Origin of the sequence: Paracoccus sp. 228 (assembly GCF_000967825.1) — a bacterium.
Lineage (GTDB): Bacteria > Pseudomonadota > Alphaproteobacteria > Rhodobacterales > Rhodobacteraceae > Paracoccus > Paracoccus marcusii.
The window spans coordinates 113,595-171,265 of the sequence record NZ_JYGY01000006.1 but is presented as its reverse complement, the minus strand read 5'-3'; the positions used below and the strand labels follow the sequence as shown (position 1 = coordinate 171,265).

49 protein-coding genes (1 of these 49 only partly in view) are annotated in these 57,671 nt (G+C 68.3%); 28 read left to right on the top strand and 21 right to left on the bottom strand.

Annotated elements, in window-relative coordinates; genetic code table 11:
* Positions 1 to 1,655 carry the 3' portion of a SulP family inorganic anion transporter gene (locus tag SY26_RS17520; protein WP_046001588.1) on the top strand. The gene continues 91 nt to the left of window position 1, outside the view, so 1,655 of the gene's 1,746 nt are visible here — the last part of the coding sequence; its start codon lies off the left edge, out of view; the stop codon is at positions 1,653 to 1,655.
* On the opposite strand, the gene SY26_RS17515 is transcribed toward SY26_RS17520, so the two are convergent.
* The 3 genes from SY26_RS17515 to SY26_RS17505 are packed head-to-tail and all read right to left on the bottom strand — an operon-like array spanning position 1,642 to position 3,421.
* Complete coding sequence (locus SY26_RS17515) at positions 1,642 to 2,553, bottom strand: MBL fold metallo-hydrolase (protein ID WP_046001587.1); 912 nt, start codon at positions 2,551 to 2,553, stop codon at positions 1,642 to 1,644. The two genes, SY26_RS17520 and SY26_RS17515, sit on opposite strands and share 14 nt — an antisense overlap.
* Positions 2,550 to 2,981: a DUF6691 family protein gene (locus tag SY26_RS17510; protein WP_046001586.1), complete on the bottom strand. Its 432-nt coding sequence runs from the start codon at positions 2,979 to 2,981 to the stop codon at positions 2,550 to 2,552. Before SY26_RS17510 ends, SY26_RS17515 begins: the two co-directional genes overlap by 4 nt.
* On the bottom strand, positions 2,981 to 3,421 hold the full coding sequence (locus SY26_RS17505; RefSeq protein ID WP_046001585.1) for a YeeE/YedE family protein: 441 nt from the start codon (positions 3,419 to 3,421) through the stop codon (positions 2,981 to 2,983). The genes SY26_RS17510 and SY26_RS17505 overlap by 1 nt, the downstream gene beginning before the upstream one ends.
* 90 nt (positions 3,422 to 3,511) lie before the next feature.
* Between SY26_RS17505 and SY26_RS17500 the strand changes: the two genes are divergently transcribed.
* Entirely contained in the window at positions 3,512 to 3,859 is a 348-nt protein-coding gene (locus tag SY26_RS17500; RefSeq protein WP_232303384.1) for a helix-turn-helix transcriptional regulator, read from the top strand.
* Here the strand turns inward: SY26_RS17500 and SY26_RS17495 are convergent.
* Positions 3,850 to 4,347, bottom strand: coding sequence for a lactoylglutathione lyase family protein (locus tag SY26_RS17495; RefSeq protein WP_046001584.1), 498 nt, complete (start codon positions 4,345 to 4,347; stop codon positions 3,850 to 3,852). The two genes, SY26_RS17500 and SY26_RS17495, sit on opposite strands and share 10 nt — an antisense overlap.
* A gap of 97 nt (positions 4,348 to 4,444) precedes the next feature.
* Here SY26_RS17495 and SY26_RS17490 point away from each other — a divergent pair, with 97 nt between their 5' ends.
* Positions 4,445 to 5,332, top strand: a complete 888-nt coding sequence (locus tag SY26_RS17490) for a LysR family transcriptional regulator (RefSeq protein WP_046001583.1) — start codon at positions 4,445 to 4,447, stop codon at positions 5,330 to 5,332.
* Between the two features lie 22 nt (positions 5,333 to 5,354).
* Here the strand turns inward: SY26_RS17490 and SY26_RS17485 are convergent, their stop codons facing one another.
* Positions 5,355 to 6,701: an amidohydrolase gene (locus SY26_RS17485; protein ID WP_046001582.1), complete on the bottom strand. Its 1,347-nt coding sequence runs from the start codon at positions 6,699 to 6,701 to the stop codon at positions 5,355 to 5,357.
* Positions 6,702 to 6,786: 85 nt separating this feature from the next.
* On the opposite strand from SY26_RS17485, the gene SY26_RS17480 reads away from it, so the two are divergent.
* Positions 6,787 to 7,629, top strand: coding sequence for a LysR family transcriptional regulator (locus SY26_RS17480; RefSeq protein WP_232303383.1), 843 nt, complete (start codon positions 6,787 to 6,789; stop codon positions 7,627 to 7,629).
* Positions 7,630 to 7,724: 95 nt separating this feature from the next.
* Positions 7,725 to 9,446, top strand: a complete 1,722-nt coding sequence (locus SY26_RS17475; protein ID WP_232303382.1) for a BCCT family transporter — start codon at positions 7,725 to 7,727, stop codon at positions 9,444 to 9,446.
* A 326-nt stretch (positions 9,447 to 9,772) separates the two neighbouring features.
* Here SY26_RS17475 and SY26_RS22070 read toward each other — a convergent pair whose 3' ends face one another.
* From SY26_RS22070 to SY26_RS17460, 4 genes are all read right to left on the bottom strand, one after another.
* The gene (locus SY26_RS22070; protein ID WP_255352895.1) at positions 9,773 to 9,904 is read right to left on the bottom strand and encodes a hypothetical protein; all 132 of its coding nucleotides are present in this window, start codon (positions 9,902 to 9,904) and stop codon (positions 9,773 to 9,775) included.
* Positions 9,905 to 10,055: 151 nt separating this feature from the next.
* Positions 10,056 to 11,720 carry a mechanosensitive ion channel family protein gene (locus SY26_RS17470; RefSeq protein WP_052715359.1) on the bottom strand — a complete coding sequence of 555 codons (1,665 nt, stop codon included), beginning with the start codon at positions 11,718 to 11,720 and terminating at the stop codon, positions 10,056 to 10,058.
* A 171-nt stretch (positions 11,721 to 11,891) separates the two neighbouring features.
* Positions 11,892 to 13,061 (bottom strand): zinc-dependent alcohol dehydrogenase, encoded by a 1,170-nt coding sequence (locus SY26_RS17465; RefSeq protein ID WP_046001580.1) that lies wholly within the window; start codon positions 13,059 to 13,061, stop codon positions 11,892 to 11,894.
* 3 nt (positions 13,062 to 13,064) lie between these two features.
* Entirely contained in the window at positions 13,065 to 13,721 is a 657-nt protein-coding gene (locus SY26_RS17460; RefSeq protein ID WP_084693905.1) for an SRPBCC family protein, read from the bottom strand.
* Positions 13,722 to 14,387: 666 nt separating this feature from the next.
* Between SY26_RS17460 and SY26_RS17455 the strand changes: the two genes are divergently transcribed.
* Positions 14,388 to 15,443: a YihY/virulence factor BrkB family protein gene (locus SY26_RS17455; protein WP_052715349.1), complete on the top strand. Its 1,056-nt coding sequence runs from the start codon at positions 14,388 to 14,390 to the stop codon at positions 15,441 to 15,443.
* A gap of 34 nt (positions 15,444 to 15,477) precedes the next feature.
* Here SY26_RS17455 and SY26_RS17450 read toward each other — a convergent pair whose 3' ends face one another.
* Entirely contained in the window at positions 15,478 to 17,127 is a 1,650-nt protein-coding gene (locus tag SY26_RS17450; RefSeq protein ID WP_046001579.1) for a BCCT family transporter, read from the bottom strand.
* A gap of 330 nt (positions 17,128 to 17,457) precedes the next feature.
* Between SY26_RS17450 and SY26_RS21245 the strand changes: the two genes are divergently transcribed.
* The 7 genes from SY26_RS21245 to SY26_RS17415 all read left to right on the top strand — a co-directional run bounded on the left by SY26_RS21245 (position 17,458) and on the right by SY26_RS17415 (position 23,408).
* A complete protein-coding gene (locus SY26_RS21245) occupies positions 17,458 to 17,739 on the top strand; it encodes a hypothetical protein (RefSeq protein ID WP_157020516.1) in 282 nt (93 codons plus the stop codon).
* 69 nt (positions 17,740 to 17,808) lie between these two features.
* Positions 17,809 to 18,852, top strand: coding sequence for a LacI family DNA-binding transcriptional regulator (locus tag SY26_RS17440; protein ID WP_046001577.1), 1,044 nt, complete (start codon positions 17,809 to 17,811; stop codon positions 18,850 to 18,852).
* Between the two features lie 2 nt (positions 18,853 to 18,854).
* A complete protein-coding gene (locus SY26_RS17435) occupies positions 18,855 to 19,784 on the top strand; it encodes a substrate-binding domain-containing protein (protein ID WP_046001576.1) in 930 nt (309 codons plus the stop codon).
* Positions 19,781 to 20,563 (top strand): ATP-binding cassette domain-containing protein, encoded by a 783-nt coding sequence (locus tag SY26_RS17430; RefSeq protein WP_084693904.1) that lies wholly within the window; start codon positions 19,781 to 19,783, stop codon positions 20,561 to 20,563. Before SY26_RS17435 ends, SY26_RS17430 begins: the two co-directional genes overlap by 4 nt.
* Complete coding sequence (locus tag SY26_RS17425; protein ID WP_046001575.1) at positions 20,563 to 21,564, top strand: ABC transporter permease; 1,002 nt, start codon at positions 20,563 to 20,565, stop codon at positions 21,562 to 21,564. The genes SY26_RS17430 and SY26_RS17425 overlap by 1 nt, the downstream gene beginning before the upstream one ends.
* The gene (locus SY26_RS17420) at positions 21,561 to 22,625 is read left to right on the top strand and encodes a phosphotriesterase (RefSeq protein WP_046001574.1); all 1,065 of its coding nucleotides are present in this window, start codon (positions 21,561 to 21,563) and stop codon (positions 22,623 to 22,625) included. The genes SY26_RS17425 and SY26_RS17420 overlap by 4 nt, the downstream gene beginning before the upstream one ends.
* Positions 22,626 to 22,646: 21 nt before the next feature.
* Positions 22,647 to 23,408, top strand: coding sequence for a glutamine amidotransferase (locus SY26_RS17415; RefSeq protein WP_046001573.1), 762 nt, complete (start codon positions 22,647 to 22,649; stop codon positions 23,406 to 23,408).
* Positions 23,409 to 23,413: 5 nt separating this feature from the next.
* Here the strand turns inward: SY26_RS17415 and SY26_RS17410 are convergent, their stop codons facing one another.
* Positions 23,414 to 24,295: a PfkB family carbohydrate kinase gene (locus SY26_RS17410; protein WP_046001572.1), complete on the bottom strand. Its 882-nt coding sequence runs from the start codon at positions 24,293 to 24,295 to the stop codon at positions 23,414 to 23,416.
* Positions 24,296 to 24,327: 32 nt separating this feature from the next.
* Between SY26_RS17410 and SY26_RS17405 the strand changes: the two genes are divergently transcribed.
* Together SY26_RS17405 and SY26_RS17400 are read left to right on the top strand one after the other, a co-directional pair.
* Positions 24,328 to 25,164, top strand: coding sequence for a BtpA/SgcQ family protein (locus SY26_RS17405; protein ID WP_046001571.1), 837 nt, complete (start codon positions 24,328 to 24,330; stop codon positions 25,162 to 25,164).
* A complete protein-coding gene (locus SY26_RS17400; protein ID WP_232303381.1) occupies positions 25,161 to 25,811 on the top strand; it encodes a TenA family protein in 651 nt (216 codons plus the stop codon). The genes SY26_RS17405 and SY26_RS17400 overlap by 4 nt, the downstream gene beginning before the upstream one ends.
* 1,140 nt (positions 25,812 to 26,951) lie before the next feature.
* Here SY26_RS17400 and SY26_RS17395 read toward each other — a convergent pair.
* On the bottom strand, positions 26,952 to 27,965 hold the full coding sequence (locus SY26_RS17395; RefSeq protein WP_046001570.1) for a LacI family DNA-binding transcriptional regulator: 1,014 nt from the start codon (positions 27,963 to 27,965) through the stop codon (positions 26,952 to 26,954).
* Between the two features lie 175 nt (positions 27,966 to 28,140).
* On the opposite strand from SY26_RS17395, the gene iolG reads away from it, so the two are divergent.
* The 10 genes from iolG (at position 28,141) to SY26_RS17345 (ending at position 39,649) form a co-directional block, all read left to right on the top strand.
* Entirely contained in the window at positions 28,141 to 29,133 is a 993-nt protein-coding gene (gene iolG / locus SY26_RS17390; RefSeq protein ID WP_046001569.1) for an inositol 2-dehydrogenase, read from the top strand.
* A 125-nt stretch (positions 29,134 to 29,258) separates the two neighbouring features.
* A complete protein-coding gene (locus SY26_RS17385; RefSeq protein ID WP_046001568.1) occupies positions 29,259 to 30,182 on the top strand; it encodes a sugar ABC transporter substrate-binding protein in 924 nt (307 codons plus the stop codon).
* 58 nt (positions 30,183 to 30,240) lie between these two features.
* Positions 30,241 to 31,341, top strand: coding sequence for an ABC transporter permease (locus SY26_RS17380; RefSeq protein WP_046001567.1), 1,101 nt, complete (start codon positions 30,241 to 30,243; stop codon positions 31,339 to 31,341).
* Between the two features lies 1 nt (position 31,342).
* Complete coding sequence (locus tag SY26_RS17375; protein WP_046001566.1) at positions 31,343 to 32,119, top strand: ATP-binding cassette domain-containing protein; 777 nt, start codon at positions 31,343 to 31,345, stop codon at positions 32,117 to 32,119.
* Positions 32,119 to 33,225 carry a Gfo/Idh/MocA family protein gene (locus SY26_RS17370; protein WP_046001565.1) on the top strand — a complete coding sequence of 369 codons (1,107 nt, stop codon included), beginning with the start codon at positions 32,119 to 32,121 and terminating at the stop codon, positions 33,223 to 33,225. Before SY26_RS17375 ends, SY26_RS17370 begins: the two co-directional genes overlap by 1 nt.
* Complete coding sequence (gene iolC / locus SY26_RS17365; RefSeq protein ID WP_046001564.1) at positions 33,212 to 35,131, top strand: 5-dehydro-2-deoxygluconokinase; 1,920 nt, start codon at positions 33,212 to 33,214, stop codon at positions 35,129 to 35,131. Before SY26_RS17370 ends, iolC begins: the two co-directional genes overlap by 14 nt.
* Positions 35,132 to 35,181: 50 nt before the next feature.
* Positions 35,182 to 37,011: a 3D-(3,5/4)-trihydroxycyclohexane-1,2-dione acylhydrolase (decyclizing) gene (gene iolD / locus SY26_RS17360; protein WP_046001563.1), complete on the top strand. Its 1,830-nt coding sequence runs from the start codon at positions 35,182 to 35,184 to the stop codon at positions 37,009 to 37,011.
* Positions 37,012 to 37,021: 10 nt separating this feature from the next.
* A complete protein-coding gene (gene iolE, locus SY26_RS17355; protein ID WP_046001562.1) occupies positions 37,022 to 37,945 on the top strand; it encodes a myo-inosose-2 dehydratase in 924 nt (307 codons plus the stop codon).
* A gap of 85 nt (positions 37,946 to 38,030) precedes the next feature.
* The gene (gene iolB / locus SY26_RS17350; protein ID WP_046001657.1) at positions 38,031 to 38,825 is read left to right on the top strand and encodes a 5-deoxy-glucuronate isomerase; all 795 of its coding nucleotides are present in this window, start codon (positions 38,031 to 38,033) and stop codon (positions 38,823 to 38,825) included.
* Positions 38,822 to 39,649 carry a TIM barrel protein gene (locus SY26_RS17345; RefSeq protein ID WP_046001561.1) on the top strand — a complete coding sequence of 276 codons (828 nt, stop codon included), beginning with the start codon at positions 38,822 to 38,824 and terminating at the stop codon, positions 39,647 to 39,649. Before iolB ends, SY26_RS17345 begins: the two co-directional genes overlap by 4 nt.
* Positions 39,650 to 39,902: 253 nt before the next feature.
* Here SY26_RS17345 and SY26_RS17340 read toward each other — a convergent pair whose 3' ends face one another.
* From SY26_RS17340 to SY26_RS17310, 6 genes are all read right to left on the bottom strand, one after another.
* Complete coding sequence (locus SY26_RS17340; protein WP_046001560.1) at positions 39,903 to 40,976, bottom strand: 2,3-butanediol dehydrogenase; 1,074 nt, start codon at positions 40,974 to 40,976, stop codon at positions 39,903 to 39,905.
* Between the two features lie 24 nt (positions 40,977 to 41,000).
* Complete coding sequence (locus SY26_RS17335) at positions 41,001 to 41,771, bottom strand: acetoin reductase (protein WP_046001559.1); 771 nt, start codon at positions 41,769 to 41,771, stop codon at positions 41,001 to 41,003.
* Between the two features lie 52 nt (positions 41,772 to 41,823).
* On the bottom strand, positions 41,824 to 43,623 hold the full coding sequence (locus SY26_RS17330; protein ID WP_046001558.1) for an NAD(P)/FAD-dependent oxidoreductase: 1,800 nt from the start codon (positions 43,621 to 43,623) through the stop codon (positions 41,824 to 41,826).
* Positions 43,624 to 43,763: 140 nt separating this feature from the next.
* On the bottom strand, positions 43,764 to 45,485 hold the full coding sequence (locus SY26_RS17325) for a sigma-54-dependent Fis family transcriptional regulator (protein ID WP_046001557.1): 1,722 nt from the start codon (positions 45,483 to 45,485) through the stop codon (positions 43,764 to 43,766).
* A 764-nt stretch (positions 45,486 to 46,249) separates the two neighbouring features.
* Positions 46,250 to 47,467 (bottom strand): sensor histidine kinase, encoded by a 1,218-nt coding sequence (locus SY26_RS17315; protein ID WP_046001555.1) that lies wholly within the window; start codon positions 47,465 to 47,467, stop codon positions 46,250 to 46,252.
* 175 nt (positions 47,468 to 47,642) lie between these two features.
* Positions 47,643 to 48,524 (bottom strand): LysR family transcriptional regulator, encoded by an 882-nt coding sequence (locus tag SY26_RS17310; protein ID WP_046001554.1) that lies wholly within the window; start codon positions 48,522 to 48,524, stop codon positions 47,643 to 47,645.
* 97 nt (positions 48,525 to 48,621) lie between these two features.
* On the opposite strand from SY26_RS17310, the gene SY26_RS17305 reads away from it, so the two are divergent.
* From SY26_RS17305 to SY26_RS17295, 3 genes are all read left to right on the top strand, one after another.
* A complete protein-coding gene (locus SY26_RS17305; RefSeq protein ID WP_046001553.1) occupies positions 48,622 to 50,154 on the top strand; it encodes a proton-conducting transporter membrane subunit in 1,533 nt (510 codons plus the stop codon).
* A gap of 54 nt (positions 50,155 to 50,208) precedes the next feature.
* A complete protein-coding gene (locus SY26_RS17300; protein WP_046001656.1) occupies positions 50,209 to 52,545 on the top strand; it encodes a DUF2309 domain-containing protein in 2,337 nt (778 codons plus the stop codon).
* A gap of 488 nt (positions 52,546 to 53,033) precedes the next feature.
* Complete coding sequence (locus SY26_RS17295; RefSeq protein WP_052715347.1) at positions 53,034 to 53,588, top strand: hypothetical protein; 555 nt, start codon at positions 53,034 to 53,036, stop codon at positions 53,586 to 53,588.
* A gap of 29 nt (positions 53,589 to 53,617) precedes the next feature.
* Here the strand turns inward: SY26_RS17295 and SY26_RS17290 are convergent, their stop codons facing one another.
* The 3 genes from SY26_RS17290 to SY26_RS17280 all read right to left on the bottom strand — a co-directional run bounded on the left by SY26_RS17290 (position 53,618) and on the right by SY26_RS17280 (position 57,605).
* Positions 53,618 to 54,259 carry a response regulator transcription factor gene (locus SY26_RS17290; RefSeq protein WP_046001552.1) on the bottom strand — a complete coding sequence of 214 codons (642 nt, stop codon included), beginning with the start codon at positions 54,257 to 54,259 and terminating at the stop codon, positions 53,618 to 53,620.
* Positions 54,256 to 55,623 carry a sensor histidine kinase gene (locus SY26_RS17285; protein WP_046001551.1) on the bottom strand — a complete coding sequence of 456 codons (1,368 nt, stop codon included), beginning with the start codon at positions 55,621 to 55,623 and terminating at the stop codon, positions 54,256 to 54,258. Before SY26_RS17285 ends, SY26_RS17290 begins: the two co-directional genes overlap by 4 nt.
* 119 nt (positions 55,624 to 55,742) lie before the next feature.
* Positions 55,743 to 57,605: a heavy metal translocating P-type ATPase gene (locus SY26_RS17280; RefSeq protein ID WP_046001654.1), complete on the bottom strand. Its 1,863-nt coding sequence runs from the start codon at positions 57,603 to 57,605 to the stop codon at positions 55,743 to 55,745.
* Positions 57,606 to 57,671: the final 66 nt, after the last annotated feature.

The following is a 57,671-nucleotide window of genomic DNA, read 5'->3' as shown; positions in this document are numbered from 1 at the left end:
TCGTGACGATCATGCTGATCCCGCAATCGCTGGCCTATGCGCTGCTGGCGGGGCTGCCGCCCGAGGCGGGGCTCTATGCCTCGATCGCGCCGATCATCCTCTATGCGGTGTTCGGAACCAGCCGTGCGCTGGCGGTGGGGCCGGTGGCGGTGGTGTCGCTGATGACGGCGGCGGCGATCGGCACCGTCGCCGAGCAGGGCTCGATGGGCTATGCGGCGGCGGCGCTGACGCTGGCCGGACTGTCGGGGGCGATCCTGGTGGTGATGGGCGTGCTGAAGCTGGGCTTTCTGGCGAACTTCCTGTCGCATCCGGTGATCGCGGGCTTCATCACCGCGTCGGGCATCCTGATCGCCACCAGCCAGCTGGGCCACGTCCTGGGCATCGGCGCGGGTGGCCACACCCTGCCGCAGATGATCGCGTCGCTGGTCCGGGGCCTGCCCCAGGTCAACCCGGTCACCGCCTGCATCGGCGTGGCGGCGACGGCGTTCCTGTTCTGGGTCCGCCGCGGGCTGCGGCCGCTGCTGCGCCGCATGGGCCTGGGCGCCCGCGCCGCCGACATCGCGACCAAGGCCGGGCCGGTGCTGGCCGTGGTGGTCAGCACGCTGGCGGTCCGGTGGCTGGGCCTGGACCAGATGGGCGTGCGCATCGTGGGCACGGTGCCGCAGGGCCTGCCGCCCCTGACGCTGCCGCCGCTGTCGGCCGATCTGATCGGCATGCTGCTGGTTCCCGCGGCGCTGATCTCGGTCATCGGGTTCGTGGAATCGGTATCGGTCGCGCAGACCCTGGCCGCCAAGCGACGCCAGCGCATTGACCCCGACCAGGAGCTGATCGGCCTGGGGGCGGCGAACCTGGGCGCGGCCTTCACGGGCGGCATGCCGGTCACGGGCGGGTTCGCGCGGTCCGTCGTGAACTTCGACGCGGGCGCGGCGACCGCGGCGGCGGGGGCCTTCACCGCGGTGGGCCTGGCGGTCGCCGCCGTCGCGCTGACGCCGCTGATCTATCACCTGCCCATCGCGACGCTGGCCGCGACGATCATCGTGGCGGTGCTGTCGCTGGTCGATCTTGCGATCCTGCGCCGGGCCTGGGCCTATTCCCGCGCCGACTTCATCGCGGTGGCGGCGACGATCGTGGTGACGCTTGGCGTGGGGGTCGAGGCGGGCGTGTCTGCGGGCGTCATCCTGTCCATCGTGCTGCACCTGTACAAATCCTCGCGCCCGCACGTGGCCGAGGTCGGGCTGGTCCCCGGCACCCAGCATTTCCGAAACATCCTGCGCCACGACGTGCTGACCGATCCGGCCCTGGTCACCCTGCGCATCGACGAAAGCCTGTATTTCGCCAATGCCCGCTTTCTGGAGGATTACGTCGCCGACCGCGTGACCCCCGATTGCGAGGTCAAGCACGTGGTGCTGATGTGTTCGGCCATCAGCGACATCGACCTGAGCGCGCTGGAAAGCCTGGAGGCCATCGCCCACCGCCTGGCGACGATGGGCGTCACGCTGCACCTGTCCGAGGTCAAGGGCCCGGTGATGGACCGCCTGAAGACCTGCGATTTCCTTCAGCAGCTGACGGGTCGGGTCTTCCTGTCGCAATACGACGCCTGGACCGCGCTGCACACAGGGGCCGAACCGGCCCGCCGGGTGATCAGAACCGGTTGACCGGAACCTTGAGGTAATGGTGGCCGTCATCCTCTGCCGGGGGCAGGCGGCCGCCGCGCAGGTTGATCTGCAGCGCCGCCATGATCCGGTCGGGCAGGGGCAGCGTCGCGTCGCGGGCGTCGCGCAGGGCGATCCACTCCTCGCGCCGGGTGCCGTCGCGGACGTGGCGGTTCTCGGCCCGGTGGCGGGCCACGGTCGCCTCCCATTGCGGCGCGTCGCGGTCCTTGGTGCCATAGTCGTGGCCCACGAATAGGCGCGTGTCGCCCGGCAGGGACAGGATCTCCTGGATCGACGCCCACAGCTGGCCGCTGTCGCCGCCCGGGAAATCCGCGCGCGAGGTGCCGGCATCGGGCTGCATCAGCGTGTCATGGGTAAAGGCCGCATCACCGCAGACATAGGTGACCGAGCCGAGCGTGTGCCCCGGCGACAGCATCACCCGGATGGACAGATCGCCCAGGGCGATCGTCTCTCCGGGTGCCAGCAGGCGGTCAAAGTCGCGGGCCGCATCAAAGGCCTGGGGCAGGTTGTACAGCCCCGCCCAGATGCGGGCGATGTCGCCGACCCGGTCGCCGATGGCGGTGGGCGCCCCCGTCCGCCGCCCCAGCTGCGCCGAGGCCATGACGTGGTCGGCATGCGGATGCGTGTCCAGCACCCAGGCCACCGTCAGCCCCTGTTCGGCCACCAGCGCCAGCACCTGGTCCATGCTGCCGGTCGAAAAGCGGTAATGCTTGGGGTCCAGGTTCCAGACCACGTCGATCAGCGCGGCCTGTTTCGTGGCCGGGTCGGCGCAGACATACTGGATCGACCCGGTATCGGGTTCGTAGATGCCCCAGACATCCGGGCTGTTCGCGCCGGTGGACGGGGAATGGCGGACGACGCGGTCTTTCAGCAGGCTCATGCGGGTGCCCTCAGGACGGGTGCGGATTTCAGGCGGGCGCCGATCCAGAGCCCCAGTATCATCGCCGGAACGAAGGCCAGGGTGCCCGGCGCCAGCAGCGGCAGGGCGGTCAGGGCGGGGCCGGGGCAGAACCCGCCGATTCCCCAGCCCGCGCCGAACAGCGCCGCGCCGGTCAGCAGCGGGCGGTCGATCCGGCGGTTGGTCGGCACGTCGAAGGTCGGGTTCAGGACCGGCGCCGCGCGCCGCCAGACCAGCCGATAGCCGATGAAGGCGGTCACGGTCGCGCCGCCCATCACGAACGCTAGGCTGGGGTCCCACGCCCCGGCCAAGTCCAGAAAGTTCTGCACCTTGGCCGGGTCGGCCATGCCCGACACGATCAGCCCCAAGCCAAAGACCAGCCCGGCCAGGAATCCCCACAACGCGCGCATCACAGCCCCCCGATCACATGGCGCAGCACGAACACGGTGACGAACCCCGCCGCCATGAAGGTCGCGACCGCCGCCAGAGAGCGTCCCGACAGCCGTGCCAGCCCGCAGACCCCGTGCCCCGAGGTGCAGCCCGACCCAAGCGCGGTCCCCGTCCCGACCAGCAGCCCCGCGGCGATCATCAGCCCCAGGTTCGCGGGCACCGTCTGCACGACCGTCCCGCCCAGGGCCAGGATCGCCAGCGGCGCGGCCATCAGCCCCAGCACGAAGGCGATCCGCCAGTCGCGGTCGCGCGCGGCACCGGGCAGTGCCAGCGCGCCTTGGGTGATGCCCGCGATGCCGGCGATCTTTCCGAACAGGCCCATCACCATCACGGCGCTGATCCCGATCAGGATGCCGCCGCCAAGCGAGGCCCAGGGGGTGAAGGTCGTTTCGGTCAGCATGTCGGCCTGTCCTGTCAGCGGGGATTGCGCCGGTTGGCGCGTCTGCTAAGCTGTATATTCGATCCCTCTAAATAAGTCAAAGCTAATATATTGGACGACCTCCCCGATCCCTCCGTCGTGGCGCTGCAGGACATGGCCGACCACGTCGCGGCGCGGCTGGCGCTGGTCGCCAATGCGAAACGCCTGCTGATCCTGTGCGAACTGGCCAAGGGCGAACGCCCGGTCGGCGCGCTGCAGGCGGCGGTGGGCCTGGGCCAGTCCGCGCTGAGCCAGCATTTGGCCCGCCTGCGCGAGGCCGGGATGGTCGCCACCCGCCGCGAGGGGCAGACCATCCACTACCGCATCAGCGACCCCGACCTGGACGTGCTGATGCAGGCCCTCTATGCCGCCTTCTGCCAGCCGCGTCAGGACGCGGCCGCCCGGTCCGATCAGGAATAGGCGCCTGCCGAATAGGTCAGCTCATAGCTGTGGCTGTAGAGTTCGAACACGTTGCCGAATGGGTCCTCGACATAGACCATCCGATAGGGTTTTTCGCCGGGGAAATATTCGCGCACCGTCATCCGCTGCCTGCCGCCTGCGGCGACGATGCGGGCCAGAAGCCCCTCCAGGTCCGGGTCCTGGATCGCGAAATGGAACGTGCCGTGGCGGCGAAAGTCGAAATTGTCGGCGGCGGCGTGGTTGCCCGCGAACTCGAACAGCTCGATCCCGATCCCGTCGCCGGTGGACAGATGCGCGATGCGCAGACGATCCCAACCGGGGCCGAAGACGTCGGTGCACATCACGCCGATGGCGCTGTCATCCTCGGTCACGGTGCTGGGCTGCATCAGCACATAGAATCCAAGGACGCCGGAATAGAACGCGACGGCCGCGTCCAGGTCGGGGACGGACAGGCCGATATGGGAAAAGGTGCGGGGGGTGGGGGTCATGGCAGTCTCCTGTGTCTGGTCCATCCGATCTAGACAGGCGATGCCCGCATGTGAAATTATCATTCCGCATGATGATCCATACGAACTGTTATCGACGATGCTGAACGCCACTTGGATCGAGACCTTCACCGTCCTGGCCGAGGAGGGGCATTTCACCCGTGCGGCGCAGCGGTTGAACATGACGCAGCCGGGCGTGTCCCAGCATCTGCGAAAGCTGGAACAGCAGCTGGGCCAGCCGCTGATCGTGCAGGCGGGCAAGGGGTTCACGCTGACCGCCGCCGGGGCTGGCCTGCGCGATCTGGGGCTGGCGCGCCGGGCCCAGGAACGCGCCCTGCGCGAGGCGATCGCCCCGGACCGGCCGGATGCCGGGCTGGTGCGCGTCGCCTGTTCGGGCAGCTTTGCGATGCTGTTCTATCCGCATGCCATAGCGCTGATGCAATCCGCCCCGCGCCTGTCCATCCATGTCGAGGCCGCGCCGCAGGCACGCGTCCTGGAGGGGGTGCTGGACGGGCGGTTCGATCTGGGGGTGACCGACCGCGACCCGCGCCATCCCCGCATCGCAGCCGATCGCATCGGGCAGGAGGAGCTGTGCCTGGTGCTGCCCGCGGGACATGCGGTGCCGTCGGGCCTGGCCGACCTGCAGGCGCTTGGGCTGATCGATCACCCGGATTGCCACCGTTATGCCGACGATCTGTTCGCGCTGAACTTTTCCGACGAATTCGACGGCGCCGACAGGCTGCGCGTGCGCAGCCGCGTGAACCAGATCGGCCAGATCCCGGCGCCGGTGGCGCAGGGCGTCGGCTATACGCTGCTGCCGCGCAGCGGGCTTGCGGCCTTTTCTCAGGCGGACCGCCTACGCATCGCGGCCCTGCCGCAACGCCGCCACCACGAATTGTGGACGATCATCCCCCGCGGCCATCCGCCAAGCGCCCGGCTGGACCGGGTCCTGGCGGTGATCCGGGCCCTGGCCGCCGATCTGGCCTAAGCGGCGGCCAGGGACGCGCGCCTCAGGCGGTGCGGACCCGCCCGGACACCAGCCGCCCCTTGTGGAACGTCGCGTGGCGGGCCGAGCATCGGGCCACCGTCTCGGCCGAACAGCTGGCCTCGGTCAGAACGAACCCTGCGGCGTCGCCGACGGCGGGCCAGACCCGTTCGCCCTGCGCGTTCAGCGGCAGGACGTCGCCCGTGGCGATCCACAGGGACCGCGACAGGCTTTCCTCGTCGCTGCCCGCGTAAAGCTGGGCATAGAGGTTGGCCTTGTCGACCATGTCCCCGGTGCCGAAGGGCGACCAGTGGTCGATGACGCTGTCGGTGCCCGCCATGATCGCCACCCCCTTGTCGCGCAGGACCTGCAGGGGCATCACCGATTTTCCGATCGGCACGCTGGTGGCGACGCTGATCCCCTGTGCGGCCATGCGGCCCGCCAGTTCGTCCAGCGCGCCTTCGTCCATTTTGGCCAACGCAAAGGCGTGGCTGAAGGTCACCCGGTCGCGCAGCGCGGCATTCGCTTCGACCGTGTCGACCATGTAATGCAGCGCGGCGATGCCGGCCGGGGTCGATTCATGGATGTGGATGTCCACGCCCTTGTCGTGGTCCAGCGCGATCTGGAACATCGCGTCCAGCGATGCCTCCATCGCGCCGTCGACATTGGTCGGGTCAAGCCCCCCGACATGCGTCACGCCCAGGTCCATCGAGTCCCGCATCAGCCCGTCGACATCCGAATTCAGCAGGCCGTGCTGGGGAAAGGCGACGATGTCGCAGTCGAAATCGTCCCTGCGCGCGGCAAGGGCCAGGTTCAGGTGCTCCAGGCTTTTCAGGCCGCTGACCGGGTCGATGTTGCAATGGCTGCGCGCCGTCGTCGTGCCGTGCGACAACAGCAGCTGGATCAGCTGGTCGGCGCGCTCCTGCGAGGTCGGCAGCAGCTGGGGCAGCAGCACCTCCTCGCGCGCGATCATGTCCATGATGGTCTTGCCCTTGCGCGGCAGCGGGGCCTGCCAGGGGCCGCCATAGAAGGTCTTGTCCAGGTGGATGTGCATGTCGCGCATGGGTGGCAGCGCCAGCATGCCCTGGGCGCTGTAGCGGGGCAGGGTGCCGGTCGGCGCGTCATGGATCGCGGCGATGCGGCCGCCCCTGATCTCCAGCGTATGGGTCTGGGTCCGGGTTCCGACCACCGTGTCGCCGTCGCGCTCAACGCCCGTCTCCAGCAGCACGTCGGTCAGCAGGTAGTGATCATGCGGGATGTCCGACACGCCGGTCTGGTCCGGTGCGGCGGCATGGACGGGAGCAAGCCCAAGCGTGGCGCCCGCCGTCATGATGCCGCCGGTGCGGCACAGGAATTGTCTGCGGTTCGTCATCGTCTTTCCCCTTTGCTGGCGGTTCGGGAAAATCTAGACCGGCACAGGCGTATCAAGAAATTAAATGTTCGAATAGGATTCATGCATGAATCGGATGATCGATCCCCGCCTGCTGCGTGCCCTTGTGGGGGTGATCGACCATGGCAGCTTCACCCGCGCCGCCGAACAGCTGAACATGTCGCAATCGACCATCAGCCAGCAGATATCGCGGCTGGAGGATCAGCTGGGCCAGCCGCTGCTGGACCGCGACGCCCGCCCCGTTCGCATGACCGCGGCCGGAGAGCGGCTGACCGGGTACGCGCGCCGCATCCTGGCGCTGCAGGATGAGGCGACGCTGGCGCTTGGCGATCCGTCGGGCAGCGTGTCGCTGCGCATCGGGCTGGCCGAGGACATCATGACCCCCGACATGGCCCGGCTGTTCGCCGATTTCTCCGCAACGCACCGCCGGGTGCGGCTGGACGTGACCGCGGGCCTCAGCCTTGCCCTGACGCGCGGCTATCGCGACGGCGATTTCGACATCATCGTGGTCAAGGAGACCGCGCCCGAACCCGACTGCCGCGCCAGCGTCCCCGAACCCATCGGCTGGTTCCAGGGACCGGGCGCCCCCGACGCCCCCGATCCGCTGCCCTTCGTGACCTTCCCGCCGGGGGGCCTCTATCGCGACCAGATGTTCCGCCGGGCCGAGGACCTTGGACGGCGCTGGTACGTGGCCTTTTCGGGCAGCAGCCTGTCGAACGTCGTGACCGCGGTCGAGGCCGGTCTGGGCATCTCTCTGCTGCCGGTGCGGGCGGCGGTCGGGCGCGATCTGCGGCGCAGCATGCTCTTTGGGGCGGAACCTGCGATGGTCGCATCGCTTTACGCATGGGAGACGGGCGGCATCGCGGCCCCGCTGGTCGCCGCGATGCGCGACGTGCTGGCACGACGCTGAGGATTTTGGCGGATCAGGCGGTTGTCCGACGGACGATGGCGGGGCCGACAGGGACCGATCGGAACGAAGGCCTGGAAACGACAAAGGAACATGCGGTGTCGAATGACGAAAAGATCAGCCCCCCTCTGACAGAGCTGAACATCAACACCACCACCGGGGGGTTCTACAACGGATTCTCGATCGCCGTGACGGTGCCGGCCAAGATCATCATCTCGGTCATCGTGGTCTGGGCCATCTTCTGGCCGATCCAGTCGGGCGCGATCCTGACCGGGCTGAACGGTTTCATCCTGCAGAACTTTGCGGCCTGGTACACCTGGGTCGTGGCGTTCTTCATCGTCGTCTGCCTGGCGCTGGCGGCATGGCCTGCAGCCGGGCGGCTGAACCTGGGGCTGGACGACGACCAGCCAGAATTCACCCGGTTCTCGTGGTTCTCGATGATGTTCGGGGCGGGGATCGGCGTGGGCATGCTGACCTGGGCCGTGGCCGAACCGGTCACGCATCTGGGCACGACCCCGGAATCGATCATGGGCCTGACCACCCCCGGCGGCGCCGACAACGTCGCGATGGCGTTCAAGTGGTCGTTCCTGCACTGGGGGTTCAGCGCGTGGGCATGCTATGCGGTGTGCGGCCTGTCGCTGGCCTATTTCAGCTATCGCCGCGGCCTGCCGCTGACCATCCGGTCGGGGCTGACGCCGCTGTTCGGTCAGCGCCTGTCGGGGCCGCTTGGCCATGTCATCGACATCGTGGCCGTGGTTGCGACCATCCTGGGCGTCGCGCAGACGCTTGGCTTCGGCGTCGATCAGCTGGTCGCGGGGCTGGGCCGGATCGGCATCGGCGGGCTGGCCGATGCGGACGGGGCCGCGACCACCACCGGCATCGTCGTCGCGCTGCTGGTCATCATGGGGCTGTCGACGCTGTCGGCGCTGTCGGGCGTGGGCAAGGGCATCAAGTGGCTGTCCAACATCAACATGGTTCTGTCCATCATCCTGCTGGGCTTCCTGATCATCTTCGGGGCGACCTGGTTCGGCTTCAACGCGATGTTCACGGGGCTGTGGCACTATGTCGTCGCCCTGCCGCAGATGAGCGTGAACGTCTTCCGATCCGACGGCGTCGAGGGGTCCGAGGCGTTCCTGCTGGCCCAGTGGCAGGGCTGGTGGCCGGTGTTCTACTGGGCGTGGTGGATCGCCTTCGCGCCGTTCGTGGGGCTGTTCTTGGCGCGGATCTCGCGCGGGCGGACGGTGCGGGAATTCGTGCTGGGCGCGCTGATCGTCCCGGCGCTGATGTGCTTCGTCTGGTTCTCCTGGGCGGGCGGCACGGCCATCGACCTGGAGATGAACGGCAGCGCCAACGGCGTGATCTTCGATGCTGCGAACGGCGACAAGATCTTTGCGATGACCGAGTTCATGCTGGCCCCGATCGGGGACTGGCTGGCCTGGGGCATGGCCGCGCTGATCGTCGTGCTGCTGCTGACCTTTCTGGTCACCTCTGCGGATTCGGCCGTGCTGATCGTGAACACCATCAACGCCGCAGGCGACGAGGGGCCGAAATCCCGGCCGCATGTCCTGTTCTGGGGCGTGGCGCTGGCGATGGTCGTGGCCGGGCTGCTGATCTCCGGGGGGACGACCGCGATCCAGACGGCGATGGTGATCGGTGCGCTGCCGTTTTCGGTCGTCATGGCGCTGATGGCGGTCGCCCTGCTCAAGGCGATCTACAACGACACGCGCCGCGAGAAGGCGGGCGTGCCCTCCACCCATGACAAGATCGAGGGCGTGACGGGCAACGATGCGCCCGCAGGCCTGTCGGCATCGTCCAACTGATTGACCTGACACGTCTGGACGCCGCAGTCGGGGCGTCCAGAAGCGTCAATGGTACTGGCTTGCGTCGGAATGTGGCGGATTTGGCGGGTCGAGAAGGCCGAGGTTGTTGTCATAAGCGTCTGTTGGTGTATACGATTGTGCGTCCAAGTCCAACCGTTCATCAAATGCTTTGCGTCCAGTAGCCTCGCGGTCGGTGAGCATGGATACAGTCGGTCAAACCGTTGCGAAGCAACTTTGATAAGACGAAGCTCCGTCACGAGCCTGATCCGTACCCGGGTTCTGTTGCCTCCCGTCACGTATTGCGGCAACGTGGCTGGCCGCGCGCGTCATTCGTCGAATTCGACGCGGGTCGCTGTCCCGACGATGCAAGCCTGTTCGATGAAGGCCGTATCGACTGGCAGCTTGGACGGCACGATCGCGCAAAGCACCGATATGATGGCGAGCTGGAACGACAGCATCGCAGGCAGTTTCCAGCATCCAGTCCAAGCATGCGAACAGTCGAATGCGCATTGCCCGCGACAAAACACTGGCCTTTCCCGCGGGCGGCATCGCCTTGCCGAAAGCGGCGCCCGTTCAGCGCAACGTCAACGGACGCTGTAGCGCATGAGGTCAGGCGGCCCCGGCGGCGACGGGGGAGGGGAAGACCGGGTTGCCGGTCTCGCGCTCGATCCGCGCGGCTTCGGCCAGCAGGCGTTCGCGGACCGCGCAGGCGACCTCCCACGAGGTGTTCGGGTCGCGGCACGGGATGCTGAACCAGACCAGGATCCCGAAGATGTCCTGATCGGCGACGCTGACGCTGGAATCGTCCAGATCGCCCAGGTTCTGGCCGATCTCCAGCGTGGCGACGTGGTTCAGAACCTCTTTGAATGTCCGGCGCAGCATGTCGATATCCGCCCGCGGGTCCAGCTTCAGCTTGAGCACGCGCAGCATCGCCGGGTCCTGCAGGGTCCAGTTCGAAAACGTTTCGGACGCAAATTCCTCGACCGGGACGATCAGGCGGGTGCTGTCCCAGTTGCGCAGCTGGACGAAGGTCATGTTGATGCGTTCGACATGGCACAGCTCTCCCTTGTAGACGACCCGGTCGCCCACGCGCGCGGACTGGTTCAACGCGATCTGCAGCGAGGCCATGATGTTGGCCAGCACGTTGCGCGCGGCAAAGCCCAGCACGATGGTCAACGCCCCCGCAGATGTCAGCAGCGACAGCCCCAGATTGGCCGCCAGGTCGGCCGAGGAGAGGACGACGCCGGTCCCGATCAGGAACACCACCACCACCAGCACCCGGCGCGCGGCGTTCAGTCGCGTCGCAAGGATGCGGGCCTCGGCCTGTTCGGCGGCGGTCAGGTCCACGTCCTCTCCGGGGGCGACCAGGCCGTTCAGCAGGGCCTCGACGCTGCCGACGATGAACAGCAGCAGCGCCGTGACCACGCCCGTTGCGATGGCCGGCGTGACGAAGACGTCGATGCGGCCCGAAAAGACGAAGATGTTGCCCGTGACCCACCAGACCAGCGCGGTGACGCTGGCGATGATCAGCGGCTTGGACGATGCCGCCAGGATCCCGGTGGCGATCTGCCCGCGGGCGTGATGGCGTAGCACCTTGAGCGTGCGGTGCACGATCCAGCTGAGCAGCACCGCGGCCGCGATCAGGATGGGCAGGCCGATCCATTCCCATCGCATCAGGCCGCCAAGCGTCTTTTCCCGCATGCTTGGGGGCAGGGACAGTTCGAACCGCGACGGGCCGTAATCGGCATGCAGGGCAGGGACATCGCGGACGGTTTCGGCGGGAAAGACCCACAGGGGCTGGTCGGCACCGTCAGGCTGGACGCGGTTGAGGCGGATCTCGGCCGGGACGGGGTCCATGGGCAGGTCGCGCAGCAGCAGCGATCGGCGCGGCGATCCGGCCATCGCCTCGGTGTCGCCGCCTTGGCTTTGCAGGGCGTCGGGGCGGTCCAGCAGGGTCGACCAGTCCAGGACGACCTTGCGGTCGATCACGTCGTAAAGCTGATGGGCCAGGCGCGGCCCAAGCTCGGCCTGCCGATCGACCGGCAGTTCGCCCAGATCCAGCAGATGCGCCGCCGCCTCCCAGTCCTCGTCCTCGGCCGCGCGCAGGAAACTGGCCATGGTGGCGCGGGGCGTCTCGCGGTTGATCCGGTCCGGTGGCGTGCCAAGGCCGGGGTTCAGGGCGGACGTCTCGAACGTCGCGTCCTGCGCGGTCGCGGGACCAAGGGACATCGCGGCCAGAAACACCAGCGCAAGGGATCGCAGAAGCGGAAGCATGGGCATCGTCCATTCCGTGGAACAGGTGACCCCGAATGCCGGGGCAGGGGTGGCATCGGACAGGGCCTTCGGGAAACGACTGTCCCCGGATCGGGGCGCCCGGGCAAGGGGCACGACGATCCGGGGACGCGGTTCCGGTCCGGCAATGCCTGCCGGCGGCCGCAACGGGCGTCAGGTCTTGAGGACGACCTTGGTCCAGTCGTTCTGGTTCCAGCGGAACCCCTCATAGCCCTTGGCGGCCTCCTCCAGCGGCAGGCGGTGAGAGATCATGAAGGTCGTGTCCAGCTCTCCCTCCTGGATGCGGCGCAGCAGGTCGTGGGTATAGGCCTGCACATGGGTCTGTCCGGTGCGCAGCTGCAGCCCCTTCTGCATCAGCGCGCCAAGCGGGAACTTGTCCATGAAGCCGCCATAGACGCCGGGGACCGACACGCGGCCGCCCTTGCGCACCGCCATCAGCGCCTCGCGCAGGGCGTGGCCGCTGTCCGCACCGACGCCCACGGCCTGCTTGAGGTTGTCCATCACCGTATCCAGGGCAAAGCCGTGCGCCTCCATCCCGACCGCGTCGATGACCGCGTCCGCACCGATGCCGCCGGTCATCTCCATGACCGCCTCCAGCACCGAGGTCTGCTTGAAGTCGATCACCTCGGCCCCCATCCGGCGGGCCAGGGCCAGGCGGTTGGGATAGTGGTCGATGGCGATGACGCGGGCCGCGCCCATCAGCCGGGCAGCCTGGATCGCGAACAGCCCAACCGGGCCGCAACCCCAGACCACGACGGTGTCGTCGGCTTCGATGTCGGCATTGTCCGCGGCCATCCAGCCGGTGGGCAGGATGTCGGAGAGGAACAGGACGTCGTCATCGTCCATGCCTTCGGGAATGACGATCGGGCCCACGTCGGAAAACGGCACGCGGACATATTCCGCCTGTCCGCCCGGATAGCCGCCCGTCAGGTGGCTGTAGCCGAACAGGCCCGCCGCCGCATGGCCGAACATGGTTTCGGTCAGGTCCTGCTTGTCGGCGGGGTTCGAGTTGTCGCAGGCCGAGAACTGCGCCCGCTGGCAGAAGAAGCACGACCCGCAGGAGATGGTGAAGGGCACCACGACGCGCTGGCCGACCTTCAGCGTGCTGCCGGGGCCGACATCGACGACCCGGCCCATGAATTCGTGGCCCAGGATGTCGCCCGCCTGCATGCCGGGGATCACCCCGTCGAACAGGTGCAGGTCGGACCCGCAGATCGCGGTCGAGGTGACCTGGATGATCGCGTCGCGGGGGTTGACGATCTGGGGGTCGGGCATCGTCTCGACGCGGACGTCGTGCTTGCCGTGCCATGTCAGTGCGCGCATGGATCAGGCCTCCTGTCTGCGGTTGAGGGGGGTGGCGATCTCGCCGGTCTCGAGGAACATCTTCAGGCGCTTCAGGTCGCGTCGCCCCTGGATCGCGGGGTCCGCCTGGAACAGCTTGGCCACGACGCGGCCAAGCGCGCCCATCGGCGGCACATAGGCGATCAGCGCTGTGACCTCGGTGCCGCGATTGCCCGGCGCATCGCGAAACAGCACCCGGCCGGTGGTCTCGATATCCGAGCCATCGGTCGAGGCCCATGCGATGACGTCGCCGGGGCGATCCTCGGTGATGCGGGTGCGCAGGGTGATGTCGCTGCCCGGGCCGCGCAGGGTCCAGCGGGTGACGTCGCCCTCGGTCGAGACGGCGTGGACGTTCTCCATCACGCCGGCCAGGTTCCCGAACTGGCGCCAGAAGGCATAGATCTCGTCGCGGGGGCGGGCGATGGTCACGGTGCGGCCGGTCAGCGCAAAGCGGCCCGACGGCCCGTGCTTGGCAGCGCGCCGGGGGGCGTTGTCGGCGGGACGACGTTCGGGCTGGCGGGTCAGCAGATAGCCGGTTCCGGCAGCGGCCAGGAAGATGCCCAGCACCGCGCCCAGACCGATGCCGGATGCGGGCGGCCGGGGCGTGTGGCGGATGTGGTCGAGATGATCATGATGGGGCATGACGGTCCTTTCCCAAAGCTGTGCGGCACCGATGGTCCGGCGCCGCGATCATGGTGTTCGGTCAGATGGCCCGCATGGGCGGCGTCTGGCCGCGGGGGCGTTGGTTCCGGCGATCCACCAGGGTGCGTGGTGGCTGGACGCCGTCGGGGGCAGCGTGTGCGGCGGTGTAACGGCGCATCAGGCGCGGTTCCGCGACCTGCGCGCGGTGCCGGGAACCAGGGGTGGCGTGTCGGGACGACGATGCATGGGCGGGCCTTTCCTTGTGTTCTGGGCCCGTGATCGAGCAGGGGTCCAACAAGGGGATGGCGTGAATGTTCCAGCTCTTTGCCTGATCACCCCGACGGCAGGTCACGTCACCCACGGCCCGGCAGCGGCACCCCCCGGTCGTGACAGCAGTCGGGGACAGGCCAGACAGACACAGGTCACCCGTTTCTGTCCGATCGTCGGCGGCGGCGGAACGGTGCGACCGGGCAACGGTCGGGCAGGGCATCGATCGCGCAAGGAACCCCGGTCGCGGTGATTGCCTTACGTCTGCACAGATGACAGATTCGTGAGCTTTCGGACCTGCCGACCCTGCCCATTACAGCGCTGGAGAACCACGTGCCCCGTACCAAGACGACCCTTTCGACAGACCAGAAGGGGACAGCCTCTCCGACACGATTTTCCATGGCGGAATGGAAGCAGATCCTTGTTCGCGTGAAGAACGAGATCGCCAGCGACCACATTTCGGTCGTGTCGGCGGGCATCGCGTTCTATGCGCTGCTGTCGGTGTTCCCGGCCCTTGCCGCGCTGATCTCGATCGCGGGTCTGGTGCTGGACCCCGCCGACATCGCCAGCCAGCTGGACACGGTCATGGCCCTGATCCCGGAAAGCGCCGGGGCGGTGCTGCAGGAACAGGTCCTGAAGGTCACCAGCGGTGATGAGACGGCGACCGGCTTGGTCGCGGCCTTTGGTCTGGCCATCGCGATCTATGGCGCCATGAAGGGCGTCATGACCCTGATGGAGGGGCTGAACATCGCCTATGACGAGGAGGAGGGCCGCGGCTTCATCAAGCTCTATCTCAGCGCGCTTCTGATCACGGTATGCGCCATCCTGGGCCTGGCGGTCGCGATCGCGCTGCTGATCGTGCTGCCGTCGGTCATCGCGTTCCTGCCGCTGTCGCCGACGCTGGAGACCGCCGCCGAATGGCTGAAATGGCCGCTGATGGCGATGCTGACCATGATCGGGCTGGCAGCGATCTATCGCTTTGGTCCGTCGCGCGCCGACCCCAAGTGGCGGTGGGTCAGCGTCGGTGCCGTGGCGGCCACGGTCCTGTGGATCCTGGGCACCGCGGCGTTCTCGCTCTATGTCCAGAACTTCGACGACTATACCGAGACGTACGGGACGTTGGGCGGGGTCATCATGCTGCTGACCTGGATGTGGCTGTCGGCCTTCATCGTGCTGGCCGGAGCCGAGTTGAACGCCGAGATCGAACAGCAGACCTCCGAGGACACGACCACGGGTGCCCCCGAACCGATGGGCCAGCGCGATGCCGTCAAGGCCGACACCCCGCCGCCCGGTCACGGGACGCCCGCCGCGTCGTCGGGCCAGAAGGCCATCGGCGTGTCCGGGACAGGCCGTGACGCAACGGATGCGCCGACGCCCAAATCGGATGCCATCATGGCGATCATCGTGCTGGGCGCCAGCCTGTGGCGGCTGCGCAAGGCGAACGCCCGCGACTGAACCGCGGGCGTTCGGCCGGGGACGGGGCGACCCGTCACCTGGCCGGGGCGTCGGCCTCGTCGGTGGCGGCGGGGTCGAACTCGCTCAGTGCGGGACGCTTGCCGATCGTGATGTGGTCGATCTCCTCTGCGGCGAACCCGCGGATCAGGGCCGGGATCATCATCGAGACCAGCAGGAAGATCGGCAGCCCCACGACCGTGATCACCTCCTGCAGGGCCGTCAGCCCGGCCTCTCCTGCCAGCAGGATCAGCGTTCCGGCGATGGCGCCTTCGGCCAGGCCCCAGAAGACACGCTGGCGGACTGGTCCGGGTTCCGCCGTTCCCGTACACAGCATGTCCACGACCAGCGACGCCGAATCCGACGAAGTGGCAAAGAAGATCGCCACGACCAGCACGGCCAGCCCCTGCATCAGCGGTGCCCAAGGCAGTTCCGCAAAGAAGGCGAACATCGCCAGCGGGACGGATTCGCTGACGGCGTTGCTGATGCTGCCCGCGGCGGGGCCCATCGCGGCACGCGCCGCCTCTCCCAGTCCGTCGATGGCCATCGCCTGCCAGCCGAAGATCGCGAACCAGATGACGGTGAACAGCGATGGCGCCAGCAGGACGCCGAAGACGAATTCGCGGACCGTGCGCCCGCGGGAGATCCGCGCCACGAACAGGCCGATGAAGGGCGACCAGGTGACCGTCCAGGCCCAGTAGAACACCGTCCAGTCGCCCTGCCAGCCCCATTCGCCGGTATCCATCCCGCCGCCGTGCAGCATGTCGTTCCAGAAGGCCAGGCGCGGCAGGTTGGACAGGTACAGGCCGATCGTCTCGACGACGCCGCGCAGAAGAAACAGGGTCGATCCGGTCACCAGCACGAACAGCATCAGGCCGACGGCCATGCCGATGTTGACGTTCGACAGCAGCTTCACCCCCTTGTCCAAGCCGGCGACGATCGAGATCGTGGCGACGATCGTCAGGCTGCCCAGGATCGCAAGGCGCAACCCGGTGTCGTTCGACCAGCCGAACAGCGCCGATAATCCCGCCGCGACCTGCGACGAGCCGAGGCCGAGCGAGACCGCGACCCCGAACAGCGTGCCCAGGATGGAGACGATGTCGATAGTCTTGCCCGCGGGGCCATAGATCCCCTCGCGCAGCAGCGGGTAGAAGACGGAACTGACCCTGACGGGCAGGTCATAGCGGTTGATGAAATAGGCGAAGGCTAGCCCGGGCAGGGCAAAGATCGTCCAGGTGTGCAGCGCAAGGTGATAGAGCGATATCGCGATGGCATCCTGGGCCGCGGTCAGGGTGAAGGGTTCGACCCCCGGCAGGGGCGGCGACTGATAATGGCTGATCGGCTCTGCCACGCCCCAGAACATCAGCACCGTGCCGATGCCGCCCGCGAACAGCATCGTGAACCACGAGAGGTTGGAGTATTCGGGCCGGGAGTTGCGCGGCCCAAGACGGATATGCCCGTGGCGCGACATCGCCGCATAGATCAGAAAGCCCAGCCAGACGTTCACCGCAAGGATGAAGAACCAGCCCAGGTTGGTCACGATCCAGGCCCGGCTGACGGAAAACGCGGCCCCGATGGGACCGGGCATCGCCACCAGCAGGACGACGAAGATCAGGCTGAGGCCTGCCGATATGAAGAAGATCGTGGGATCGACCCGCAGGCCCAGATGCTGTGCCAGTCTTTTCATGCTTTGCCCTCTTGGTCTTGAAATACTGGGGTCAAGCGTTACGCGGGCGCATCGTTCCTGAGAAATCTGCGCAGGCGCATGGTGCGCGGCGCGGAATTCCTTGGGGATTTCCCGGATCGAGTGAGATTTGCTCTATCGCCTGTGCGGCAACGTGGGGCGGCGATCCTTGAAGGAGTCCGTTGCCTCAGGGTGGAGTGCGACATGTGGTAACGCCTTGCGCATGAAGGGGATGACAAGGTTGCCTTGCAGTCTCTCGGTGCGGAACGGAGGTGTTGTCGTCGTGACGCAGATCGGTTGCGTCTGACGCGGACAGGGCGCCCGATCTAGTGCATGACCACCATTTTCGTCCTGGCGTCATCCCGCGACGCGCACGGCATGAGCCAGACCAAGTTCGAAAGCACGCAGTCCAACGGATCGACGCCCGTCACCCTCAGGTTCACACAAGGATCGCACGGGCGGTTCCCGGCACACGGCATCGCCGGCATGTCGCACCGCAACAAGGACATGTATAGGACAGGGCGTGCAGGATCGCGACGATCGACTTGCACATCGGGCGCTGCTGAAAAAACCGGCGACATGTGCCAACCCCTTAAAATTATCTTTACAGACTGAAATCACCACGGCATCGTCAGCTTTATAAACCAGTTTACTAAACCGCTTTATAAGCTTTAGGGGACTCGCTTGGCCAATCTTCAGGATGTTGCGACAGCGGCTGGCGTCTCCAAGGCGACGGTGTCGCGCTATCTGAACGGCTCGCTGGAGCTGCCCGAACGGACTGCGTCCCTGATCGATGCGGCGATCCGCACCCTGAACTATACGCCCAATCCCCATGCGCGGCGCCTGAGTCTCGGGCGGTCGGACACGATCGCCCTGATCGTTCCCGACATCTCCAGCCCGTTCTTTGCCGCGCTGGTCGGCGCCGTCGAGGCCGAAGCAAGCGACATGGGGCTGGCACTGGCGCTTTATGCGACGCTGAACTCTCCAGAACGCGAACTCTCCTATCTTGACCTGGTGCGGACCGGCCATGCCGACGGGCTGATCTTCGTCACCAACCATGCCGGCACCGACAGGCTGGCCCAGAAGATCAACCACCTTCCGCGCTGCGTGGTCGTGGACGAGGATGTCGTGGGCACGACCGCACCCAAGATCTTCTGCGACAACCGTCGCGGCGGCTGGCTGGCCGGGCGTCATCTGGCGCAACAGGGCCATCGTCACGTGCTGTTCGTCGGCGGCGTCGACGAGATGGTCAGCGGCGCCCGCCGCTTCGAGGGCTTTTCTGCCGGGATCGCGGAGGTGTCGGGGCCGGATCATGCGATCGACCGGATCAGCGGGCTTTACACCGTCTCTGCCGGACGCGCGGCTGGCCAAGCCTTCGTCGCGCGGGACCCGGCGTCCCGTCCGACGGCCATCTTTGCCACGTCCGACGAACTGCTGATCGGCCTGTACGAGGTTCTGGCAGAGGCCGGCATTCCCATTCCGCAGGAGGTCTCGGTCGTCGGGTTCGACGACGTGGGGCCGCTGCATCTTTTCGCACCCGCCGTGACCGCGGTGCGTCAGCCTGTCCGCGACCTGGGCCAGCACGCGCTGAAGCTGCTGCTGGCGACGGACAATGCCGATCCGGCCAATCACCCGTCAGAGGTGCTGCTGGATGTCACGCTGATCGAGCGGAACTCTGTTGCGCCGCCGATCCGCCCCTTCCACCGCAACCCCAACAGCGAGGAATGACCATGACGACCCTGACCCGCCGCACCCTGGGTGCGATGATGACGACCGGCCTGATCGCTGCGGCCCTGCCCGCGCTGGCGCAGGACGGCAAGACCTTTGCGCTGGTCCAGATCAACCAGCAGGCACTGTTCTTCAACGACATGAACCGCGGTGCGCAGGAGGCCGCCGATGCCGCGGGTGCCGAACTGCTGATCTTCAACGCGAACAACGATCCCGCGGCGCAGAACAGCGCGATCGAGACGTATATCCAGGAGGGCGTGGACGGCATCGCCGTCGTGGCCATCGACGTGAACGGCATCATGCCCGCGGTCCAGCAGGCCGTCGATGCCGGCATCCCGGTCGTGGCCATCGACGCCATCCTGCCCGAAGGGCTGCAATCGGCCCAGATCGGCGTGGACAACGCCCAGGCCGGCGCCGACCTGGCGGCCGTGGTCAACGACGCGCTGCCCGAAGGGTCCACCCTGGGCATCGTGGGCGCGCTGAACTCGTTCATCCAGAACGTGCGCATGGACGGGTTCACGGGTGCCCTGGACAGCGCCAAGGTCAGCATCGCGGGCACGGTGGACGGCCAGAACGTGCAGGACACCGCCTTGGGGGCGGCCGAGAACCTGATGACCGCCAACCCGGACCTGACCGCCATCTATGCGACGGGAGAGCCCGCATTGCTTGGCGCGGTGGCGGCCGTGGAAAGCCAGGGTCGGCAGGCCGACATCGCCGTCTATGGCTGGGACCTGACCGCACAGGCGATTGCCGGGATCGATGCGGGCTATGTCAAGGCGGTGATCCAGCAGGACCCGGCGGGCATGGGTGCGGCGGCCGTGACCGCGCTTGGCACGCTGGCGGATGGCGGCACGGTCGAGCCGGTGATCTCGGTCCCCGTCACCATCGTCACGCAGGAGAACGTCGAACCCTATCGGGCCGCGTTCCAGTGATCGCAGCGGTCCATCAGTTCAGGCAGGGGGACCATCCCCCTGCAGGTCACCCCGCGATCCTGTCCCTGCAGGGCATCACCAAGACATTCGGGTCGCATCAGGCGCTGCGCGGGGTGGACCTGGACATCCGCGCCGGCGAATGCCTGGGGCTGATCGGCGACAATGCCGCCGGCAAGTCCACGCTGTCCAAGGTGATGTCGGGCACCTATGTCCCGGATGGCGGGCAGATCCTGCTGGACGGCAGGCCCGTGCGCTTTTCCACGCCGTCCGAGGCGCGCGCGCAGAAGATCGAGATGGTCTATCAGGACCTGTCGCTGTGTGATCACGTCGATGTCGTCGGAAACCTGTTCCTGGGCCGCGAGCTGAAGCGTGGCCTGTTCCTGGACCAGCCGCGCATGCTGGCCGAGGCCGAACGCATGCTGGCGGCGCTGGAGATCCGCATCCCGCGCCTGACCGCCAAGGTGGAGAAGCTGTCGGGCGGTCAGCGCCAGGCCATCGCCATCGCCCGCGCCGCCAGCTTCGACCCCAAGGTGCTGATCATGGACGAGCCGACCTCGGCCCTTGCCGTGGCCGAGGTCGAGGCCGTGCTGGCCCTGATCAACCGGGTCAAGGCGCGCGGCGTCGCGGTGGTGCTGGTCACGCACCGGATGCAGGACCTGTTCCGCGTCTGCGACCGCATCGCCGTCATGTACGAGGGCACCAAGGTCGCCGAACGCCTGACCCCCGACACGAACCTTCAGGAACTGGTCGACCTGATCGTCGGCAAGGGAGGCCATTGATGGCTGTCTATACCGAACGCAAGGCCGGGTCGCCCCTGGCCGATTTCGTGGGCGAACATGCGCAGGTCCTGTCCATCGCGATGTTCTTCCTGCTGTGCATGGCCATCTTCGGGATGGCCAGTTCGACCTTTCTCAGCGCGGGCAACCTGCTGAACATCCTTCGTCAGGCGGCGCCGATCCTGATCGTGGCCGTCGCCATGACCATGGTCATCACCACCGCCGGGATCGACCTGTCGGTCGGATCGCAGGTGGCGCTGATCAACGCGGTCTGCGCCATCGCCATCGGCGCGGGCCTGCCCTGGCCGGTCGTCGTGCTGCTGATGCTGGCCTTGGGTGCGGGGGTCGGCGCGGTGCAGGGGTGGTTCATCTCGTACCAGGGCATCCCGGCCTTCATCGTGACGCTGGCGGGCCTGTCGATCCTGCGCGGCTTTGCGCTGTACCTGACCGAGGGCTATTCGATCCCCATCACCGACGTGCCGGGTTTCTTCTGGCTGGGGCGCGGCACGCTGGCGGGCTTTCCGGTGCCTGCGCTGATCGCCTTGCTGATCGCGGGCCTGGGCTTTGTCGTGATGCTGCGCACGCAATATGGCCGCCAGGTGATCGCGGTCGGGTCCAACATGGAGGCTGCGCGTCGGGTGGGCATGCCCGCGAAACGCGTGCTGGCCTCGGTCTATGTGGTGGCGGGGCTGGCCTCCGCCGTGGCGGGGATGCTGATCGCGGCGCGGCTCGGCTCCGGGTCGTCGAACGCGGCGCAGGGGTTCGAGCTGCAGGTCATCGCGGCCGTGGTGCTGGGCGGGACGTCGCTGATGGGCGGCAAGGCCTCGATGCTGGGCACCGTCCTGGGCACCATGACCATCGCGGTGATCGGAAACGGGCTGATCCTGCTGCACATCTCTCCGTTCTTCACGCAGATCGTGACGGGCGCGATCATCCTGGTCGCCATCTGGCTGAACACCAAGCTGTTCGACCGGGGCTTCCGCTTCGGGAGGGCACGCGGATGAGCGAGCTGTCCCCCTGCCATGTCCGGTCGGGCCAGGTGATGACCGTCACCGGCCCGATCCCCTCGGCCGATCTGGGCCATACGCTGATGCACGAGCATCTGCAGAACGACTGTCGCTGCTGGTGGAACGCGCCCACGGACCCGGCGCGGCAATATCTGGCCGACAGCCCGGTCGGCATCGAGATCCTGTCCGAACTGCGCCAAGACCCCTTCGTGAACCGCCACAACATCGCGCTGGACGATCCCGATCTGGCGATCGAGGAGTTGCGCGCCTTCACCGCCGCGGGCGGGCGCAGCGTGGTGGACCCGACCTGCCGCGGCATCGGGCGCGACCCCACGACCCTGCGCCGGATCGCGGCAGAGACCGGGCTGAACATCGTGATGGGCGCGGGCTATTACCTGGCCAGCTCCATGCCCGACACAGTGGCGCCCCTCTCCATCGACGCCATCGCCGACCAGATCGTGGCCGAGGCGCTGACCGGCACCGACGGCACCGATGCCCGCATCGGCCTGATCGGAGAGATCGGCGTGTCGTCCGATTTCACGCCCGAGGAGGAGAAGTCGCTCCGTGGCGCGGCGCGGGCGCAGGCGCGCACCGGGCTGCCGCTGATGGTGCATCTGCCGGGCTGGTTCCGGCTTGGACACCGGGTGCTGGACGTGGTCGAATCCGAGGGCGGGGACCTGCGCCACACGGTGCTGTGCCATATGAACCCCTCGCATGACGATCCGGTCTATCAGGCGACGCTTGCGCAGCGCGGTGCCTTTGTCGAATTCGACATGATCGGCATGGATTTCTTCTATGCCGATCAGGGGGTGCAGTGCCCGTCCGACGACCAGGTGGCCCGCGCCATCCTGGGCCTGGCCGAACAGGGGTTCCTGGACCGCATCCTGCTGTCGCAGGACGTGTTCATCAAGATGATGCTGACCCGATACGGCGGCAACGGCTACGCCTTCGTGACCCGCCATTTCCTGCCGCGCCTGATGCGCCACGGCCTGTCGGCCTCCGACTGCGACCGGCTGATGGTGACCAACCCGCGCCGCGTCTTCGACGCCACCTTCTGACATCCGCGAAAGGAACGACCCATGACAACCCGCGTGCTTCTGGTGGGCGAAAGCTGGACCACCTCGGAAACGCATTACAAGGGCTTCGACCAGTTCGGCTCGGTCCGGTTCCACACCGGGGCGACGCCCCTGCTGGAGGCGATGAAGGACAGCGATTTTCGCATCGACTACATGACCGCCCATGACGCCGCCGAAGGGTTCCCCTTCGCGATGGAGGGGCTGGCGCCCTATGACATCATTATCCTGTCGGACATCGGCGCGAACACCTTCCTGCTGCCGCCCGATGTCTGGCTGCGGTCCAAGACCGTGCCGAACCGGCTGCGGCTGCTGAAGGAGTGGGTGGCGCAGGGGGGCAACCTGCTGATGATCGGAGGATATTTCTCGTTCCAGGGCATCGACGGTCGGGCGCGCTGGCGGGGCACCGCGGTCGAGGACACGCTGCCCGTCACATGCCACCCCTGGGACGACCGCGTCGAGATCCCCGAAGGTGCGCAGGCCGACATCCTGCTGCCGGATCATGCCGTGATGGCGGAGATGCCCGCTGCCTGGCCACCGATCCTGGGCGTGAACGAGGTGATGGTCCGCGACGGCGCCACCGTCGTGGCGCGCCTGCCCGAGGATCAGGGCGGCCATCCGCTGCTGGTCCTGGGCCAGCACGGGCAGGGGCGCACGGCGGCCTGGACGTCGGATGTGGGGCCGCACTGGCTGTCGCCCGAATTCTGCGACTGGCCGGGCTATGGCACGTTGTGGAAGAACCTGTTCGGTTGGCTGGTCGCGCGGTGACCCGATCAGTCGCTCGCCAGGATCGCGCGCATCGCGCCCGTGTCGGGAAAGGCGCTGACGGTGCCCGCGCGTCCCACCGTCCAGGCCGCCGCGATGGCCGCATGGCGCAGCGCGCGCGCGTCCAGGGGTGCGCCCCGCAGCGCGGCCGAGGCCAGCGCCACCGCCATGAAGCAGTCGCCCGCCCCGGTGGTGTCCACGACCACGCAGGGGGATGCCGGCGCGTCGATCCGTGCGCCGGGACGGACCAGGGCCGCGCCGCGCGCCCCAAGCGTCAGGACGACCTCGGCAACGCCCTGCGCCAGCAGCGCCGCGTCACCCCCCAGCATCGCGGCCTCGTCCTCGTTGACGAAGGCGCAATCGACCAGAGGCCACAGTTCGGCCACGTAATCCTGCATGGGCGAGGGGTTCAGCGCGGTGCGCATCCCGCGCGCCCGGGCCGCGCGCAATGCCGCGCCGGTCGTCGCCGCACCCAGATTGCCCTGCAGGACCAGCAGATCGCCCGGTGCGGCCTTTTCCAATGCGGCGATGGCATGGTCCGGGGTCATGGCACCTGCCGCGGCACGCGTGGTGATCACGGCATTTTCACCATGACCGGCCATCAGGATGATCGAATTGTCGGTCGCCACGCCGGGCAGGGCGATCAGCTGCGCCATCACCGGCTCGGCCGCCAGGCGCGCCGCGATCTCGCGCCCGCGGGCGTCCTGGCCCACTGCGGCGATCAGGTGACATGCCAGCCCGGTCCGGGCCATCGCAACCGCCTGATTGACCCCCTTGCCGCCCAGATCCTGCGACAGCGCCTGCCCGAAGATCGAGGCACCCGGCCTGGGAAAGTCGTCGACCGACACGGTCTCGTCCAGCGCCGCGTTCCCGATCACGAATGCCTTCATCACCACTCTCCGCTTTCTTGAAAGGTCAACCCATGACACTGATTTCCGACCGACCCGCAGGGGCCATCCGCGACATCTTCGGACGAGACAAGGCCTTGATCGGAATGATTCATTGCCCTGCCTTTCCCGGTGCGCCGCGGTATCGCGGTGCGTCGATGGACGACATCTACGATACCTGCATGCGCGATGCGGAACGTCTGGTGCAAGGGGGAATGCACGGGTTGATCGTCGAAAATCACGGCGACATTCCCTTTTCCAAGCCCGACGAGATCGGCCCCGAGACCCCGGCCTTCCTGTCCGTCGTGACCGATCGCATCAAGCGCGCCTTCGGCCTGCCCATCGGCATCAACGTGCTGGCGAACGCCCCGCTTCCGGCGCTGGCCACCGCCGTGGCAGGGGGTGCCGATTTCATCCGCGTGAACCAATGGGCCAACGCCTATGTCGCGAACGAGGGCTTCATGGAAGGGCGCGCGGCAGAGGCGCTGCGCTACAGGTCGCTGCTGCGCGCCGAACATGTCCGCATCTTCACCGACGCGCATGTAAAGCACGGCAGCCACGCCATCGTGGCGGACCGGTCCATCCCCGAACTGACGCGCGACCTGGGCTTTTTCGACAGCGACTGCATCATCGCCACCGGTCAGCGCACCGGCGATAGCGCCAGCATGGACGAGATCGACGAGATCGGCGGCGCGACGCATCTGCCGCTGCTGGTCGGCTCGGGCGTGACCGAAGACAATATCGTGGCCATCCTGGGCCGGACCAATGGCGTGATCGTGGCGTCGTCGCTGAAGGAGGGCGGTGTCTGGTGGAATCCCGTCGAACCGGAACGCGTCCGCCGCTTCGTCGCCGCCGCCGAGGCCGGGCTGTGACCCTGTCCGAGCGGATGCTGACCGAGGAGGCCGCGGCGTTCGACGCGATGGTCACCCATCCCTTCGTCCGCGATCTGGCGACCGACACCCTACCGGACACGGCCTTCGACCGTTATCTGCTGATCGAGGGGGCGTTCGTCGAAACCGCCATCGCGATCTTCGGTTATGCGGTCGCCAAGGCCGACAACCTGCAGGACCGACGCAAGCTGATTGCGTCGCTGGATGCACTGGCCCATGGGCAGATGGACTATTTCCGCGACGCCTATGCGCGCTGCGGACTTGCCCCGGATCCGGCCCTGCAGGCCGACCCGCGTGTGGCGGGGTTCCGCGACGGCATGCTGGCCATCGCCCGCGATGGCGATTTCGCCGACATCATCACCGCGATGTTCGCCGCGGAGTGGATGTATTGGACATGGTGCACTGCGCATCGAGACGCCGCGCTGACCGACCCCATGCGTCAGGACTGGATCGCCCTCCATGCGGCCCCAGAGTTTCGCGCCCAGGCACAGTGGCTGAAGGAAAAGGTGGATGCTTTTGGGCGTGATCTTCCGGAAGCCCGCTCCGCCGAACTGGTAACCCTGTTCGGCAAGGTCCAGCGGCTTGAGGTCGCGTTTCACACTGCAGCTTACGATATTGAGGATCAGTGAGTAGGGCGAACGACATCAGGCTTTCACGGTGCGACAAGGCTCGACAATGGCGGGCTGTTGTACCGCCAAGCTGTCGGAAATGCTTGGGCCGAATGTGTGGGTTCAGACGGTGCGGGGGCGATCGTCGATAGGATTGCCGCGCGAGAATTGAGAACCGTCATGGCCTTTGCAGTTGAGACGTAACCTTTGTCTCCGCGCGTCACGCATTCCAACCAACTTTTGTTCGGCACCTTGATGTCGATCAGTTCAAGATGTGACATAAGTCCGATTATCGGAAGGTGATAGTTCGGCTGTCCTGGTAGCGACCGGACAGCCTAGGCAGTTTCGCGGAATGTCCGTGCATCAAGCGTGACGTCAATATCAAGACCATTGAGTGCTTCGAGACAGGAGCTCCACAGGGTTCGGTCGGCGCTGCGGCGACTGAGCTGGGCATGATCCCCCGACCGTCAGACAGCAGATCCGTCTGTTGGAGGCGCCTTTCAGCATCCGGCTGTTCCCACGCGATCGACGCAAACGGATCCTGACGCATGATGCCGGGCAACTGGGCCAAGCGACGCTGAGCGATAGCGTCGAACCAACTACGCCCTGTCCCATACCTGGGGTCTACGGTCGGCACTGGACGGCACGGCAGAGGCTGCTCGGGCGGTGCACCCCCGCACAGCGAAGGTCGAAGATGGACACGGCAACTGGGCCAAGCTGGCTGCACGGTTCTTAATCCATGTCGATCCAGGCGCTGCATCTGCCCGTGTCATTCGTACCGCGATAGGACTGATCTTTTTGTTCAAGCGAGCCAGCGGCGAAAGGATTGCCTCGACGTGAAGACCAGGTGCGATTATCATCCGGCAGCCGTTAGACTGGTCGGATACCCGGCCCCCTGCCCTAATACGCAGAAATCATGCTCTTAGGCATCCTTTCCCCGGTGGCAAGACCAGCCTGACGTACCAGGTCGCCGTCGCCAGCATCCACGTTTTCGGCGCGCCTTGAACGAACTGTCGTAACTGTTAGAACGGTATGGCAAGTCCGGTCAGCAGGGACGTCTGCGGATCAAAGCTGTCCTTCACGATCATCTGTGCCGATCATCGGCGCATGGCATCAGGACCAAATCGACCGTCACCCAATCATGCCTGCCTTCATGCCATCTCAGGCGCTGTGCCGGATGACCAATTCGCCGGTGAACTTGCGGTCCAGGTTCCTTGAATCCGCGCTTTCCAGGACGTCGACAAGGTAACCGGCCATCTCGGCAAGCGGCTGACGGTATGTGGTCAACTGATAGTGCGGGCTGGCGGCCTGCGGTACGTCGTCGAAGCCGACGACCGCGATGTCCTGGGGAACGCGCAGTCCCAGCCTGTAGCGGATCGTGTCGATGGCACCCAAGGCCAGGGCATCGTTCTCGCAGACGATCACGTCGGGCAGATCGGCGCCCTTGCGGCCGTGCAATGTCCGGAACGCGATCTCGGCCGACAGGATGGGATCATAGCGCGGCACCGAAACCGTCTCGGGGACGTGGCCGAACCGGTCCTGCCAGACCAGGGCGAAGGTCTCCTTGCGCAACAGATGCGCCGACGCCGTGTTGGGTCCGGCGACATACAGCGGGCGGCGATATCCCTTGGCAATCACGTAATGCGCAATCTCCTTGGTCGCGATCTCGTCGTCCACGGCAATGGAGATCGTGTCGGGGTTGCGGGAGGTCCGGGCAAAGATGATCAGCTTCTTGAAGCGATGCGCCCGATGGGCCGCTGCCAGCACGTCGTCGTCGAACTGGATGCCAATCAGGATCGTGGCGTCCACCCGCCGCTGGCTGGCATTGATCAGCGCCGGGGTCGTGTCCTCGCGGTCAAGCGTGTTGACCAGCAGCGTGTCCAGGCCCCGTCCCCGCAGCGCCCGGGTCAGGCAATCCATCATCACCAGCTTGTGCGGGTTGGCAAAGTCATCGACCAGCAGCGCCACAAGGTTCGACCGCGTCGATGCCAGGGCCGACGCGCTGAGATCGGGGATATAGCCAAGCGCCTGCGCGGCGGACATCACTTTCTCTCGGCTTTTGGCCGAGATCGAGGCGTCCTTCTTGAAGGCGCGGTTGACCGTCCAGCGCGACACGCCGGCGGCGATCGCGACATCGTCCGCGGTCACACTGTCGAACCGGTCGGGCTTGCTCATGGCTGGCTCCTGTCATGATCGGTGGCCTGTCCTGTCGATAGCTATACGGCAGCCAAAAGGCTACCACAGCAAGAAAAGCACGCGCGTGCAAAAAATGCTTGCACGCGCGTGCAATCAGTGTACCCATGATGACGCAGCGGCAGGGAGAGGCCGCGAACGCGATGGGGGGATTCGGATGCTGAAGGTGGGTTTGCTGGGTGCCGGCAGGATCGGACAGGTTCACGCGGTGAACATCGCGGGCCATACCCGCTCCACCCTGGTGGCGGTGTCGGACATCCACGCAGAGGCCGCCAGCACCCTTGCCGCCGCGCATGGCGCCGAGGCCCGCAGCTCCGACGCGATCCTGAACGATCCCGGGATCGACGCCGTGCTGATCGCGACCTCGACCGACACGCATTCGGATTTGATCGAGGCTGCGGCCCGGTCGGGCAAGGCCGTGCTGTGCGAAAAGCCCGTGGATCTGTCGCTGGACCGGGCACAGCGCTGTCTGGAGGCCGTGGCGGACCGGGCGGCAACCGTGATGATCGGTTTCAACCGCCGATTTGACCCGAATTTCGCGGCGCTCAAGGCGTCGCTGCTGAAGGGCGATATCGGCAAGCCGGAACTGCTGTCGATCACCTCCTTCGATCCGGCGCCGCCGCCGGTCGATTACATCAAGGTGTCCGGCGGGCTGTTCCGCGACATGATGATCCATGACTTCGACATGGCCAATTTCCTGATGGGCGATGCGCCCGTGTCCGTCAGCGCGGTGGGCAGCAGCATCGTCGACCCCCGCATCGGCGCGGCGGGCGACGTGGACACCGCAGTCGTGACGCTGCGCTATGGCGACGGGCGCATCGCGGTCATCAAGAACAGCCGCCGGGCCGTCTATGGATACGACCAGCGGGTCGAGCTGCTGGGCGCGACGGGTCTGCTGCAGGCCGGGAACATGCTGGAGAACACGGTCGTCCGTTCGACGGTGGACGGGGTGGTGTCGGGAAAGCCCACCTATTTCTTCCTGGAACGCTACATGCCCGCCTATGCCGCGGAATGGGACGCCTTCGTTGGCGCGGTCCTGGACGGACGGCCGCAGCCGGTGACGCTTGCCGACGGCATCGCCGCGCTGGCTCTGGCCGAGGCTGCCACCCGCGCCGCCCGGACCGGAGAGACCGTCCCCCTTCAGGGCTGACAGTTCCGGGCCCGCCGCGACCGCGAGGACGGCGCGACGGGCCTTCAAGCGATCCGGCAGGGGAGATGCCGGGAATGACGGGGGGTCGCCTGCGTCCCTTCGAACGATCAACAGGGAGGAAAGACATGACCAAACTGACAGCCTCGGCCGCCGTGACGGCGCTGCTCGCCCTTGCCGCGCCCGCGATGGCGCAGAACATCATCGTGGTGGCGCATGGCCAGGCCAACGACCCCTTCTGGTCGGTCGTTAAGAACGGTGCCGCCAAGGCGGGCGAACATACCGGTGCGACGGTCGATTTCCGATCGCCCGAGGTCTTTGACATGGTCGCCATGGGCCAGCTGATCGATGCCGCCGTGAACCAGCAGCCCGACGGGCTGGTCGTGTCGATCCCCGATGCCGATGCGCTTGGGCCCTCGATCCAGCGCGCGGTCGAGGCGGGCATCCCGGTGATCTCAATGAACTCCGGCTCGGATGTGGCGGCCGATCTGGGCGCGCTGCTGCATGTGGGACAGTCGGAATACGACGCCGGCGTGGCCGCGGGGCAGCGGCTGGCCGAAATGGGCGGGACCAAGGGCATCTGCGTCAACCAAGAGGTCGGCAACGTCAGTCTGGACCAGCGCTGCGACGGCTTTGCCGAGGGCTTCGGCCATCCGGTGACGGTCGTGCCCACGGCCAACGACCCGACCGAGGTGCAGTCCAAGGTCCGCGCCGCGCTGGAATCCGACCCCGAGGTCGACACGGTCCTGGGCCTGGGCGCCAGCCTGGTCGGAGAGCCCGCCGTGGCCGCCGCCGAGGCGCTTGGCCGCGACGACGTGATGATCGCCAGCTTCGATCTGTCAGCGGGCTTCCTGCAGGCGGTGGCCGACGGCAAGGCCGCCTTCGCCATCGACCAGCAGCAGTTCCTGCAGGGTTACCTGCCGGTCGCCTTCCTGGCGCTGAATGCCCAGTACGGCCTGATGCCGGGCGGTGACGTGCCCTCGGGGCCGAACCTGGTGACCCAGGACAGCGCCGCCCAGGTGATCGAGCTGTCCGCCCAGGGCATCCGCTAAGCCTATCGGCGGGCGCGCCATCCGCGCCCGCCCCGCTTTGCCAGCAGGGGGACCCCCGATGACTGAGATCGCATCGCAAGACGAACGGATCGCCACGGAATCCATGATGACGCGCCTGATGAAGCGCCCCGAACTGGGGGCCATCGGCGGCCTGATCCTGGTGACGATCTTCTTTCTGACCACCGCCAGCCCGTCGATGTTCACGCTGGCGGGCATCATGAACTTCCTGACGCCCGCGGCCCAGCTGGGCATCCTTGGCATCGCCGCCGCACTGCTGATGATCGGGGGCGAATTCGACCTGTCGATCGGCTCGATGGTGGCCTTCGCGGGGATGATCTTCGGCGTGCTGGTCGTCAATCTGGGCCTGCCGCTGATCCTTGCGATCCCGCTGACGATGGCCTTCGCGGCCGCGACCGGCGCGGTGAACGGGGCCATCGTTCTGCGCACCGGGCTGCCCAGCTTCATCGTGACGCTGGCCTTCCTGTTCATCCTGCGCGGCGCGTCGCTGGTAGGACTGAAGCTCTTCACCAACGGCTCGACCCAGCTGCGCGGCGTGCGCGAGACGGTGGCGGGCGACTGGCTGACGCCGATCTTCTCGGGCGACGCCTTTCCGGGCCTGTTCCGCTGGCTGGGCGATCGGGGGATCATCGCGACGCTGAACAACGGCGCACCCTCGGTCCCCGGCATCCCGGTCGAGATCCTGTGGTTCCTGGGCGTGGCGGGGCTGGCGACCTTCGTGCTGCTGCGCACGGCGGCAGGGAACTGGATCTTCGCCACCGGCGGCGACAAGACCGCGGCCTCCAATTCCGGCGTGCCGGTGCGCCGGGTCAAGATCACGCTGTTCATCCTGACCGCCCTGGCCGCGACGCTGGTCGCCATCATCACCGTGATCGACACCGGCTCGACCGACGCGCGCCGCGGCTTCATGAAGGAATTCGAGGCGATCATCGCCGCCGTCATCGGGGGCTGCCTGCTGACGGGGGGCTACGGCTCTGCCGTCGGGGCGTTCTTCGGGGCGATCATCTTCGGCATGGTCACCATCGGGCTGACCTATACCGGCTTCGACCAGGACTGGTTCCAGGTCTTCCTGGGGGCGATGCTGCTGTTGGCCGTGGTCTTCAACAACGCCATCCGCAAGCGCGTGACGGGGGAACGCTGACATGACCCAACCCATCATCCGCATGGAGAACATCAAGAAGCGCTTCGGCAACGTGATCGCCCTGAACGGCGTCACCTTCGACGTGCGGCCCGGCGAATGCCACTGCCTTCTGGGCGACAACGGCGCGGGGAAATCGACCTTCATCAAGACCATGTCGGGCGTCCACAAGCCGACCGAGGGCACGATCACCTTCGAAGGCCGTCCGATGCAGTTCGACAGCCCCCGCGACGCGATGGAGGCGGGCATCGCCACTGTCTTCCAGGACCTGGCCATGATCCCGCTGATGAGCGTCACGCGCAACTTCTTCATGGGGCGCGAACCCACGAAGGGCCGCTTCATCAAGCGGTTCGACCTGGAGACCGCGAACCGCATCACGATGGAGAAGATGCGCCAGATGGGCATCAACCTGCGCGCCCCCGATCAGGCGGTGGGCACGCTGTCGGGCGGGGAACGCCAGACGGTCGCCATCGCGCGGGCCGTCCATTTCGGCGCCAAGGTGCTGATCCTGGACGAACCGACCAGCGCCTTGGGCGTGCGCCAGACCTCGAACGTGCTGGCGACCATCGCGCGGGTCCGGGCGCAGGGCGTGGGCGTGGTCTTCATCAGCCACAACGTGCGCCACGCGCTGGCGGTGGGCGACCGCTTCACGGTGCTGAACCGGGGCCAGACCCTGGGGACCGCCGACAAGGGCCAGATCGACGCCGCCGAACTGCAGGACCTGATGGCCGGCGGGCAGGAGCTCGCCAAGCTGGAAGGCAGCCTGGGGGGGACGGTCTGATGACGCTTGGCGTGGCCCTGATCGGCACCGGCTTCATGGGCAAGTGCCATGCGATGGCCTGGCGCAACGTGGCGACCGCCTTCGGTGGTACGCCCCCCCGGCTGCAGGTTCTGGCCGATGCGGCGGCGCCCGACGATCTGGCCCGGGCCTGGGGCTTTGCCCGCGCCACGGCCGATTGGCAGGCCGCTGTCGCCGACCCGGGCGTCTATGTGGTCAGCATCACCACGCCCAACGGTCTGCACCGCGCGATGGCGGAAGCGGCACTGCGCGCGGGCAAGCATGTCTGGCTGGAAAAGCCCATGGCCCTGACGCTGGCGGATGCGCAGGCCATGGCCGATCTGGCCGCCGCGCATCCGGGTCAGGTGACGCTGCTGGGCTACAACTATCTGCGCAGCCCGGCCTTTCAGGCGGCGCGCGCGTTGGTGGCGGATGGGGTGATCGGACAGCCATTGGCCTTCCGCGGCGTCTATGACGAGGATTATTCGGCCGACCCCACCCTGCCCTGGTCCTGGCGCATGACGCATCAGGGCGGGGGCTTGGGCGCGCTTGGCGATCTGGGCTGCCATCTGGTCAGCGTCATGGTCGCGCTGATGGGGCCCGTGGCCGAGCTGACCGCCATGACCCAGATCGCCGTGCCCACGCGTCCATCCCCCGAAGGCCCCCGCGCGGTCGAGAACGAGGACAGTGCCCTGGCGCTGATCCGCTTTGCCAGCGGCGCGCAGGGGTCATTCGCCACGTCCCGCGTGGCGCGGGGCCGCAAATGCCGCCTGCAATGGGAGATCCACGGATCAAACGGCACGCTGGTCTTCGACCAGGAGAACATGAACGAGCTGTGGGTCCACCGGGCGGGCGACGCGGGTTTCACCCGCCATCTGACCGGCCCGGACCAGCCTGATTTCGCGGCCTTCTGCCCCGCGCCCGGCCATGGGTTCGGCTTCAACGAACAGAAGGTCGTGGAATGCCGCGACCTGATCCGCGCGATCGGCGGCGGCGCGCCCTGCGGGCCCGACTTTGCGGCGGGTCTGACCATCGAACGCATCATACACGCCATGGCGACCAGCAACGGTCGCCCGGTGACGCTGGAGGCTGCGCATGAAGACGCTTGACGTGATTACCATCGGCCGTTCCTCGGTCGATCTCTATGGCCAGCAGATCGGCGGGCGTCTGGAGGACATGGGATCCTTTGCCAAATATATCGGCGGCTCGCCCACCAACATCGCCTGCGGGACGGCGCGGTTGGGGCTGCGGTCGGCGGTCATCACGCGCGTGGGCGACGAGCACATGGGCCGTTTCATCCGCGAACAGCTGGTCCGCGAGGGGGTCGATGTGCGCGGCGTGGCGACCGACCCCGCGCGGCTGACCGCGCTGGTGATCCTGGGCATCCGCGACGAGGACAGCTTTCCGCTGATCTTCTATCGCGAGAACTGCGCCGACATGGCGCTGTCCGAGGATGACATCGACGAGGACCTCATCGCCCAGGCCCGCTGCGTGCTGGCGACCGGAACCCACCTGTCGAACCCCAGGACCGAGGCCGCGGTGATGCGCGCGCTGGACATAGCGCGGGCCCATGGCGCAAGGACCGCGCTGGACATCGACTATCGCCCGAACCTGTGGGGCGTGGCGGGGCACGGCGAGGGCGAGAGCCGCTTTGTCGAAAGCGCCGCCGTGACGGCCAAGCTGGCGGCGACCCTGCACCTGTTCGACCTGATCGTCGGCACCGAGGAGGAATTTCACATCGCCGGCGGCACAACCGACACGCTTGCGGCGCTGCGCGCGGTCCGCGCGGTGTCCGACGCGACGCTGGTCTGCAAGCGCGGCGCCAAGGGGGCGGTGGCCTTCACCGGCGAGGTCCCCGACAGTCTGGATGACGGAGAGGCGGGACCGGGCTTCCCGATCGAGGTCTTCAACGTGCTGGGCGCGGGCGACGGGTTCTTTTCGGGCCTGCTGAAGGGATGGCTGGACGGCGAAAGCTGGCCCCGCGCATTGGAATACGCCAATGCCTGCGGCGCCTTCGCGGTCAGCCGCCACGGCTGCACCCCCGCCTATCCCAGCCTGGAGGAGCTGCAATTTTTCCTTCAGCGCGGGGTGACGCGGCCTGATCTGCGGAACGACGCGGCACTGGAACAGATCCACTGGGCCACGAACCGCCAGGGGCGGATGGGCGGCGACTGGTCCACGATGCGCGTGTTTGCCTTCGACCACCGGATGCAGCTGGAGGAGATGGACGGATACACCCCCGCCGGGGGCGGCGCCTTCAAGCGGCTGTGCCTTGACGCGGCGCTGCAGGTGCAGGACGGCCAAGGCGGCTATGGCATCCTGTGCGACGGTCGCATCGGGCGCGCGGCGCTGCATGCGGCCTCGGGCACCGGCCTCTGGATCGGGCGGCCCGCCGAATGGCCGGGCTCGCGCCCGCTGACGCTGGAGCCGGAACTGGGCCCGGATTGCGGGGGCCTGGGCGAATGGGCGCGCGAAAATGTCGTCAAGGTGCTGTGCTTCTGCCATCCCAATGACGATGCCGCCCTGCGGGCCGAGCAGGAGGCGACGGTCGGTCGGCTGTACGCCGCGGCGCGTCGCAACGGGCTGGAGTTCCTGCTGGAGATCATTCCGTCGAAGGTCGGTCCGGTCGATGACGCGACGACCGCGACGCTGATCGCACAATTCTATGCGGCGGGTATCTATCCCGACTGGTGGAAGCTGGAACCCCTGACCAGCCATGCGGCCTGGGCCAAGGCCATCGACGCCATCGAGGCGCATGACCGCCACACCCGCGGCATCGTGGTTCTGGGCCTGGACGCGCCCGAGGCCGAGCTGGCGGCAAGCTTCAGGATCGCGGCGGGCTTTGACCTGGTACGCGGATTTGCGGTCGGGCGGACGATCTTTGGCCAGGTGGCGCGTGACTGGTTCGCGGGGCGCATCGACGACGCGGCGGCCGTCACAGAGATGGCCGCCCGCTATCGGCGGCTGTGCACGGTCTGGGACCACGCCCGCGCCGCCGCGCAGGTGGCGGCATGAGCGTGGGTGCCGCGGGGGCGTTGGACAACATGGAAGGCAGGGGCGGGCGGATGCAGCAGACGGTTCGATTGACGGCGGCGCAGGCGATGGTGCGCTGGCTTTCGGTGCAGATGACCGAGGACGGAGAGCGGTTCATCGACGGTGTCTGGGCGATCTTCGGGCATGGCAACGTGGCCGGCCTGGGCGAGGCGCTGCATGGGATCGGCGACGATCTTCCGACCTGGCGCGGCCAGAACGAACAGACCATGGCCCATGCCGCCATCGCCTTTGCCAAGGGCCATGCCCGTCGGCGGGCGCAGGCGGTGACGGCCTCGATCGGGCCGGGGGCCACGAACATGGTGACCGCCGCGGCCCTGGCGCATGTGAACCGCCTGCCGCTGCTGCTGATCCCGGGCGACGTCTATGCCTCGCGCCGCCCCGACCCGGTGCTGCAGCAGGTCGAGGATTTCGGCGACGGCACGATCAGTGCGAATGACTGCTTTCGCCCGGTCGTGCGCTATTTCGATCGCATCACCCGGCCCGAGCACCTGCTGACCGCCCTGCCCCGCGCGCTGCAGGTGATGACCGATCCGGTCGACTGCGGACCGGTCTGCCTGGCCTTCTGCCAGGACGTGCAGGCCGAGGGCCATGACTGGCCCGAGGCGTTCTTTGCGCCCCGCGTCTGGCGCATCCGGCGCCCCGCGCCCGACGGGGCCGAGCTTGCCGATGCGGCGGCGATGATCCGGGCGGCCAAGGCACCGGTGATGATCTGCGGCGGGGGCGTGATCTATTCCGGCGCCGAGTATGCGCTGGACGCCTTTGCCACCCGGTTCAACATCCCGGTGGTCGAGACGCAGGCCGGCAAGTCGGCCCTGGCGCAGGATCATCCGATGAATTTCGGTGCCGCCGGGGTCGACGGTTCGGTCGCGGCGAATGCGGCCCTCCGCGCCGCGGACCTGGTCGTCGCCGTCGGCACGCGCCTGCAGGATTTCACCACGGGTTCGCGCACCCTGTTCCCGCAGGCGCGGCTGCTGGGGATCAATGTCGCGGCCCATGACGCGGCCAAGCAGGGCGGGGTCGGCCTGGTGGCCGATGCGCGCGTGGCGCTGCAGGCGCTGTCCGCCGAGCTGGGCGATCTACGCTTTGAGGCCGCCGATCCGCAGGCGCGTGCCGGCTGGCTGGCGGCGGTCGATGCCCATTGCGGCAGGCCGGCCGACGGGCTGCCGACCGACGCGCAGGTGATCGGCGCCGTGCAGGCGGCCGCGCCCGACGGCATCGCCATGTGCGCCGCCGGCACCATGCCCGGCGCGCTGAAGCTGCTGTGGCAGGCCAGCCGCCACGGGTATCACATGGAATACGGCTATTCCTGCATGGGCTACGAGATCGCCGGGGCGATGGGCCTCAAGCTGGCCCGCCCCGCACGCGAGGTGCTGTGTTTCGTCGGCGACGGCAGCTACATGATGGCCAACAGCGAGCTGGCCACGGCGGTCATGCGGCGCGTGCCCTTCACGGTGATCCTGACCGACAACTGCGGCTATGGCTGCATCAACCGCCTGCAGGCGCATACGGGCGGGGCGGCGTTCAACAACCTGTACGCCGATTGCCGGGTCGAGGCGCAGCCGCAGATCGACTATGTCGCCCATGCGGCCAGCATGGGGGCCCATGCGGTCAGGGCGCGCGATCTGGCCGATCTGCAGGATCAGATCGCGGCGGCGCGCGGTCGCGACATTCCCACCGTCATCGTCATCGAGACCACCGCCCGGCCCGGCCCTGGCGACGGGCTGGAGGGCGCGGGCCAGTTCTGGGACGTGGCGGTCCCGGCGGTCGGGGGTACGGAGACGCTGAAACAGGCCTATGCGCGCTATCTGGAACAGATCGCGCATCAGGCCACGATCAACTGAAGGCAGGACCATGATCCTCTATGGCACCAACCCCATTGCCTGGGCGAATGACGACGACACGTCCATCGGCGCCCATATCCCGACCGAGCAGATCCTGCGCCAGGCGGGCCCCGAGATCGGCTTTGACGGGATCGAGAACGGTCACCGCTGGCCGGACGATCCGCAGGCGCTGAAATCGCTGCTGGCGGAATACGGGCTGCGCTTTATCTCGGGGTGGTATTCGACCGAACTTCTGACCCGCAGCGTCGAAGCCGAGATCGCCGCCGTCCAGCCGCATCTGGCCAAGCTGAAGGCGAACGGCTGCCGCGTCTGCATCGTCTGCGAATGCTCGAACACGGTGCATGGACGCGCCGATGTCGCGGTGAACGACCGCCCCCGGCTGAGTGCCGAGGAGATGGCGGCGTTCGGCGCACGGATCGAGGCCTTTGCCGCCTATCTGGCCGGCGAGGGCGTCACCCTGGCCTATCACCATCACATGGGCACCGTGGTCGAGAGCCCTGAGGAGATCGACGCCTTCATGGCCGCGACCGGTCCCGCGACGCACCTTTTGTTCGATGCCGGCCACTGCACCTTCGGCGGTGGCGACCCCGAGGCGGTGCTGCGCCGTCACGCCGCCCGCGTCGCGCATTTCCATGCCAAGAACATCCGCCGCCCGGTGACCGAGCGCGTGCGGGCGGAAGGGCTGTCCTTTCTGCAGGCGGTGATGGCGGGGGCCTTCACCGTGCCGGGCGACCCCGAGGGGGCGATCGATTTCGTGCCGTTGCTGCGTATCCTCGCCGAGGCGGATTACGACGGCTGGCTGGTGATCGAGGCCGAGCAGGACCCCGTCCAGCGCGACCCGCTGCACTATCAGGCGATGGGGCTGAGGGCGCTGCGGGCGGCAGCGGCGGAGGCCGGGCTGGACCGGGGCGACAGCGCCGCGGGTCGCGGCTGAGGGGGCCAGCCCCCATCCCGTTCCGGGATTCCCCCGGGGTTTTTGGACAAAGAAGAAGCGGATGCGGACGCAGAAGGAGGCAAAGATGGCGGACCTGTTGAGGCGGCCGTTCGGGACGCATGGCGAGGTGCATCGCATCACGCCGGAGAGCGCCGGGTGGCGCTATGTCGGCTTTGCCCTGCACCGTCTGCGTGCCGGAGAGCGCGTGGCGGAGGCGACGCAGGCGCGCGAGGTGATCGTGGTGATGGTCGAGGGCCGCGCGTCCGTTCGGGCCGCGGGGCAGGACTGGGGCGTCCTGGGCGACCGGATGGATGTCTTCGAGAGGACGCCGCCGCATTGCCTTTATGTCCCGAACGGACAGGACTGGGCGGCCGAGGCGGTGACGGACTGCGTCATCGCGGTCTGTTCCGCGCCCGGTCATGGCGGACACGCGGCACGGCGGATCGGGCCGGACGGCATCACGCTGACGCAGCGGGGCGAGGGCAGCAACACCCGCTGGATCAACAACATCGCCATGGAGGCCGAGGACTGGTGCGACAGCCTGCTGGTCACCGAGGTCTTCACCCCCGCCGGCAACTGGTCGTCCTATCCCAGCCACCGTCACGACGAGGACGATTTCCCCCGCATCACCTATCTGGAGGAGACCTATTACCACCGACTGAAGCCCGCCCAGGGCTGGGCGGTGCAGCGGGTCTATACCGACGACGGCAGCCTGGACGAGGTGATGGCGGTGCGTGACCATGACGTCGTCCTGGTCCCCCGCGGCCACCATCCCTGCGGCGCCCCCCACGGGTTCGAGCTGTATTACCTGAATGTCATGGCCGGGCCCCGCCGCAACTGGCGTTTCGTCCCCGCCCCCGAAATGGAGCAGGTCGGATGACCGCCCCCCGCAGCGTTGATCCGCGCCCCCGCCCCTTTCAACTGGCTGCCTGTGCCGAGATGCTGTGGCCGGACCGGCCCATCGAATGGCGCGCCGCACGCCTGACAGAGATGGGGCTGGGCGTCGGTCTGTGGAACTGGGACAGCCACGACCTGGACAAGCTGGCCGGGGTCGGGGCGCGCTATACCATCATGAACGGCTATCTGCGCGGCCGTCTTGCGGATGCCGAAGGGGCGGCGATGCTGCTGGCATCGGCCGGGGAGGCGATAGAGGTCGGCAAGCGGCTTGGCGTGGCGCGGCTGAACCTGCACGGAACGGGCCTGGGCGATCACGGCATCCCCTTGTCCCGGCACGAGGTCGTCAGCGGCGCCATGTGGCTGCAGGCGCGCGACACGTTGAACCGCATCTGCGATCTGGCAGAACGGGAGGGCGTCGTCTTCACGCTGGAGAACCTGAACCAGCGCGACCATCCGGGCTGCCCGTTCGCATCGACGGGCGACGTGCTTGCCCTGGTCTCGTCCATCGACCGGCCCCAGCTGCGCATCAACCTGGATCTGTATCACACGCAGATCGGAGAGGGCGACCTGATCCGCTGGTGCGAACGCTGCCTGCCCTGGATCGGAGAGATCCAGGTCGCCGACAATCCGGGCCGCTTCGAACCCGGCACCGGAGAGATCGGCTTTGCCGCGATCGCGACCGCGCTGGTGCGGATGGGCTATGACGGGCCCGTCGGGATGGAGGCGTTCGCGCAAGGCGACAGCGACACCGCCGTCGCGGCCTTTGTCAGCGCGTTCACGCCCGCACCCGCTGTATCCCTGGCCTGACGATCGTCGGGATCGAGCCTGGTTGGGGGACGCGCCGGCCTGGCCTTAGGCCGGCGGTTTGCACCCCCTCGTCAGGCGAAGCCAGCCGACCGTGACGTTCGCTTCGATCAGCGTGACCAGTCCCCCGGGGCGACGTGCAGGTCCTTGCGCGATAGCACGCCAATTCGCTTGGACAGCGCCCTGCCCTTGGCGCCGGTTGGCAAGGCCCGCGGGCGCGGGCCCCGTGGATGGACGACAGCGCGTCCGGGTCGGATCAGCGCGACAGGTCGATCAGGATCTTCAGCTGCGTGCCGGCCGGGTCCAGAAGCCGGTCGAACCCTTCGGTGATCGCCTCGTCCAGGCCGATCCGCCGTGTCACCACCTTGGCGGCGGGAAGCGCGCCGGACGCGATCATGCCCGCCACGCGCGGCCAGTAATGTGTGGGATAGGCCCAGCTGCCCCGCAGGTCGACATCCTTGAAGGTGACCGCGAACCAGTCCAGCGGGTTGTCATGCGGATGCAGGCCGGTCTGCACGACCACCCCCTGCTTGCGCACCGCGTCCAGGCAGGCCTTCAGTGCATGTTCGTTGCCCACGCATTCGATCGCCACGTCACAGCCCACGCCGCCCTCGGTCGCCGCGCGGACCGCATCGCCGACCGACGCCTTGGTCGGGTTCAGCGTGACCACGTCGGGCAGCAGGTCGCGCACCAGTGCCAGCCGCGTCTCGTTCGGATCGGACACGAAAAGCCGCACGGCGCCCGCCGCCCGCGCGGCCATCAGCGTCAGCACACCGATGGGCCCCGCCCCCGTCACCAGAACGGACGATCCGGCAAAGACCCCGCCCCGGTCGCAGGCATAGACCGCGACGGCCGCGGGCTCGATCAGGGCCACGGCCTCGTCGGGCAGATCGTCGGGGATCCTGACGACGTTGTAGTCGTTCAGCAGTGCCCGTTCCGCCATGCCGCCCGAATGCCAAGACAGACCCGCCAGGGCCAGCTGGTCGGACAGGTGGAACAGCCCACGATCGGCATAGTAATCGCCCGACCGGGGCATGATCAGCGGCTGGACGGACACGCGGTCGCCGGGGGCCACGTGGGTGACGCCCGCACCCACGGCCTCGACCACGCCGCCGAATTCATGGCCCAGCACCTGCGGGCCGTGGGCGCCAGTGAAGGCATGCGGCTCTTTCGGGACGAAGATCGGGCCATATGCGTATTCGTGCAGGTCGGTGCCGCAGATGCCGCAGAAGGTGTTGCGGATCAGGACCTGACCCGCGGCGGGGTCGGCGGGGGCGTCGATCTCCTCGATGCGCAGGTCGCGGGCGGCGTGGAAACGCAGGGCTTTCATGGGATGCTCCGTTGGGAAAGGGGATCAGCGATAGACCAGGCCGCCGTCCATGATGACGCATTGGCCGGTCATGTAGTCGCTGTCGGGGCTGGCCAGATAGGATACCAGGCGGGCCACGTCCTCGGCGGTCTGCGACCGGCCCAAGGCGATGCCGCCCACGAAGGCGTCGAAGGTCTCGCCGACCTTGGCGCCGGTGACTTCGGCAAAGCGGGCGTCGATCTGGGTCCACATGTCGGTGCCCACGACGCCGGGGCAATAGGCGTTCACGGTGATGCCCTGGGCCGCGAACTCCTTGGCCGCCACCTGGGTCAGGGCACGGACCGCGAACTTGGTCCCGCAATAGGCGCCCAGCATGGCATAGCCCTCGTGCGCCGCGATGGAGGCGGCCGAGACGATCTTGCCCGTCCGCCCCTTGGCCTTGAACTGCGCGGCGGCGGCCTGGATGCCCCACAGGACGCCCTTGACGTTGACGGCGTGGATGCGGTCCATCTCGGCCTCGGTGATGTCGGCGATGGGCTGGACCTGCGCGATGCCCGCATTGTTGATCATCACGTCGAACCCGCCCAGATCGGCCTCGGTGCGGGCGACGGCGTCGATCACGGCGGCGCGGTCGGTGACGTCCAGTCGGATCGTCGCCACGGGGCCGTCGATGGTGGCTGCGGCACGGTCCAGCGCGTCCTGGTCCAGATCGGCCAGCGCCACGGCCAGCCCGTCGCGCGACAGGCGCTGTGCGATGGCCAGCCCGATCCCTCTGGCGGCGCCGGTGACCAGCGCCACCCTGTTGTCGGTGGTCATGATGTCTCTCCTTGGGAAAAGGCGGCCCGGCCGGGTGCCGGGCTGGCGCCGGTCAGGACAGGTGGTGAACCTGCTGCAGCCCGTGGACGGGGGTCTCGATCCCCTCGGCCCGCGCCTTCAGCTGCAGCGCCAGATACAGCGAGTAATGCCGCGACTGGTGCAGGTTGCCGCCATGGAACCACAGGCCGGGCTGCTGGGTCGGCTTCCACATGTTGCGCTGTTCGCCCTCCCACGGGCCGGGGTCCTTGGTGGTGCCCGATCCCAGGCCCCAGACCTTGCCCACCTTGTCGGCCACGTCCTGCCCGATCAGGTCTGCGGCCCACCCGTTCATCGACCCGTATCCGGTCGCATAGACGATCAGGTCGGCGGGCAACTCCTCTCCGGTGTCCAGCAGGACGCCGTTCTCGGTGATCTCGACCAATTGGCCGTGGGCCAGCTTGATCTTGCCGTCGATGATCAGCTGGCTGGCGCCCACGTCAATATAGTATCCCGATCCGCGGCGCAGGTATTTCATGAACAGGCCGCTGTCATCGTCGCCGAAGTCCAGCTTGAACCCCGCCTTTTCCAGCCCCGCATAGAAATCGGCGTCGCGTTCGCGGATCTGGTTGTACAGCGGGATCTGCCACTGGTGCATGATCCTGTAGGGCAGCGACGCAAAGATCAGGTCGGCCTTTTCGGTCGTCATGCCGCCCGCGACGGCCTCCTCGGAGTAAAGCGCGCCCAGACCGATCTCCATCAGGCTGTCGGATTTCACGATATGGGTCGAGGATCGCTGGATCATCGTGACATCGGCGTCATGTTCCCAAAGCGCAGCGGCGATGTCATGGGCAGAATTGTTCGACCCCACGATGACGACCTTCTTGCCGGCATAGGCATCGGGGCCGGGATGCTTGGACGAATGGTGCTGTTCGCCCTTGAAGCGGTCCATGCCGGGAAAGTTCGGGACGTTCGCCTTGCCCGACATGCCGGTGGCCAGGACCAGCTCCTTCGGGTGCAGGGTGACCTGTTCCCCGTCGCGGTCCACCACGACCGTCCATTCGCCCCTGGCCTCGTCATAGCGGGCCGACCTGCAGGTGCTGCGGGTCCAGTAGTTCAGCTCCATCACCCGCGTGTACATCTCCAGCCAGTCGCCGATCTTGTCCTTGGGGGCAAAGACGGGCCAGGTGTCGGGGAACTTCAGATAGGGCAGATGGTCGTACCAGACCGGGTCGTGCAGGCACAGCGACTTGTAGCGGCGCCGCCAGCTGTCGCCGGGCCGGTCGTTGGTGTCGATGATGATCGCGGGCACACCCAGATGCCGCAGCCGCGCGCCAAGCGCGATGCCCCCTTGCCCGCCGCCGATGATCAGCGTGTGGGGCTGGCGCGAATATCCCAGCTCGGCCGCCTCGGCCTCGCGCTCCTCGCGCCAGCTGGGGCGGTTCTTGCCGGCGCCGTGCTTGGCGCCCATCGGGCGGGACGGGCCCTTGGCCTCCTCATGGCCCTTCAGCTCCTGCAGGGCGGTCAGCAGCGTCCAGATGCGCCCGTCGCGCAGGCGGACCAGGCCATAGCCGCGGCCCACCTTCGTCTCGAAGGTGAACCAGGCGGTGACGACGCCGTCCTCCTCTCCGACGGGCTCGGCGGGATCGACCCGCCAGCCGGTCGGGGCAATGTGGCCCAGTTGCGCCCGCAGCATGTCTGCCACCTGGTCCGGCCCCTCCAGCGTGCGGATGTTCCAGGTAAAGCTGACCAGGTCGCGCCAGTGGCAATCGGTTACGAACAGCGCCTTGGCGCGGTCGATGTCGCCCGACTCCAGCGCCTGGCCCAGATCGTCCAGCACCGCCTGCGCGCGCTGTTCGGCTGTGGTGTCCAGCATGATGGTTCCTCCCTCAAATCGGTCTCCCGAAGCGGAGGGTGCAGGCCGTCACCCGGTCCCGCACAGCAAAATCGACCGCCGCGGCGCGGCAATCGCATGCCGCGGTGCAACACCGTTGCATGCGCAACGCGCGCGCAACATCACCCCAGGGCGCGCAACCGGCGCAGGACCGTGGACCGGTTGACCCCCAGCCTGCGTGCCGCCAGCGCCATGTTCCCCCCGCAGGCCGCCAGCACCTGTTGCAGGTCATCCTCCGGCACCCCGGCGGATGCCGCGGCCTCCAGCAGCGGCGGCGGCAGATCGTGGCTGTCGATCACCCGCCCCTCGGCCAGCAGGGCCGCGGCCTGAAGGGTGGACGCCAGCTCGCGCAGGTTGCCGGGCCAGCGCCGCGCCTTGAGGTCGGCCCGCGCCCGCGCCGACAGCCGCAGCCCGTCGGCGGATGCCGCGCGCAGCAGGCGGTCCAGCAACCAGTCCAGATCCTGGCGCAGATGCAGCGGCGGCAGGTCCAGCGCGGCCCCCGCGATGCGGAAGAACAGGTCCGCTCGGAACCGCCCGTCGCGCACATGCTGGCCCAGATCGCAGCGCGTCGTGGCGATCACGCGCAGCTTGCACCCGGCCAGCGACCGCAGCAGCACCGCCTGCGCGGCCGTATCCAGATCCTCGACCCCCTTGAGGAACAGCGTGCCCTGCCCGTCCGCGGGCAGCGGCGCCTGCCCCTGTCCGCAGCCCGCACAGTCGAAGACGTGAAAGGGCGCGGCATCCGTTCGGCACATGTGGATGGCGCGGGCCAGCCGCTCCTTGCCTGTGCCGGTCTCGCCGCGGATCAGCAGCGGCACCGCGCTGTCCGCCAGGCGCGCGGCACGTTCCAGCAGCGCCTGCATCGCGGGGTCGGGACCGGCAAGGCTGGACAGCCCGCCGGGCAGCAGCGGCTGGCCGCGCGGCTTGCGGGCGGCCTGGGGCGCGATGGCATGACCGAACAGCGCCCGGCCGTCGCGCAGGCGGATCACCCGATCCTCGGTCGGGCGGCCGCGCATCAGGTCGGGCAGGTCGTCCACCGACAGGTCAGTCACCTGGTCCAGCCGCTGGCCCAGCAGCGCGGTTCCCGGCGACAGCGCGGCCTGGGCCGCATGGGTCAGGCCGATGATCCGCCCCGCCCCGTCCAGCGCAATCGCGGCCTCGGGGTCCACCTCCAGGAATTCCGGGCTGGAGGACAGGCGCAGCACCCAATCGCTGCGCGTCATCGCCATCAGGTTCGCCATCTCGACCCGCCGGGCCGAGGTGCGCACCAGGTTCATCGCTAGGTTCTGGCTGGCCTTGGGCTGCGGCGACCGCAGCAGCGACACGTCCAACACCGCCGCCAGCTGACCCGAGGTGTCAAAGATCGGCGCCGCCGTGCAGGACAGCGGCGTGTGATGCAGGTCGAAATGGTCGCTTTGATGGATCGTCACCGCCTCTCCGGTATAAAGGCAGGCCCCGACGCCGCAGGTTCCGGCCAGATGCTCGGACCAGTCCGACCCCAAGTACAGGCCCGCCGCGCGCAGGTCGTCCTGGAACCGCGTGTCGCCGAAGAAGTCCACCGTCACGCCCTTGGCATCGGCCAGCAGCAGGACATAGTTCTGCCCCGCCACCTGCCGGAACAGCGCGCCCAGTCCCGACCGTGCGATGGCGATCAGGCGTTCGGACTGTTCGCGATGGCTGCGCAGCTCCGTCTCGGTGACGATATGCGCCGGAGAGGGCTTGGACGGGTCCAGGCCGTAACGTTCGATGCAGCGTCGCCAGCTGGCCTGCACGACGCTGTCGCGCCCGGTCGCCTGTCCCTGCAGCACGCGGTCGATCTCGTCGACATGGTCGATGTCGCGCATGGCCCTCCCTCGCCTTGCGGCAGCCCTCCCGATCAACGCACAGCAGGGCCGCGCTGTCCATACGACCTAAGACAGGCGCGCGACTGCCATCGGACGATCCTGTCCTAGCTGCGGTTGCGATCGAACCGACCGTCTAACCTCATACGGATGCATCTGTGTGAAGTTGTAGTCCAATCAAGACCCCTGTGACACAAGTCACGTGTCCCTCGAGGCCCTGCCCGGCGTCCTGATCGAGACCGTCAAGTTGACCGCAGCCATTACGTTGCTTCCGGCGTAGGCGGCCTCACGCTTCGCGATGGCGGTCACGGGGATCGCGGCGTCGGCGACCTCGAACACCCTCGCCATCTTCAAGGATGCGATTATGGCCCCGTTGATCAACTACGTGCTGCTGCTCGTCGGCTGCTTCAAGGACACTGAATCGGCGATCCCGATCCTTCCCCCATCCTACAGTTCACTGCGCAGAAGGTCAGCTAAGACGCCTTGGACCTCAGCATAATCGTGATATTCAATTATGGCATGTCCACGGCCACCAAATCGGCCTGCTTGTCGAAGCCAGCGTGGTTTGCGTCTAGGGTGACATTGTCATCCATCCACTTGTGCTGTCGCATCTGCCGCTTTTGACGGTGCTGGCGCTGGTCAACTATCTACCAAGGTAACTGTCTTCCAAAGCGATAATGGCGCCGCCCGCCCAACCCAGGACCTGATCGACCGATCACCCGCAGGGTGACCGATGACCGGCTGCACCAACTCGACCGCCAGCCTCCTTAGGCATCCTGCTGCGCGGCGAAGTCCAAGACATAGCACGTGCCCGGCTGCGCGTCCCGCCATTCGGACCGGCCGCGCAGCTGGCGCGCCATTCCCGCGATCAGCGTCATGCCCAGGCTGCTGGCCTCGGCCGCGTCGAAACCGGCCGGCAGGCCCCGGCCCCGGTCGCAGACCGTCAGCCGCAGCAGGCCCGGATCGGTGACGCGGATAGTGACCTGAACGGACCCACCAGCCTTGGAATAGGCATATTTGAACGCATTCGTCACCAGCTCGTTCGCCAGCAGGGCCAACGGGATAGCTTGGTCGGTGACCAGCTTGACCGGCGCAAAGTTGCATTCCAGGGACAGCCCCGGCCCGGCCGCCTCGCGCAGCTGGGTGCACAGCGCGCCCATGAACGGGGCAAGGTCGACCATGTGGACCTCGTTCGCGCGCCACAGTTGGTCGTGCACCTGCGCGATGGTCATGACGCGCCCTTGGGCGTCGTCCAGAACCCGCGCCAGCCCCGGGTCCGAGATCGCGTGACGCTGCATGCCCAGCAGGCCCGCGACCATCGCAAGGCTGTTCTTGACGCGGTGGCTGATCTCTCGGGTCAGGATCTCCTGATGGGTCAGGGCGTCCTGCAGCCGGGCTTCGCTGGCACGCAGCGCCTCCTCGACCCGGTGCCGTTCCAGCGCCACCCCGATCAGGTTGGCGAAACCCTGCAGGAAGGCCAGGTCGGCCGGGCTGAACCACCCCTCGTTGGGGATGTCCACCTCGAGAACGCCGTACCGGTCGCCGTCGCCTTGGATCAGCACGTTGATCGCGCGCCGGATGCCGTGTTCCGCCAGTAGGCTGGGCGTGCGGAACCGCGTTTCCTTGGACAGGTGGTTCGAGATGACCGGCTCTCCGGTCTGGAAGGCATAGCCCGTCGGGCTTTCCGCGTCGGCACCGACGCGGGCATGCCCCACGACCCCGTCCCTCCAGCCGACTCCGGACTTGACCAGAAAGCGGCCCTCGGCAGGCAGGTATTCCATCACCTTGCAGAACTGGCTGTTCAGGCCAAGCGCGCAGACGCGCGACGCCTCCTGCAGCATGTCGGTCACGTCGCGGGCGCGCAGCGCGTATTCCCCGAAGGCGGCCGTCAGCTTCTGCTGGCGCAGGCGATAGGCCAACTCCTCGGCGACATCGCCGCATTTGGCAGGCGCGGCGGCCCGGGAGATCCGGTGGTCCTCGTCCATGGCGTTCCCTCTCTCTGTTCCGGCCCGATCTGCTGAACGGTCCGGCAGCGCATGCGGTGAACAGGGCGGTCATGCGGGCTGATGGCCCTGCCCCGCCGGTGCAACGCATCAAGGCATAACACCCTCCCGCCCAAATGGCTGCATCCGATCGTCCCCGGCCCGGTCGCTGGACGCCTCAGGACCCCGACGCGTCCTGTCCGGTCAGGACCTCTGCCAGCAGCGGGTTGGGAAAGCGGCGCTGCAGCGTCACGGCATAGAACGTCTCGCTGATGCCTCCCAGCTGCGCGGCCTCGATCAGGGTGCCGGCCTGCAACTCGTCCCGCACGACGATGGGCGGGATCACGGCCAGACCGGCACCGTCGCGCGCCAGAAGACGCAGCATCGCCATATCGTCCGCTTCGGCGGCAATCAGCGGCACGATGCCCGACCGGGCCATCAGCGCGTCGAAATCGGCACGCAGGGCGGTTTCCGGCACCGGCAGGACCAGCGGTTCCGACCGCAGCAATTCGTCCGGCGACCGGCCGCTGCCCACCAGGCGGGGCAGTCCGATCAGGCCGACGGGCTGGTCGGCAAGCCGGTGCACCAACCACAGGCTGGCCGCATCGCGCGCCGGGGCATGGTTCGTCAGCACCACGTCCAGCGACAGGCCCTCCAAGCCGCGCAGCAGCTCGGCCTGCATCCCCGACCGCAGCACCACCTCGACATCCGGGCGTCCGATCAACGGGCGCAGGAACTGCATCTGGAAATTCCGCGACAGCGTCGCAAGCGCCCCGATCCGCAGCGCGCGGCGCCCGCGCCCCGTCTCGCGCAGGGTGGCGGACAGATCGTCCGCGGTCCGAAAGATCGCTTCGGCATGATCCAGCGCGATGCGGCCGGCCTCGGTCAGGACCAAGCCGCGGCCGCGCCGTTCGAACAGGTCGTGGCCCAGGGCCGCCTCCAGCACGCGCACCTGCGATGACAGGGCCGATTGCGAAAGGTTCAGCCGCCGCGCGGCGCCCGTCAGCGTGCCGTCCAGCGCGACGGCCCGGAACAGGCGCAGGTGATGAAGGTTCAGCATCGTTCGACCTGACAGAACGTTTTGCCGCAGAATATGTAATTTTCAGAAGCATGGCCAGAGGCTATCCGACAGGGACCCTTTCATCGGAGCCCGCGCCATGATCCTGCCGCTGACATTCTTCGGACCCCTCCTGCTTGTTGCCGCCGCGGTGCCGACCCGCGCCCGATCCGTTCCGCGCCTGGCCGAGGCCGCGGGCCTTGCCGCCCTGGCGCTGGCGCTGATGGGCACGGTGCAGCTTCTGCTGACCGGGCCGCAATCGCTGACGCTGGCGCCGGGCATCCGCCTTGGGCTGGACGCGGTCGGGGCGACAATTTCCGTGCTGGTCGCCTTCGTGGGCTGGATCGTCCTGCGCTATTGCCGCAGCTATCTTGTGGGCGAGGCACGCGCCGCACGGGCGCAGGGCGGCATCCTGGTCGCGTTGGCCGCCGTGCTTGTCCTGGCGATGGCGGGCGATCTGATCCTGATCGCGCTGTGCCTCGGCGCCATCGGCATCGCGATGCGCGACCTGCTGCTGTTCTATCCGGACCGTCCGGCCGCACGCCGCGCCGCGGCCAAGTTCACCTGGGTGTGGTGCGCGGGCGATGCGGTGCTGGTCGTGGCGGTGGTCCTGACCTGGGTGGCGTTCGGCACGACCGATCTGGCATCGATCAATGCGGCCGCGACGGCCGGCCCGCTGCCCCTGGCCGCGAAGGGCGCGGTGGCCGCCCTGGTTCTGGTCGCGCTGCTCAAGACGGCGGCCTTTCCCGTGCAGGGCTGGCTGACCGAGGTGATGGAGGCGCCGACCCCCGTCTCGGCGCTGCTGCATGCGGGGATCATCAACGCGGGCGGTCTGCTGCTGATCCGCACCGCCGATCTGGTGCAGGCGGTCCCCGGCGCCATGGCGGCGCTGGTCCTGCTGGGCGGCCTGTCGGCGCTGTTGGGCGCGATGGTCATGCTGACGCAAAGCGCGGTCAAGACGGCGCTGGCCTGGTCCACCGTCGCCCAGATGGGGTTCCTGCTGCTGCAATGCGGGCTGGGCCTGTGGACACTTGCGCTGCTGCATGTCGTGGCCCATTCGCTGTACAAGGCCCATGCCTTCCTGGCGTCGGGACAGGCGGTCCGGGCGGTGGCGGCGGCCCGGCGGCCCGGACCGGTCGCGGTGCCCGGCGCGGGTGCGGTGGCGCGCGCCTTCGGGATGGCGCTGGTCCTCTACGCGGTCGTCGCGTTGGTCTTCTGGGCGATCGGCGGGACCAAGTCGGCGCAGGCGCTGGCCCTTGGCGCGATCCTGATCTTCGGCACGGCCTATCTGGTGGCCCAGGGCCTGGCCGATGCCGCACCACGCGCGCTGACGCAGCGCACGGCGGTGGCCTCGCTTGCGACGGCCACGGGATATTTCGGCTTTCACCTTCTGGCGGACAGGCTGTGGGGGTCGTCTCTGCCGCTGCCGCCGGTTCCTGGCGCGTTGGAATGGGCTCTGATCGCGCTGGTGCTGGTCTCGTTCGGGCTGATCGCGGTCGCACAGGCCCTGTTCCCGCTGTGGATGCACCATCCGGCGACGGCCGCCCTGCGCGTCCACCTGGCCAACGGGCTGTACATCAACGCCCTCTTCGACCGGATGATCGGCGGATTTCGCATCGCCCGGCCCAACTGATCCCCGACATCGTCCCCTGCGGAGGCTTTCATGTTCCTTGACCGTTCCAACCTGATGACCGATCACGCCGCCGGCCTGCTGGGCGCCGCGACGGCCGCCGCGGCCGCGATCCCGCCGGCCTTTCCCCTGGCGGCGACCGTGGCCGTCAGCCCGTTCCTGGGCCAGACCGACGACGACCTGCCCCAGGCCGCCGCCCGGCTGACCCGCGTCGCGGGCCTGTCGCCGATCCGTCCGCGCGAAGACTTCCGCGCCCTGGTCGCCGCCGGTCGCATCAGCGACGACGACCTGGCGGCGGCGTTGATCGCCTGCGCCTCGCCGCTGAAGCCGGTGGATCTGGCCACGCTAAAGCTGCGCCTGAACGCCCCGGCCCCCGCGCCCAGGGCGCTGCCGACGCTGGCCGATCTGGCCGCACGCCGCCACGGCATCGACTGGCCCCAGATCATCGCCCGCAGCATCGGGCTGTGGGCCGCGGGCCGGTTCGATCAGGGGCAGGCGCTGTGGACGCCCGCCCCCGGCCTGGGCGCTTTTGCGGCGTGGCGGGAATGGGCGGTCAACGACCTGACCCCCGAAATTGCCGGATTGCGGGGGTTCTGCGCGCATGTCGCCGCCGCGCCCGACACGCCCGACCGGGCCATCCTGCGCGCCGCGGCCAGCCTGGGCCTGACGCCCGATGCCGCCCCGACGGCGTTTCACCGGCTGCTGGTCGATCTGGGGGGCTGGGCGCAGCATGCGCGCTGGCTGTCCTGGCAGGCCGAACAGGCGGGCGGCACCGACACCACGCTGACCGACCTGCTGGCGATCCGCCTGATCTGGGAGGAGGCGCTGTTGGCCCATGCCCCCGATCTGGCCGAGGGCTGGGCAGGCATCGTCCGGGACCATGCCCGGCCCCTGGAACCGTCGCCCGACCAGGTGGTCGACGCGATCCTGCAGGAGGCATCCGAACGCGCCTATCAGCGCGGGCTGATCGCGCAACTGTCCGCACCGCGCCCGGCCGCCGCACGTCCCGCCCTGCAGGCGGTGTTCTGCATCGACGTGCGGTCCGAGGTGTTCCGGCGCGCGCTGGAACGGGTCGCCCCCGATGCGGAAACCTTGGGCTTTGCCGGGTTCTTCGGCCTGCCGCTGGCCTATCGGCCGCGGGGCAGCGACCTGGCCGAGGCGCATCTGCCCGTGCTGCTGGCCCCGTCGCTGTCGGCCCGCGACCGCACCACCGACGACGCCGAGGCGCATGCCCGCATCGTGGCCCGCACCGCCCGGGCCTGGGGCCGGTTCCGGCAGGCGGCCGTGTCCTCCTTTGCCTTCGTCGAGGCGGCCGGCCCGCTATACGGGATGAAGCTGCTGCAGGGCGCGCTTGGCCGGGCCAAGACACCCACCGCCACCGCGGCACCGCACCTGTCCGCGCCGATGGACCCCGCCGAAAAGGGGGCAATGGTGGCCGGCGTGCTACGCGCGATGGGGTTGGTGGGGGGGCAGGCGCGGGTCGTCCTGCTGGTCGGGCATGGTGCGTCGGTGACGAACAATCCCCATGAAAGCGCCTATCACTGCGGCGCCTGCGGCGGGCGCAGTGGAGAGGTCTCGGCCCGTGTGCTGGCGGGTCTGCTGAACGATCCCGACACCCGTGCCGCCCTGCCCGCCCACGGCATCGCGCTGCCCGACGACACGCTGTTCGTGGCCGCCCTGCACGACACCACGACCGACCGCGTGACGCTTTTTGCCGACGACGCCCCGGCCGGCCACGCGCCCGACCTGGTCCGCACGACGGACTGGCTGGCCGCCGCAGGCGCCCTGACCCGGGCCGAGCGGGCGCAGCGCCTGCCCGGCGCGACGCCCGCGACCATCGCCGCCCGCGCGACCAATTGGGCCGAAACACGCCCCGAATGGGGGCTTGCCGGCTGCGCGGCCTTCATCGCCGCACCGCGCGCCACCACGCGCGGCCTGGACCTTGGCGGGCGCGTCTTCCTGCACAGCTATGACCGAGCGCTGGACCCTGACTTCAAGGTGCTGGAGCTGGTCCTGACGGCCCCGGTCGTCGTGGCCAGCTGGATCAGCCTGCAATATTACGGATCGACCGTGGCGGCCCCGCTGTTCGGCGGCGGCAACAAGCTGATCCACAACGTGACCGGCGGCATCGGCGTCGTCGAGGGCAATGGCGGGCGGCTGCGCGCGGGTCTGCCATGGCAGGCGGTCCATGACGGCACCCGCCCCGTGCACGATCCCCTGCGGCTGACGGTGATGCTGGACGCGCGGACATCGGCCGTCGATGCGGTCCTGGCCCGCCATCCGCAGGTCGCCGCGCTGTTCGACAACGGTTGGCTGCATCTTCTGACGCTGGACGCCGGGCGCATCGACGCGCGCTATCACCCCCGGAACGGTTGGCGGACGGAGGGCGCATGACGGTTCCCTCGGCCGCGGACGGGAACCAGGGCGGCGCGTAACGCTGTTCCTCCCGGCCGCAGCGATGATCACCGCGGTCAGCGTGCCGCACCGGCCATAACGGGCGTTCCTCGTTCGATCCAAGGACGACGGACCACCATTTGATCATGCAGCGGCCTGTCCTGCCCTGTTGCCATCAGCTTCGGTGCGGATTGCCGGTGGCGGGAATGATCGGCGCGCGAATGACCCTTTCGGGCGTCAGTTCAAAAAGACTCAGCGACGCACCATCGGGTCGAGTGCAGGTCTGCGGTCCGGTTCGTCCGACAGCCCGTGCCGCTACGCGCGGGCGGACGGCGGCCGCGGCCGCGGGAGGACAAGGGTCGGGGCATTCCGAGGGACCTTTGCGTTTCCCTGTACCGGACCTTGGTACGATCCGCAGGGATCGCGGATATGGTTTCATGCAGGGGTGTTCAACGGCCGCAGGACGGCCCCCGTTGCGGAGAGATACGATGATCCCCACCATTCACATGACGAACCGCCCCTTTCGGATGCGGCTGGCGGTGCTGCTGCTGGCGGGCGCGGCGATTGCCGCCCCCGTATCGGTCCGGCTGGACCCGGATGCGGGCCTGCGGCTGACATCCGCGATGGCCTTCGCCAAGGACGGCGACCGGGGCGGTGACGACAGTGGCGGGCGCGGTGGCGATGATCGCGGCGGTGACGATCACGGCGGACGCGGTGGCGACGATCGTGGGGGTGACGACCACGGCGGCCGGGGGCGGGGTCGCGATGACGGGCATTCGGACGATCACGGCGGGCATGGCCGTGGCCGCGACGACCGTCCGTCGGGCACGGCGGGTGGCGGCACGGTCGGCGGGGGTGCCGCGGGGTCGCGCCCGACCGAGATCGAACGATCTGCCCGCGGGATCGAGGTCTCCTATGCCGACGGCTGGCGCGAGGAGCTGGAGAACGGGCGATACGAGCTGAAGGACGCCCAGGGCCGCACCGTCGTCGAACGGCGCGCCACGACCGAGGACATGCAGCGTCTGTCCGCGTTCAGCCGCTGATCCCGGCCACCCCACCGAGTGGCGCAACGCTAGCCGTTGCGCCACTCTTTTTGCGCCAGAAGCGCGGCCTCGGTCCGGTTGCGCAGGTGCAGCTTCTGCAGGATCTGCGTCATGTGGTGCTTGACCGTGCGTTCCTGCACGTCGGTACGCCGCGCGATCTCCTTGTTGGACAGGCCTTCGGACACCAGCCGCAGGACCTCCTCCTCTCGCGGGGTCAGCAGGTCCAGGCCATCGCGGGACGAGGGCACGGGGCTGCGCATCCGCGCCAGCATCCGCGCCGCCAGCGACGGGGCGACGTGGCTTTCGCCCTGCATCACCCGTTCCAGCGTGGCGACCAGTTCGGCCCCGCCGATGCCCTTCAGCAGATAGCCCCGCGCGCCCCCTTCTAGGGCGGCAAAGACGGCGTCGCCGTCCTCGGACACGGTCAGCAGGACCATCACCGGCGCGGGCTGCAGCAAGGCGATGCGTTCCAGCGCCCAAAGCCCGCCCTGCGGCATCGACAGGTCCAGCAGCACCAGGTCCGGCGCATGGCTGCGTGCCGCCTCGACCGCCTCGGCGCCCGAGGCGGCGGTGGCCACCACGGCAAAGCGGCCGCTTTCCTGCAGCGTGCGCGCGACGCCTTCGCGGAACAGCGGATGATCGTCCGCCACCACAACCCGATGCCCGCTCATGTCTCGACCTCCATCCACAATTCCGTGCGCCCGCAGCGCCGCTCCAGTCCAAAGCGGCCGCCAAGCGATTCGACCCTGTCGCGCAATCCCTGCAGGCCCAGCCCCGGCGCATGGTCCGCGGCAGGACCCGCACCCGCATCCGCAACCGTCAAGCGCAGCATCCCCGCCCTGCCCTGCAGGCGCACCGCGACATCCGCGCCGCCGGCATGGCGGGCGGCGTTGTTCAGCCCCTCCTGGACAAAGCGATAAAGGCAGATGCGCAGGCCCGGCGTCAGGGGCGGCGCGCCGTCCGTCTCAAGCTGCACCGCGACCGGGGCCGGAACGCGCGCCTGATGCGCCTCGACCGCCAGACGGACGATCGCCTCGGCGGGCAGATGCGCCAGTTCCGGCAGGACCAGGCCCTTGGAGATCTGGCGGATCTCGGCCATCGCGCGGTCCAGCGCCTGCTGGATCGCGGCCATCTCGTCCGGCGCCGGGGTGGGGGTGCGCGCAAGCGCGTCCAGCCGCAGCCGGGCATAGGCCAGGTCCTGGGCCGGCCCGTCATGCAGATCGGCGCCGATCCGGCGGAGGCCGCCCTCGGTCGTGGCGGCGGCACGCCCGGCGGCCTCTTGGACCTGCAGGCGCAGCAGGTCGTTGCGCTCGGACAGGCGGCGCATGTCGGCCAGCCGGCGGTCCAGGTCGCGGCGCTGGCGGTCGATGGTCCGGCTGCCCTGGCGCACGATGGCGTAAAGCACCAGCCCCAGGGACAGCCCGCCCCCGCCCACACCCGCAAGCGCCGTCAGACGCGCGGCCTGCAGGTCCGCCTTGAGCGCAGGATCGGCGACATAGAGTTCGGCGACCGCGATGATCTCTCCGGTCCAGTCGGCGCGGATGGGGCTGTAGATCTCCAGCAGCGGCATCCCAAGCGCGTGTTCGGCGCGGTCCTCCTCTTCGGCGTCATCCTCGAAGATGGCGGCGATGCGTCCGGCCCAGGCCTGGGACAGCTCCTCGGACAGGGGGAACGTGCGGCCGATCAGGTCAGGGTCGGATGCCGCGATGATCAGCCCGCCCTGCGTCCAGACCTTGTAGGACAGGATGCGGCCGCCCATCTCGGTCGCCGGCAGAACTTCGGACAGGGCGCGGCGCATGGCGGGGGACGGGGCGGTTCCGGCGACGTGATCCTCGACCAGCGGGTGCAGGAAACTGTCCATATAAAGCGCCGCCGCCGTCGCCGTGTTGCGGACCACCACCTGCCGGATCCGGTCCGTCAGAAGCCACGCGGCCAGCGCCATGAACACCGCCAGGACCAGCCCGCCCACGACGGCAAAGCGCGTGGCCAGGCTGGCCTTGGTCCAGAATGCAGGGGTCGCGTCGCGAATGGTCATGCCGGACCATCGCCGGTTTGCCGCGCCGTGACTACTGGACGCAGGTACAGGTCGGATGGCGGGGCGGCATCGGATCATCGGGCATGGCAGGACGGCAACACCCGTGGTCCGCAACCCCGTCAGGCCGCCACCTTCGACGCCGGGTCACCCTGTCCCGGCACGATCCGCAGGGCGCGCAGGGCGTTCAGGATCACGGCCACGTCGATCACCTCCTGCAGGATCGCGCCCTGCACCGGGGACAGATGGCCCAGGGCAGCGGCGATCATGCCCAGACTCGACAGCCCGATCCCCGCCACGACGCTTTGCAGCGCGATGCGGCGCGCGCGCTGCGCGATCTCGATGCCGGGCAGCAGCGGGTCCAGCCGATCGACCAGCAGCACGACATCCGCCGCCTCCGCCGAGGCGGCGGCCCCGCGTGCGCCCATCGCAACCCCGATATCGGCGGCGGCCAGCGCGGGCGCGTCGTTCACCCCGTCGCCCACCATCATCACCGGGCCCGATCCGCGTGCGGACAGCACCAGCCGGACCTTGTCGTCCGGGCTTAGCCCGGCCTGCACATCGTCCAGCCCAAGCCCGCGCGTGACCGCCATCGCGACCGCGCGTCGGTCGCCCGTGGCCAGTAGGATGCGCCCGATCCCGCGGCGGCGCAGCCCGGCCAGCAACGCGGGCATGCCCGGCCGCAACGCGTCCGCCAGGACCAGGTGCCCCGCCAGGACGCCATCGACGCCCAGGGACACGACCACCGCGCCTTCGTCGCGCAGGGGCGCGTCCGTGGGCGCAAGGCCCAGCTGCGCCAAGACGAAATCGGTGCCGCCCACGACGACCGCATGACCGTCCACGATGCCCGCCACGCCTTCGCCCGGGGTTTCCACCACTGCCGCGGGCACCGGCAACGGCGTCCCCGCCGCTGCCGCGACGATGGCCTGCGCGATCGGATGGCCCGAGGCCTGGTCCAGCGCCGCGGCAAGACGGATCATCTGGTCGGGGGACAGGCTGCCCGTCGGCTGCACAGACACGATCCGGGGGCGACCCTGGGTCAGGGTGCCGGTCTTGTCCAGGATCAGCGTGCGGATGCCGGCCAGCGCCTCCAGCGGCTTTGCGCCCTTGATCAGCACGCCGAAATGCGCCGCCCGCGACATCCCCGCGACCAGGGCCACCGGCACGGCCAGGATCAGTGGACAGGGCGTTGCCACGACCAGGACCGCCACCGCCCGGATCGGATCGCCCGTGACCCACCACGCGGCGGTCGCCAGCGTCACCGTGACCGCCAGGAACAGCATCGCGTACCGGTCGGCCAGACGCGCCATCGGCGCCTTGGACGCCTGCGCGGTCTCCATCAGGCGGACGATGCCGGCATAGGTGCTGTCGGCAGCCCGACGGGTGGCGCGCAGGTCGAACGCGTCGCCCAGATTAGTCGACCCGCTCATCACCTCCTGGTCCTGCGTCCGGCGCAGGGGCATGGATTCGCCGGTCAGCGCCGACTGGTCCAGCAACGCGCCCGGACCCGCCACCGTCCCGTCCACTGGGGCGACCGCGCCCTGCCGGATCAGCAGCAGGTCGCCGGGCCCGATCCGGTCCAGCGCGACCTCGACCAGGCCATCGCCCCGATGCAGGGTCGCCGTGCGGGGGACGCGGGACAGCAGGTCGGTCATCTCGCGCCGGGCGCGGCCTGCGGCAAAACCCTCAAGGAACGTGCCGCCCGAATACATCAGCGCGACCACCGCAGCCGCCAGCGTCTCTCCGAAGATCAGTGCGGCCGACATGGACAGCGCAGCCACGATGTCCAATCCGACCTCTCGGCGCGCCAGGCTGAGCAGGATCTGGGCCAGCAGGGCCGCCAGTACGGGGATCACGCCGGCGCCGAAGGCAAGCGCCGCCGCATCGGGCCAACCCGCCGCCATCAGGCCCAGCCCGGACAGCAGGCCCAGCACCGCAACCGCCAGCAGGGCGACGTCGGCGCGGTCCGCAAGCATCGCCTTCATCATCGACACGCCCCGTTGATCGCGCCCCTACCCCGGATGCTACGCCCGAACGCGGCCCCGTCAAAG

Coding starts and splice junctions, on each gene's coding strand:
- SY26_RS17345 (WP_046001561.1), top strand. CDS start 38,822: ATGACCGCCCCCCGCAGCGTTGATCCGCGCCCCCGCCCCTTTCAACTG.
- SY26_RS17375 (WP_046001566.1), top strand. CDS start 31,343: ATGACCCAACCCATCATCCGCATGGAGAACATCAAGAAGCGCTTCGGC.
- SY26_RS17435 (WP_046001576.1), top strand. CDS start 18,855: ATGACGACCCTGACCCGCCGCACCCTGGGTGCGATGATGACGACCGGC.
- SY26_RS17510 (WP_046001586.1), bottom strand. CDS start 2,981: ATGCGCGCGTTGTGGGGATTCCTGGCCGGGCTGGTCTTTGGCTTGGGG.
- SY26_RS17410 (WP_046001572.1), bottom strand. CDS start 24,295: ATGAAGGCATTCGTGATCGGGAACGCGGCGCTGGACGAGACCGTGTCG.
- SY26_RS17455 (WP_052715349.1), top strand. CDS start 14,388: ATGGCGGAATGGAAGCAGATCCTTGTTCGCGTGAAGAACGAGATCGCC.
- SY26_RS17370 (WP_046001565.1), top strand. CDS start 32,119: ATGACGCTTGGCGTGGCCCTGATCGGCACCGGCTTCATGGGCAAGTGC.
- SY26_RS17465 (WP_046001580.1), bottom strand. CDS start 13,061: ATGCGCGCACTGACATGGCACGGCAAGCACGACGTCCGCGTCGAGACG.
- SY26_RS17385 (WP_046001568.1), top strand. CDS start 29,259: ATGACCAAACTGACAGCCTCGGCCGCCGTGACGGCGCTGCTCGCCCTT.
- SY26_RS17330 (WP_046001558.1), bottom strand. CDS start 43,623: ATGCTGGACACCACAGCCGAACAGCGCGCGCAGGCGGTGCTGGACGAT.
- SY26_RS17310 (WP_046001554.1), bottom strand. CDS start 48,524: ATGCTGAACCTTCATCACCTGCGCCTGTTCCGGGCCGTCGCGCTGGAC.
- SY26_RS17395 (WP_046001570.1), bottom strand. CDS start 27,965: ATGAGCAAGCCCGACCGGTTCGACAGTGTGACCGCGGACGATGTCGCG.
- SY26_RS17335 (WP_046001559.1), bottom strand. CDS start 41,771: ATGACCACCGACAACAGGGTGGCGCTGGTCACCGGCGCCGCCAGAGGG.
- SY26_RS21245 (WP_157020516.1), top strand. CDS start 17,458: ATGACCACCATTTTCGTCCTGGCGTCATCCCGCGACGCGCACGGCATG.
- SY26_RS17480 (WP_232303383.1), top strand. CDS start 6,787: ATGAATCGGATGATCGATCCCCGCCTGCTGCGTGCCCTTGTGGGGGTG.
- SY26_RS17285 (WP_046001551.1), bottom strand. CDS start 55,623: ATGACCATTCGCGACGCGACCCCTGCATTCTGGACCAAGGCCAGCCTG.
- SY26_RS17505 (WP_046001585.1), bottom strand. CDS start 3,421: ATGCTGACCGAAACGACCTTCACCCCCTGGGCCTCGCTTGGCGGCGGC.
- iolC (WP_046001564.1), top strand. CDS start 33,212: ATGAAGACGCTTGACGTGATTACCATCGGCCGTTCCTCGGTCGATCTC.
- SY26_RS17340 (WP_046001560.1), bottom strand. CDS start 40,976: ATGAAAGCCCTGCGTTTCCACGCCGCCCGCGACCTGCGCATCGAGGAG.
- SY26_RS17415 (WP_046001573.1), top strand. CDS start 22,647: ATGACAACCCGCGTGCTTCTGGTGGGCGAAAGCTGGACCACCTCGGAA.
- SY26_RS17295 (WP_052715347.1), top strand. CDS start 53,034: ATGATCCCCACCATTCACATGACGAACCGCCCCTTTCGGATGCGGCTG.
- SY26_RS17280 (WP_046001654.1), bottom strand. CDS start 57,605: ATGAAGGCGATGCTTGCGGACCGCGCCGACGTCGCCCTGCTGGCGGTT.
- SY26_RS17325 (WP_046001557.1), bottom strand. CDS start 45,485: ATGCGCGACATCGACCATGTCGACGAGATCGACCGCGTGCTGCAGGGA.
- SY26_RS17470 (WP_052715359.1), bottom strand. CDS start 11,720: ATGCTTCCGCTTCTGCGATCCCTTGCGCTGGTGTTTCTGGCCGCGATG.
- iolG (WP_046001569.1), top strand. CDS start 28,141: ATGCTGAAGGTGGGTTTGCTGGGTGCCGGCAGGATCGGACAGGTTCAC.
- iolB (WP_046001657.1), top strand. CDS start 38,031: ATGGCGGACCTGTTGAGGCGGCCGTTCGGGACGCATGGCGAGGTGCAT.
- SY26_RS17515 (WP_046001587.1), bottom strand. CDS start 2,553: ATGAGCCTGCTGAAAGACCGCGTCGTCCGCCATTCCCCGTCCACCGGC.
- iolE (WP_046001562.1), top strand. CDS start 37,022: ATGATCCTCTATGGCACCAACCCCATTGCCTGGGCGAATGACGACGAC.
- SY26_RS17490 (WP_046001583.1), top strand. CDS start 4,445: ATGCTGAACGCCACTTGGATCGAGACCTTCACCGTCCTGGCCGAGGAG.
- SY26_RS17315 (WP_046001555.1), bottom strand. CDS start 47,467: ATGGACGAGGACCACCGGATCTCCCGGGCCGCCGCGCCTGCCAAATGC.
- SY26_RS17380 (WP_046001567.1), top strand. CDS start 30,241: ATGACTGAGATCGCATCGCAAGACGAACGGATCGCCACGGAATCCATG.
- SY26_RS17405 (WP_046001571.1), top strand. CDS start 24,328: ATGACACTGATTTCCGACCGACCCGCAGGGGCCATCCGCGACATCTTC.
- SY26_RS17460 (WP_084693905.1), bottom strand. CDS start 13,721: ATGCCCCATCATGATCATCTCGACCACATCCGCCACACGCCCCGGCCG.
- SY26_RS17305 (WP_046001553.1), top strand. CDS start 48,622: ATGATCCTGCCGCTGACATTCTTCGGACCCCTCCTGCTTGTTGCCGCC.
- SY26_RS17300 (WP_046001656.1), top strand. CDS start 50,209: ATGACCGATCACGCCGCCGGCCTGCTGGGCGCCGCGACGGCCGCCGCG.
- SY26_RS17450 (WP_046001579.1), bottom strand. CDS start 17,127: ATGAAAAGACTGGCACAGCATCTGGGCCTGCGGGTCGATCCCACGATC.
- SY26_RS17485 (WP_046001582.1), bottom strand. CDS start 6,701: ATGACGAACCGCAGACAATTCCTGTGCCGCACCGGCGGCATCATGACG.
- iolD (WP_046001563.1), top strand. CDS start 35,182: ATGCAGCAGACGGTTCGATTGACGGCGGCGCAGGCGATGGTGCGCTGG.
- SY26_RS17290 (WP_046001552.1), bottom strand. CDS start 54,259: ATGAGCGGGCATCGGGTTGTGGTGGCGGACGATCATCCGCTGTTCCGC.
- SY26_RS17495 (WP_046001584.1), bottom strand. CDS start 4,347: ATGACCCCCACCCCCCGCACCTTTTCCCATATCGGCCTGTCCGTCCCC.
- SY26_RS17420 (WP_046001574.1), top strand. CDS start 21,561: ATGAGCGAGCTGTCCCCCTGCCATGTCCGGTCGGGCCAGGTGATGACC.
- SY26_RS22070 (WP_255352895.1), bottom strand. CDS start 9,904: ATGCTGTCGTTCCAGCTCGCCATCATATCGGTGCTTTGCGCGATCGTG.
- SY26_RS17425 (WP_046001575.1), top strand. CDS start 20,563: ATGGCTGTCTATACCGAACGCAAGGCCGGGTCGCCCCTGGCCGATTTC.